The 57671-nt window shown below is 59.8% G+C and carries 46 protein-coding genes and 13 pseudogenes (1 of these 59 running past the window's edge); 31 read left to right on the top strand and 28 right to left on the bottom strand.

Annotated features, from left to right (window positions below; translation table 11 throughout):
• Positions 1–599: pseudogene (locus tag ACW4PC_RS13120) on the bottom strand (ubiquinone biosynthesis hydroxylase) (it extends 617 nt beyond the left edge of the window).
• Between the two features lie 84 nt (positions 600–683).
• Here ACW4PC_RS13120 and tesB point away from each other — a divergent pair.
• The 6 genes from tesB (at position 684) to ACW4PC_RS13090 (ending at position 8225) form a co-directional block, all read left to right on the top strand.
• Positions 684–1568 carry an acyl-CoA thioesterase II gene (gene tesB / locus ACW4PC_RS13115; protein WP_455874087.1) on the top strand — a complete coding sequence of 295 codons (885 nt, stop codon included), beginning with the start codon at positions 684–686 and terminating at the stop codon, positions 1566–1568.
• Between the two features lie 224 nt (positions 1569–1792).
• The gene (locus tag ACW4PC_RS13110) at positions 1793–2131 is read left to right on the top strand and encodes a P-II family nitrogen regulator (RefSeq protein ID WP_455874086.1); all 339 of its coding nucleotides are present in this window, start codon (positions 1793–1795) and stop codon (positions 2129–2131) included.
• Between the two features lie 25 nt (positions 2132–2156).
• Positions 2157–3593 carry an ammonium transporter gene (locus tag ACW4PC_RS13105; RefSeq protein ID WP_455874085.1) on the top strand — a complete coding sequence of 479 codons (1437 nt, stop codon included), beginning with the start codon at positions 2157–2159 and terminating at the stop codon, positions 3591–3593.
• Positions 3594–3831: 238 nt separating this feature from the next.
• Complete coding sequence (locus ACW4PC_RS13100) at positions 3832–6498, top strand: DNA translocase FtsK 4TM domain-containing protein (RefSeq protein ID WP_455874084.1); 2667 nt, start codon at positions 3832–3834, stop codon at positions 6496–6498.
• A gap of 137 nt (positions 6499–6635) precedes the next feature.
• Positions 6636–7304, top strand: a complete 669-nt coding sequence (locus ACW4PC_RS13095; protein ID WP_455874083.1) for an outer membrane lipoprotein carrier protein LolA — start codon at positions 6636–6638, stop codon at positions 7302–7304.
• Between the two features lie 117 nt (positions 7305–7421).
• Complete coding sequence (locus ACW4PC_RS13090) at positions 7422–8225, top strand: exodeoxyribonuclease III (RefSeq protein ID WP_455874082.1); 804 nt, start codon at positions 7422–7424, stop codon at positions 8223–8225.
• Between the two features lie 3 nt (positions 8226–8228).
• Here the strand turns inward: ACW4PC_RS13090 and ACW4PC_RS13085 are convergent, their stop codons facing one another.
• Both ACW4PC_RS13085 and ACW4PC_RS13080 read right to left on the bottom strand, forming a co-directional pair.
• On the bottom strand, positions 8229–8684 hold the full coding sequence (locus ACW4PC_RS13085) for a cyclic nucleotide-binding domain-containing protein (protein WP_039846415.1): 456 nt from the start codon (positions 8682–8684) through the stop codon (positions 8229–8231).
• Between the two features lie 13 nt (positions 8685–8697).
• On the bottom strand, positions 8698–9381 hold the full coding sequence (locus ACW4PC_RS13080; RefSeq protein WP_039846414.1) for a response regulator transcription factor: 684 nt from the start codon (positions 9379–9381) through the stop codon (positions 8698–8700).
• 144 nt (positions 9382–9525) lie between these two features.
• On the opposite strand from ACW4PC_RS13080, the gene ACW4PC_RS13075 reads away from it, so the two are divergent.
• Together ACW4PC_RS13075 and ACW4PC_RS13070 are read left to right on the top strand one after the other, a co-directional pair.
• On the top strand, positions 9526–10074 hold the full coding sequence (locus ACW4PC_RS13075; protein WP_455874081.1) for a L,D-transpeptidase family protein: 549 nt from the start codon (positions 9526–9528) through the stop codon (positions 10072–10074).
• A gap of 137 nt (positions 10075–10211) precedes the next feature.
• Positions 10212–11042: an aldo/keto reductase gene (locus ACW4PC_RS13070; RefSeq protein ID WP_455874080.1), complete on the top strand. Its 831-nt coding sequence runs from the start codon at positions 10212–10214 to the stop codon at positions 11040–11042.
• 51 nt (positions 11043–11093) lie between these two features.
• Here ACW4PC_RS13070 and ACW4PC_RS13065 read toward each other — a convergent pair whose 3' ends face one another.
• From ACW4PC_RS13065 to ACW4PC_RS13015, 11 genes and pseudogenes are all read right to left on the bottom strand, one after another.
• Complete coding sequence (locus tag ACW4PC_RS13065; protein ID WP_455874079.1) at positions 11094–11636, bottom strand: SixA phosphatase family protein; 543 nt, start codon at positions 11634–11636, stop codon at positions 11094–11096.
• A 105-nt stretch (positions 11637–11741) separates the two neighbouring features.
• Positions 11742–13151: a 3-isopropylmalate dehydratase large subunit gene (gene leuC / locus ACW4PC_RS13060; protein WP_239596535.1), complete on the bottom strand. Its 1410-nt coding sequence runs from the start codon at positions 13149–13151 to the stop codon at positions 11742–11744.
• A gap of 240 nt (positions 13152–13391) precedes the next feature.
• Positions 13392–14213, bottom strand: coding sequence for an amino acid ABC transporter permease (locus ACW4PC_RS13055; RefSeq protein WP_455874078.1), 822 nt, complete (start codon positions 14211–14213; stop codon positions 13392–13394).
• Positions 14214–14229: 16 nt separating this feature from the next.
• On the bottom strand, positions 14230–15027 hold the full coding sequence (locus tag ACW4PC_RS13050; RefSeq protein WP_455874077.1) for a basic amino acid ABC transporter substrate-binding protein: 798 nt from the start codon (positions 15025–15027) through the stop codon (positions 14230–14232).
• Positions 15028–15175: 148 nt separating this feature from the next.
• Positions 15176–15716, bottom strand: a pseudogene (gene rplS / locus ACW4PC_RS13045) (50S ribosomal protein L19).
• Positions 15717–15941: 225 nt separating this feature from the next.
• On the bottom strand, positions 15942–16622 hold the full coding sequence (gene trmD / locus ACW4PC_RS13040) for a tRNA (guanosine(37)-N1)-methyltransferase TrmD (RefSeq protein WP_455874076.1): 681 nt from the start codon (positions 16620–16622) through the stop codon (positions 15942–15944).
• Positions 16623–16629: 7 nt separating this feature from the next.
• Positions 16630–17201: pseudogene (rimM, locus tag ACW4PC_RS13035) on the bottom strand (ribosome maturation factor RimM).
• Between the two features lie 118 nt (positions 17202–17319).
• Positions 17320–17688, bottom strand: a complete 369-nt coding sequence (gene rpsP / locus ACW4PC_RS13030) for a 30S ribosomal protein S16 (protein ID WP_022717347.1) — start codon at positions 17686–17688, stop codon at positions 17320–17322.
• Positions 17689–17738: 50 nt separating this feature from the next.
• On the bottom strand, positions 17739–18059 hold the full coding sequence (locus tag ACW4PC_RS13025) for a chorismate mutase (protein WP_022717348.1): 321 nt from the start codon (positions 18057–18059) through the stop codon (positions 17739–17741).
• A 16-nt stretch (positions 18060–18075) separates the two neighbouring features.
• A pseudogene (gene ffh / locus ACW4PC_RS13020) lies at positions 18076–19658 on the bottom strand (signal recognition particle protein).
• A 366-nt stretch (positions 19659–20024) separates the two neighbouring features.
• A pseudogene (locus ACW4PC_RS13015) lies at positions 20025–21985 on the bottom strand (elongation factor G).
• Between the two features lie 287 nt (positions 21986–22272).
• On the opposite strand from ACW4PC_RS13015, the pseudogene dapF reads away from it, so the two are divergent.
• From dapF to ACW4PC_RS12985, 6 genes and pseudogenes are all read left to right on the top strand, one after another.
• Positions 22273–23179, top strand: a pseudogene (gene dapF / locus ACW4PC_RS13010) (diaminopimelate epimerase).
• Complete coding sequence (mtaB, locus tag ACW4PC_RS13005) at positions 23176–24456, top strand: tRNA (N(6)-L-threonylcarbamoyladenosine(37)-C(2))-methylthiotransferase MtaB (RefSeq protein ID WP_455874075.1); 1281 nt, start codon at positions 23176–23178, stop codon at positions 24454–24456. Before dapF ends, mtaB begins: the two are co-directional and overlap by 4 nt.
• A 15-nt stretch (positions 24457–24471) precedes the next feature.
• The gene (locus ACW4PC_RS13000) at positions 24472–24618 is read left to right on the top strand and encodes a hypothetical protein (RefSeq protein WP_455874074.1); all 147 of its coding nucleotides are present in this window, start codon (positions 24472–24474) and stop codon (positions 24616–24618) included.
• A 121-nt stretch (positions 24619–24739) separates the two neighbouring features.
• Positions 24740–26056 (top strand): signal recognition particle-docking protein FtsY, encoded by a 1317-nt coding sequence (ftsY, locus tag ACW4PC_RS12995; RefSeq protein ID WP_455875003.1) that lies wholly within the window; start codon positions 24740–24742, stop codon positions 26054–26056.
• A 62-nt stretch (positions 26057–26118) separates the two neighbouring features.
• Positions 26119–26764 (top strand): annotated as a pseudogene (locus tag ACW4PC_RS12990) (septation protein A).
• A complete protein-coding gene (locus ACW4PC_RS12985) occupies positions 26761–27348 on the top strand; it encodes a DUF2585 domain-containing protein (RefSeq protein ID WP_455874073.1) in 588 nt (195 codons plus the stop codon). The pseudogene ACW4PC_RS12990 and the gene ACW4PC_RS12985 overlap by 4 nt, the downstream one beginning before the upstream one ends.
• Here ACW4PC_RS12985 and ACW4PC_RS12980 read toward each other — a convergent pair.
• The 5 genes and pseudogenes from ACW4PC_RS12980 to ccmA all read right to left on the bottom strand — a co-directional run bounded on the left by ACW4PC_RS12980 (position 27345) and on the right by ccmA (position 30393).
• Entirely contained in the window at positions 27345–27950 is a 606-nt protein-coding gene (locus ACW4PC_RS12980) for a DsbE family thiol:disulfide interchange protein (RefSeq protein ID WP_455874072.1), read from the bottom strand. The two genes, ACW4PC_RS12985 and ACW4PC_RS12980, sit on opposite strands and share 4 nt — an antisense overlap.
• On the bottom strand, positions 27947–28114 hold the full coding sequence (gene ccmD, locus ACW4PC_RS12975) for a heme exporter protein CcmD (RefSeq protein ID WP_455874071.1): 168 nt from the start codon (positions 28112–28114) through the stop codon (positions 27947–27949). The genes ACW4PC_RS12980 and ccmD overlap by 4 nt, the downstream gene beginning before the upstream one ends.
• Positions 28115–28117: 3 nt before the next feature.
• Positions 28118–28879, bottom strand: coding sequence for a heme ABC transporter permease (locus tag ACW4PC_RS12970; protein ID WP_239596556.1), 762 nt, complete (start codon positions 28877–28879; stop codon positions 28118–28120).
• Between the two features lie 58 nt (positions 28880–28937).
• Complete coding sequence (gene ccmB / locus ACW4PC_RS12965; RefSeq protein ID WP_039846396.1) at positions 28938–29597, bottom strand: heme exporter protein CcmB; 660 nt, start codon at positions 29595–29597, stop codon at positions 28938–28940.
• A gap of 147 nt (positions 29598–29744) precedes the next feature.
• A pseudogene (gene ccmA, locus ACW4PC_RS12960) lies at positions 29745–30393 on the bottom strand (heme ABC exporter ATP-binding protein CcmA).
• A gap of 260 nt (positions 30394–30653) precedes the next feature.
• On the opposite strand from ccmA, the gene acnA reads away from it, so the two are divergent.
• From acnA to ACW4PC_RS12945, 3 genes are all read left to right on the top strand, one after another.
• The gene (gene acnA, locus ACW4PC_RS12955; protein ID WP_455874070.1) at positions 30654–33344 is read left to right on the top strand and encodes an aconitate hydratase AcnA; all 2691 of its coding nucleotides are present in this window, start codon (positions 30654–30656) and stop codon (positions 33342–33344) included.
• Between the two features lie 222 nt (positions 33345–33566).
• Entirely contained in the window at positions 33567–34307 is a 741-nt protein-coding gene (locus ACW4PC_RS12950) for a DUF1223 domain-containing protein (protein ID WP_455874069.1), read from the top strand.
• 274 nt (positions 34308–34581) lie between these two features.
• Entirely contained in the window at positions 34582–34983 is a 402-nt protein-coding gene (locus tag ACW4PC_RS12945) for a DUF2794 domain-containing protein (RefSeq protein ID WP_455874068.1), read from the top strand.
• Positions 34984–34988: 5 nt separating this feature from the next.
• Here ACW4PC_RS12945 and ACW4PC_RS12940 read toward each other — a convergent pair whose 3' ends face one another.
• From ACW4PC_RS12940 to ACW4PC_RS12925, 4 genes are all read right to left on the bottom strand, one after another.
• Positions 34989–35546: an N-acetyltransferase family protein gene (locus tag ACW4PC_RS12940; RefSeq protein WP_455874067.1), complete on the bottom strand. Its 558-nt coding sequence runs from the start codon at positions 35544–35546 to the stop codon at positions 34989–34991.
• 101 nt (positions 35547–35647) lie between these two features.
• The gene (locus ACW4PC_RS12935) at positions 35648–36376 is read right to left on the bottom strand and encodes a Bax inhibitor-1/YccA family protein (protein WP_022717367.1); all 729 of its coding nucleotides are present in this window, start codon (positions 36374–36376) and stop codon (positions 35648–35650) included.
• 179 nt (positions 36377–36555) lie between these two features.
• Entirely contained in the window at positions 36556–39099 is a 2544-nt protein-coding gene (locus ACW4PC_RS12930) for an ABC transporter permease (protein WP_455874066.1), read from the bottom strand.
• A complete protein-coding gene (locus tag ACW4PC_RS12925) occupies positions 39096–39803 on the bottom strand; it encodes an ABC transporter ATP-binding protein (RefSeq protein WP_455874065.1) in 708 nt (235 codons plus the stop codon). The genes ACW4PC_RS12930 and ACW4PC_RS12925 overlap by 4 nt, the downstream gene beginning before the upstream one ends.
• 54 nt (positions 39804–39857) lie before the next feature.
• Here ACW4PC_RS12925 and ACW4PC_RS12920 point away from each other — a divergent pair.
• Both ACW4PC_RS12920 and thpR read left to right on the top strand, forming a co-directional pair.
• Positions 39858–40504: pseudogene (locus ACW4PC_RS12920) on the top strand (arylesterase).
• Between the two features lie 69 nt (positions 40505–40573).
• Positions 40574–41169 (top strand): annotated as a pseudogene (gene thpR, locus ACW4PC_RS12915) (RNA 2',3'-cyclic phosphodiesterase).
• Positions 41170–41252: 83 nt separating this feature from the next.
• On the opposite strand, the gene ACW4PC_RS12910 reads toward thpR, so the two are convergent.
• Positions 41253–41465: an arsenate reductase/protein-tyrosine-phosphatase family protein gene (locus tag ACW4PC_RS12910; RefSeq protein ID WP_455874064.1), complete on the bottom strand. Its 213-nt coding sequence runs from the start codon at positions 41463–41465 to the stop codon at positions 41253–41255.
• Positions 41416–41550, bottom strand: a complete 135-nt coding sequence (locus tag ACW4PC_RS12905; protein ID WP_455875002.1) for an arsenate reductase/protein-tyrosine-phosphatase family protein — start codon at positions 41548–41550, stop codon at positions 41416–41418. The genes ACW4PC_RS12910 and ACW4PC_RS12905 overlap by 50 nt, the downstream gene beginning before the upstream one ends.
• Before the next feature lie 66 nt (positions 41551–41616).
• Between ACW4PC_RS12905 and ACW4PC_RS12900 the strand changes: the two are divergent.
• The 7 genes and pseudogenes from ACW4PC_RS12900 to ACW4PC_RS12870 all read left to right on the top strand — a co-directional run.
• A pseudogene (locus ACW4PC_RS12900) lies at positions 41617–41905 on the top strand (4a-hydroxytetrahydrobiopterin dehydratase); the annotation flags it as partial.
• 68 nt (positions 41906–41973) lie between these two features.
• Positions 41974–42364: pseudogene (locus ACW4PC_RS12895) on the top strand (YkvA family protein).
• 339 nt (positions 42365–42703) lie between these two features.
• Positions 42704–43220: pseudogene (locus ACW4PC_RS12890) on the top strand (invasion associated locus B family protein).
• Between the two features lie 230 nt (positions 43221–43450).
• Positions 43451–44680, top strand: a complete 1230-nt coding sequence (gene rlmN, locus ACW4PC_RS12885; protein WP_455874063.1) for a 23S rRNA (adenine(2503)-C(2))-methyltransferase RlmN — start codon at positions 43451–43453, stop codon at positions 44678–44680.
• Between the two features lie 90 nt (positions 44681–44770).
• Positions 44771–45724: an ABC transporter substrate-binding protein gene (locus tag ACW4PC_RS12880; RefSeq protein ID WP_455874062.1), complete on the top strand. Its 954-nt coding sequence runs from the start codon at positions 44771–44773 to the stop codon at positions 45722–45724.
• Positions 45725–45845: 121 nt separating this feature from the next.
• Complete coding sequence (locus ACW4PC_RS12875) at positions 45846–46727, top strand: ABC transporter permease (protein WP_074070462.1); 882 nt, start codon at positions 45846–45848, stop codon at positions 46725–46727.
• The gene (locus tag ACW4PC_RS12870) at positions 46724–47518 is read left to right on the top strand and encodes an ABC transporter ATP-binding protein (RefSeq protein ID WP_455874061.1); all 795 of its coding nucleotides are present in this window, start codon (positions 46724–46726) and stop codon (positions 47516–47518) included. The genes ACW4PC_RS12875 and ACW4PC_RS12870 overlap by 4 nt, the downstream gene beginning before the upstream one ends.
• 10 nt (positions 47519–47528) lie before the next feature.
• Here ACW4PC_RS12870 and ACW4PC_RS12865 read toward each other — a convergent pair whose 3' ends face one another.
• Together ACW4PC_RS12865 and ACW4PC_RS12860 are read right to left on the bottom strand one after the other, a co-directional pair.
• A complete protein-coding gene (locus ACW4PC_RS12865; protein WP_455874060.1) occupies positions 47529–48170 on the bottom strand; it encodes a LysE family translocator in 642 nt (213 codons plus the stop codon).
• A 79-nt stretch (positions 48171–48249) separates the two neighbouring features.
• A complete protein-coding gene (locus tag ACW4PC_RS12860; RefSeq protein WP_455874059.1) occupies positions 48250–49104 on the bottom strand; it encodes an SDR family NAD(P)-dependent oxidoreductase in 855 nt (284 codons plus the stop codon).
• Positions 49105–49281: 177 nt separating this feature from the next.
• On the opposite strand from ACW4PC_RS12860, the gene ACW4PC_RS12855 reads away from it, so the two are divergent.
• Both ACW4PC_RS12855 and ACW4PC_RS12850 read left to right on the top strand, forming a co-directional pair.
• A complete protein-coding gene (locus ACW4PC_RS12855) occupies positions 49282–50505 on the top strand; it encodes an argininosuccinate synthase (RefSeq protein ID WP_455874058.1) in 1224 nt (407 codons plus the stop codon).
• A gap of 130 nt (positions 50506–50635) precedes the next feature.
• Positions 50636–51277, top strand: a complete 642-nt coding sequence (locus tag ACW4PC_RS12850) for a LysE family translocator (protein ID WP_455874057.1) — start codon at positions 50636–50638, stop codon at positions 51275–51277.
• A gap of 6 nt (positions 51278–51283) precedes the next feature.
• Here the strand turns inward: ACW4PC_RS12850 and ACW4PC_RS12845 are convergent, their stop codons facing one another.
• Positions 51284–51715, bottom strand: a complete 432-nt coding sequence (locus ACW4PC_RS12845) for a hypothetical protein (protein ID WP_455874056.1) — start codon at positions 51713–51715, stop codon at positions 51284–51286.
• A gap of 210 nt (positions 51716–51925) precedes the next feature.
• Here ACW4PC_RS12845 and ACW4PC_RS12840 point away from each other — a divergent pair, with 210 nt between their 5' ends.
• The 3 genes from ACW4PC_RS12840 to typA all read left to right on the top strand — a co-directional run bounded on the left by ACW4PC_RS12840 (position 51926) and on the right by typA (position 57671).
• Entirely contained in the window at positions 51926–54013 is a 2088-nt protein-coding gene (locus ACW4PC_RS12840; protein ID WP_455874055.1) for a M3 family metallopeptidase, read from the top strand.
• Between the two features lie 136 nt (positions 54014–54149).
• The gene (locus tag ACW4PC_RS12835; RefSeq protein WP_455874054.1) at positions 54150–55727 is read left to right on the top strand and encodes an alkaline phosphatase D family protein; all 1578 of its coding nucleotides are present in this window, start codon (positions 54150–54152) and stop codon (positions 55725–55727) included.
• Positions 55728–55850: 123 nt separating this feature from the next.
• Positions 55851–57671: a translational GTPase TypA gene (gene typA / locus ACW4PC_RS12830; RefSeq protein ID WP_022717387.1), complete on the top strand. Its 1821-nt coding sequence runs from the start codon at positions 55851–55853 to the stop codon at positions 57669–57671.

Raw genomic sequence — 57671 nt, 5'->3', positions numbered from 1 at the left:
AGCCATTGTGCGGCCGCTCGTGCTCGACGGTCACCACGATGCCGGACTGGCCGTAATCCCAGCTGACCGTCTTTATCGCCTGCCAGATCGCGGAGCTTCGAGCGCACCCCGTCGCAGGCGACCAGCAAGCGTGATTCCAGTGCGCTGCCATCGGACAACGTCACGGAGATCCGGTTTTCTTCCGTCTTCAGGCCGGTGGCGCTCAGTCCATGCCGGATTTCGATCCCGAGCCGGTCACAGACGCCGCGCAACGCGCCGACCAGGACGGCGTTCGGGATCATGTGCGCAAAAGGGCGGCCATCTTCCACTTCACCATCGAAGGTCAGGAAAACCGGGCGGACCGGGTCGGCTGTCCTCGAATCGGTCACGATCATCTTGGTGATCGGCTGGGCTTCAGGCTGGATTTCCTCCCAGATGCCGAAGACTTCCAGCATCTTCGTTGCCGCGGCGATGATTGCCGAGGCGCGCATATCCTTCTGCCAGACATGCTCAGGCGCTGCTTCAACGACCGCAATATCGAGGTGGGGGGCAGCCTGCTTGACGGCGACCGCCGCGGAAAGGCCGACGTAACCTCCGCCAACAACCAGCATGTCCTGCATCGCCCGCTCTCCGCGCCTTGTGATTACAATGATGATCTATATAGATCATCGCATCCCCACTTCCTACCGTTGGGAGCTGAACAAATGATGGAAGACGCGGCCAAACCCACAGCCATGGAAACGCTGCTCGCGACGCTCGATCTCGAGCCGATCGAAGTCGATATCTTTCGCGGCCGCAGCCCGCAGGTCGGCTGGCAGCGCGTCTTTGGCGGACAGGTGATCGGTCAGGCATTGATGGCTGCCCAGCGGACGACAGAGACAGAGCGCTTCGTTCACTCGCTGCATGCTTATTTCATGCGGCCGGGCGATCCTTCCGTACCGATCGTCTATCAGGTGGAGCGCATCCGTGACGGATCGAGCTTCAACACGCGCCGGGTCGTGGCAATCCAGCACGGCAAGGCGATTTTTGCACTCTCGTGCTCCTTCCAGGTCGAGGAAGCGGGCTTCGACCATCAGATCGTGATGCCCGATGTCCCCATGCCGGAAAGACTACTCGGCGAACAGCAGATCAAGGAGCAGTATCTCGCGCATGCGCCGGCGGCTGTGCGCAAATACTGGGAGCGCGAACGGCCGATCGAAATCCGGCCGGTTTCGCTGACACACTATTTTTCCGACAAGAAGCTCGATCCCCGCCAGGATGTCTGGGTGCGCGCGACAGGGCCGGTCCCGGATAACCGGCTCTATCAGGCTGCTGTGCTTGCCTATCTCTCCGACATGACGCTGCTCGATACCTCGCTCTACGCTCATGGGACGTCGATCTTCGACCAGAGCCTGCAGGTTGCGAGCCTTGACCATTCCATGTGGTTTCATCGTCCTGATAAACTCGAGGATTGGCTGCTTTACACACAAGATAGCCCATCGGCTTTTGGTGCCCGCGGTCTCACGCGCGGTAACCTCTTTACCCGGTCGGGTGTTCTGATTGCGTCAGTCGCGCAGGAAGGTTTGATTCGGAAAAAGGCAAATGAATAAAAAATGTGCAAATTTACAAATTTGGGCATTATTTGGGCGGTTGTTGCCCTGTCATTTGCCTCTTAAATAGCATCGTTCATTATACTCCTTACTTTTCAATAACTTATAATCTGCCTCGAAACTGGCACGCCCTTTGAATGTAGATCCCCAGTCGCTGTTCGTGAACGTCAGCGGCAAGGAGAGTCGGCTCCGCGCCGAGGATAATCGAAGGATGGGAAAACCAGATGAAAATTGTGATGGCCATTATCAAGCCGTTCAAGCTCGATGAGGTCCGCGAAGCCCTCACGGCGATCGGCATCCAGGGCCTGACCGTGACCGAAGTGAAGGGCTACGGACGCCAGAAGGGACATACCGAGATCTATCGCGGTACGGAATATGCGGTCAGCTTCCTGCCGAAGCTCAAGATCGAAATCGCAGTCGCATCAGAAATCGTCGACAAGGCCGTCGAAGCCATCGCGTCCTCGGCCAAGACCGGCCAGATCGGCGACGGCAAGATTTTCGTCTACTCGATCGACCATGCCGTCCGTATCCGCACGGGCGAAACCGATATCGAAGCGCTGTAACGGCTGAGCAAGGAGCTTTATTCCAATGTCAATTTCGAAGTTTTCTTCCACATTTGCGCGGCTCGGGGCTGCGTCTGCCGCGCTCTTAGCGCCGGTCGTCGCCTTTGCGCAGGAGACCGCGCCGGCTGCTGCCGATGCCGCGGCTGCAGCGGCTCCGGCCTTCACCATGGACAAGGGCGACAATACCTGGATGCTCGTCTCCTCGGCGCTCGTGCTGTTGATGACCATTCCCGGCCTGGCTCTCTTCTATGGCGGCCTCGTACGCGCCAAGAACATGCTCTCCGTGCTGATGCAGGTCTTCATGATCACCGCCGTTGTGTCCCTGATCTGGGTCACCTACGGCTACTCGCTGGCCTTCACCGACGGCGGGTCGCTGAACAGCTTCATCGGCGGTTTCTCCAAGGCCTTCCTTGCCGGCGTCAACACGTCGTCGCTCGCCGAGACCTTCTCGAAGGGCGTCGCCATTCCGGAATACACCTTCATCGTGTTCCAGATGACGTTTGCCTGCATCACGCCCGGCCTCATCGTCGGTGCGTTTGCCGAGCGCATCAAGTTCTCCGCCGTCATGCTGTTCGTTGTCCTGTGGGTCACCTTCATCTACTTCCCGATGGCGCACATGGTCTGGTTCTGGGGTGGTCCGAGCTCCTACAGCTCGCCGTCCGGCCTGATCTTCTCCTATGGTGCAATCGACTTCGCCGGCGGCACGGTCGTTCACATCAATGCCGGTATCGCCGGCCTTGTCGGCGCCATCATGCTTGGCAAGCGCACGGGTTATAAGAAGGAAATCATGGCTCCGCACTCGATGACGCTCACGATGGTCGGCGCATCGCTTCTGTGGGTCGGCTGGTTCGGCTTCAACGCCGGTTCCAACCTCGAGGCCAACTCCTATGCTTCGCTCGCGATGATCAACACCTTCGTCGCAGCGGCTGCTGCCGCTGTTTCCTGGTGCATCGTCGAAACCTTCGCCCGCGGTAAGGCTTCCATGCTGGGTGCCGCTTCGGGTGCTGTTGCCGGTCTCGTTGCCGTTACGCCGGCAGCAGGCTTTGCAGGTCCGATGGGCTCGATCGTTCTCGGCCTGATCGTTTCTCCGGCCTGCTACTTCTTCGTCGACGTTGTGAAGAACAAGTTCAACTACGACGACAGCCTTGACGTCTTCGGCGTGCATTGCGTTGGCGGCATCATCGGCGCCATCGGCACCGGCATTCTCGTCAACCCGGCCCTCGGCGGCGCAGGTATCGTCGACTACTCGACGCCGGACTTTGCTGCATCCTACGCCGGTACGGCAACTCAGGTCTGGGCTCAGCTAAAGGGCGTCCTGACGACCCTCGTCTGGTCGGGCGTCGGCTCTGCGATCCTCTACAAGATCGTTGACCTCATCGTCGGCCTGCGCGTAACCCAGGAGGCAGAACGCGAAGGTCTCGACCTGTCGACCCATGGCGAAGCCGCCTACCACTCTTCTTGATCGCAGGGACAGCGGCGCCCGGCAAAGGGCGCCGCTGAACAGCCCGTCGCGGCCTATCTATAGGCTGCATCTTGGCCCGGACGTTAGGTTCGGGCCTTTTTTTATTTGCCGGTCCGGCTTGTCCAGTCTCTCATGGTTAACATCGCTTTAACCCTCCTTTGATTAGGTGGGGCGGACGCATATTTGCGTGGCGACGCCCTCGGCGATTCGCGCGCTCAGCATTGGACGGGTTGGGTATATGGCAAGAAGCACGTCGCCGGTGATTGATAGCCGGCCGGACCGTTTCTCCCTCTCAGGGTTCGTGTTCCGGCAGGCACAGGCTCTCCTGGGCTTTGCAATCTTCCTGCTATTGGCGCTCGCGGTCGCGGCACTCGCGACATGGAACGTCACAGATCCGAGCTATTCCTATGCGACCGGCAATCCGCCGGCAAATGTCCTGGGATATGGCGGTGCCGCCTTTGCTGACATCGCGATGCAGTTCTTCGGCCTTGCAAGCGTCGTGGCGCTGTTGCCGGTCGTTGCCTGGGCCTTGGCATTGATTTCAGGCCGCCGCATTAGCCGCATTCCTCAACGGGCCGGCGCCTGGGCTCTCGGCTCGATCCTTTCGTCTGCCGTGATCGGCTGCTTCCCGCCGCCGCTGACATGGCCGATCCCGAACGGCATCGGCGGCGTCATCGGCGATATGATCCTTCGTTTTCCGGCTCTCTTCGTCGGCGCCTACCCGAGTGGCGCGTTCGCGACGGCTGTCGGCTGCGTGTTCGCGCTGCCCACCGCCTGGATGATGCTCTTTGCTGCCGGCATCGTCGGCCGCACGGAAGCCGAAGAGGATGAGGGTGATGCACTCGTGGCTATGCCTTCCAAGGCCCGCTCGGTTGGTGATGCCGACGAGGACGAGGACGACGAAGGCGGCGGCTGGCTTGCGTTCGGAGCGCTGACGCATGCCTGGTATATGAGCCAAGCGCGGATGCGCCGCATCCTCGGCATGGCGCCACGCAAGCGTCGCCAGAGCGATTTCGAATCGCCCTACGACTTCAACGATGATGAATTCGGTACCCTGAACGAGCCCGTCCGCGCCAAGGCGCCAGCAGGCCGCAGCGAGCGCCTGGAGCCGTCGATGGAAGCGCGCGTCAACTCGCCGCGCCGGGTCGTCTCTGCGCCCTCGATTTCGCTCGACGACGACGATGGCGAAGCGCCATTCGATAGCGATATGCCTCCGCGTCCGGCCGATATTCTGCCGGATGACGACGAAGATGACTGGATGATACGTGCGCCGGCAAAGGCCGCCGGCGGCAAGCCCGAGCCGCGCGTCGTGCCGCAGATCTCGCGTCCGAAGCCCGGTGCCCGAATCGAACGCGAATCGCAGGCTTCCTTCATTCGTCCGGAAGGTTTCCAGCTTCCCTCGATTCATCTGCTCGCCGAACCAAAGAATGTCATCCGTGATTCATCGCTTTCCGCCGATGCGCTGGAGCAGAATGCCCGCATGCTCGAAGGCGTCCTGGAAGACTTCGGCGTCAAGGGTGAAATCATCCATGTCCGCCCTGGCCCAGTCGTCACACTTTACGAGCTCGAGCCGGCCCCGGGCATCAAGTCCTCACGCGTTATCGGCCTTGCCGACGACATTGCCCGCTCCATGAGCGCGATCGCCGCCCGTGTCGCTGTGGTCCCTGGCCGCAACGCGATCGGCATCGAATTGCCAAACTCAACGCGTGAGACTGTTTACCTGCGCGAACTGATCGCATCGCGTGATTTCGAAGGTTCGAAGGCGAAGCTCGCCATGGCACTCGGCAAGACGATCGGCGGCGAGGCCGTCATCGCCGATCTCGCGAAGATGCCTCACCTGCTGGTTGCCGGTACGACAGGCTCCGGTAAGTCGGTTGCCATCAACACCATGATCCTCTCGCTGCTCTACCGTCTGACGCCGGAACAGTGCCGCTTGATCATGATCGACCCGAAGATGCTCGAACTCTCGGTCTATGATGGCATTCCGCATCTGCTGTCGCCGGTGGTCACCGATCCGAAGAAGGCTGTCGTCGCGCTCAAATGGACCGTCCGCGAGATGGAAGAGCGCTACAAGAAGATGTCGAAGATCGGCGTCCGCAACATCGATGGCTTCAATGCGCGCGTTGAGCAGGCGCTGGCCAAGGGTGAAGCCATCTCCCGAACCGTGCAGACAGGCTTTGACCGCCACACCGGCGAAGCGATGTACGAAACCGAGGAATTCGACCTGCAGCCGATGCCCTACATCGTCGTCATCATCGACGAAATGGCTGACCTCATGATGGTGGCCGGCAAGGATATCGAAGGCGCCGTCCAGCGTCTGGCGCAGATGGCGCGCGCCGCCGGCATTCACGTCATCATGGCGACCCAGCGTCCGTCCGTCGACGTCATTACCGGAACGATCAAGGCAAATTTCCCGACCCGCATCTCCTTCCAGGTCACGTCGAAGATCGACAGCCGCACGATCCTTGGGGAACAGGGCGCCGAGCAACTGCTCGGCATGGGCGATATGCTCTATATGGCTGGCGGCGGGCGCATTCAGCGCGTCCATGGTCCCTTCGTGGCTGATATGGAAGTCGAGGAGATCGTTTCCTATCTGAAGACCCAGGGCGCACCGCAATATCTCGATGCGATCACCGCTGATGACGACGAGGACGATGATTACGGCGGTCCGGCGGGGACGTCCAATCTGGCGGATTCCGACGATCCCTACGACCAGGCGGTCGCCATCGTGCTTCGCGACGGCAAGGCCTCGACGTCCTATATCCAACGTCGTCTCGGCATCGGTTACAACCGCGCCGCATCATTGATCGAGCGCATGGAGCAGGAAGGCGTCATCGGACCTGCAAACCACGCAGGCAAGCGCGAAATCCTGGTTCCGACCGAAGGCGATATCCTCGATCGCTAGAGGCTGAAAAAATCTGCCGGGGCAATGACTTCACGGAAACCTGATCGCCTCGGAAACGTTACCTTCTGCAGCGATGCTTCTGCGCCATGAAGACGCCGCCTTTCGGCAGCATGCAGGTCGCATCATAGGAGACCTAGATGACCAACTCCGATTTCCAATCCAGTGGCTTGCTGCTGAACCGCCGTCACCTTCTCGGCGCCATGGCTCTAGCGGCTGTTTCGGCTGCAGCGCCTTTCGGCGCCTTCGCGCAGGCAGCGGCCGGCGGTTCTTCGACGGCACAGGCGATTGCCAACCATTTCTCCAACGTAGCCACCATGCAAGGCGAATTCGTGCAGTTCGGACCGCGCGGCGAGCAGACGGGCGGCAAATTCTTCATCGAGCGTCCCGGCAAGCTGCGCTTCAACTATGACGATCCGTCGCCGATCCGGGTGATCTCGGACGGCAGGAATGTTGCGGTCGGTAACCTGAAACTGAAGACCTGGAGTCTCTATCCGCTTTCCAAGACGCCGCTCAGCCTGCTGCTTGCACGGAGGATCAACCTGTCGGATGGTTCAGTAAAGAGCGTAAAGGAAGAATCGGACCTGACGACGATCGCGCTTGGCAATAAGACGATCTTCGGCAATTCGACGATCACGATGATGTTCGATCCGAAGACCTACGATCTGCGTCAGTGGACGATCACCGACAATCAGGGCAAGCACACGTCCGTGATGGTGTTCAATGTCAGGACCGGCGTTCAGTTTGATCAGAAGGTCTTCAGAGTGCCGTACGAAAGCATTCCAGGTACTGCCGCTTCCCGTGACTGATGCCATATGACTTTCTGTGAAAAACGCCCGGTGAAAGCCGGGCGTTTTTGCTTGTGGACGTTCCATCCACAGCCCCTTTGCTCTAAGGCCTTTCCAGTCTCCTTGAAAGGCAATGGCATGAGCTTCTCGATTACCACCTGGAACATCAATTCGGTGCGGCTGCGCATGCCGATCGTCGAGCAGTTCGTCCTCAAGCATAGGCCGGATATCCTCTGCCTGCAGGAAACCAAGGTTCCAAACGAGCTCTTTCCGGCGGCCCCTCTGCGCGCCATGGGTTATGAGCACATCATCGTGCATGGCCAGAAGGGCTATCATGGCGTCGCTATCGCCTCGCGCATCCCGCTCCAGGAGGACCATCGCCTGGACTACGGAAATGTCGGCCACGCGCGCCATATCTCGGCGGTCTTCGAGCGTGGAGGGCGCCGCGTCCGGCTGCATAATTTCTATGTGCCCGCCGGCGGCGACGAGCCGGACCCGGCCATCAATCCGAAGTTCGCCCATAAGCTGGATTTTGTCGAGGAAATGAAGCTGCTGAAGGCCAACGGCGAAGCGAATACCTCGGCGATCCTCGTCGGCGATCTCAACATTGCGCCGCTCGAGCACGACGTCTGGTCGCACAAGCAGATGCTGAAGATCGTCAGCCATACGCCGGTCGAAACCGAGGGTCTGCTGGAGGCGATGAAGCGCGGAGCCTGGCTTGATCTCATGCGCCAGCACGTGCCGTCGCACGAGAAGCTCTATACCTGGTGGAGTTACCGCGCCAAGGACTGGGAGGCTGCCGATCGCGGCCGTCGCCTCGATCATATCTGGTCGTCATCGGACCTCGGCCCGCTGCTCCAGCGCATCGACATCCTGAAGGAGGCTCGCGGATGGGACCGCCCGTCCGATCACGTGCCCGTGACCGCACATTTCAACCTCTGAGATCTACGAAAAGCGGTGAAGCTGTGCGCTCGCCCGTGCCGCCAATTCCGCGATGTTGTCGCGAATGCGGCTTTCTATGAGGCGGGCCGCATCCGGATACTCCTCGATCAGCCTGTAAAAGAGCGCTCGTGTGATGCGGATGACGCTGGAATCCTCCCGCGCCACGGCGGTGAATTTGCGCTCCACCAGCGTTACCAGAGCGAGTTCGGACAGCAACGTCCCTTGGCCTGCGATGCGCTCGACCTTGGGATGGCCATCTGGGCCTGTCGTGCTGAGCTCCAGCGCGCCGCTCGCGACGACATAAGCGCTTTCCGCCGGTGATCCTTCGCGGAAAAGCATCTGGCCGGTGGAAATCAAACGCCGGTCGGCGCCGAAGGCGACCAGCCGCAGCTGGTCGGCTGACATGCCTTTGAAGAGCGGCTGCTGCGAAAGCATGTTGATATCGTCTGTCAGCGCCATGCGGCTCTTTGCCCTACGGTACGATCTTGTAGCCGCCGTTTTCCGTTACCAGGATTTCGGCGTTCGAGGGATCGCGCTCGATCTTCTGGCGCAGGCGGTAGACGTGCGTTTCAAGCGTATGGGTCGTCACGCCGGAATTGTAGCCCCACACTTCTTCGAGAAGGACGTCCCGGGTGACTACCTTCTGTTCGGCGCGATAGAGATAGCGGATGATCGCCGCTTCCTTCTCCGTGAGGCGAATCTTCTGGCCGTTTTCGGTGGTCAACAGCTTCTGGCTCGGCTTGAAGAGATAGGGTCCGACCGTGAAGGTCGCGTCCTCGCTCTGTTCGTGCTGCCGAAGCTGGACGCGGATGCGCGCCAGAAGCACCGAGAAGCGGAACGGCTTGGTGACATAGTCGTTGGCGCCGGCCTCCAAACCGAGGATCGTATCTGAATCCGTATCGTGTCCGGTCAGCATGATGATCGGCGCCTTGAAGCCGCCCTTGCGCAGCAGCTTCACGGCTTCGCGTCCGTCCGTGTCCGGCAGCCCGACATCCATGATGAGCAGATCGACGGGCGTGTTGCGCGCAGCTTGTATGCCCTTGCCGGCCGTCGCCTCCTGCAGCACCGTGAACTCATCATAGAGCGCAAGCTGCTCCGTCAGGGTTTCGCGAAGGTCGTTGTCGTCATCCACCAGTAGAATGGTGCGTGCGGTCATGCGGTTCTGTTCCTCAGATTCCGTCTCATCAAGTCCTACGCCATATTTCGATCGCTGGCAAAGACCGGGAGACGTGCTGTTGCCGGGCCAGGGTCGATGTGATTTCAATCGAAGTCCCAAGCAAAACAAAAACATGTGAGAAAAATGGAGAAAACAAGGCGAAGCGCAAGAACGGTATCATCCACCATTATTGTGCGTCCCGCGCCCGGCAGGCAAAGCCGCGCACTGGTTCAATGCGGTTCTTTCGTCCTTCCCGCCGCAATCGGCCGTTCCGGCCGCACCATCTCGAAGCGTGAGGGCGACGGTGCAACGCCGATTGCTTCAATGAAGCTGCTCTACGGATTTTGCCGCGGCGAACGTGCGAGCCGCCTCGAAACACCGCTCTTGCTCCGCCGCATCCGTCAGGACATGCTCTGGTGCGACCAGCCCGGCGATCCGAACTATAATCGCCTCGTCAGAGCGCCCTTCCGTCCAAGCCATGAAGAGTTGAAGCGCAAGGACGGACTCTACGACATATGTCTCGTCATGGATTGGAATATCACATCCCGCGCCCGCAATCGGGGATCGGCTATCTTCTTCCATCTCATCAGGCCGGGCTACGAGCCGACAGCAGGTTGCATCGCCGTCCATCCGCGCGACATGCGCCGGCTTTTGCCGCACATGCGCAAGGGGACCGTCGTACGCGTTCTCTGAGGCATCAGGGGTGATAATCTGCGCACCGTCTCCTATATCCGTTTTGACCGGCGCTCAGGCTGAATGCCATGCCGGGAAGTCCGCTCGCGGATTCAATTTCATGCCCCTCCAATCCTTCAAACTTCCGGAGATAGATTGTGGCCAATCAACCCATCATCACTTTCCATGACGGACATTCCATTCCCCAGGTCGGCCTCGGCGTATGGCAGACGCCACAGGAGGTCGCGGCTCCGACAGTCCGCAAGGCCCTCGAAACCGGTTACCGCCATATCGACACGGCTTCGGGCTACGACAACGAAGAGGGTGTCGGCGAGGGCGTGCGTTCCTCCGGTCTCGACCGCAAGGATGTTTTCATCACGACAAAGCTTCGTAACACCGACCAGGGTTACGACAGCGCTCTGCGCGCCCTCGAGGGCAGCCTGAAGAAGCTTGGCACCGAATATGTCGATCTCTACCTGATCCACTGGCCGTCGCCGCACCGCGGACTCTATCGCGAAACCTGGAAGGCCTTCGTCAAGATCAGGGAAGAAGGCCGTGCTCGTTCGATCGGCGTCTCCAACTTCTATCCGGATCATCTGGATCACATCGTTGGCGATACCGGCGTGGTTCCGGTCATCAACCAGATCGAACTCCACCCGGATTTTCAGCAGAAGGCGGCGCAGGACGCGCACCGGAAACTGAATATCGTTACCGAATCCTGGAGTCCGCTCGGTCAGGGAAAATTCATCGCCAATCCGGTTATCGGTGAAATTGCCAAGAAGCACAGCAAGACACCGGCACAGGTCATCATCCGCTGGCATATCGATAGCGGTCTTGTCGTGATCCCCAAGTCGGTGACGCCGTCGCGCATCGAGGAAAACTTCAAGGTGTTCGATTTCAAGCTCGATGCCGGGGACATGGCAGCGATTGCCAAGCTTGACGACAGGAATGCCCGCATGGGACCCGAGCCCTATACGGCAACGTTCTGATCAAGAGACCTTCCATCTCCTCCTCCATTGCAGGGAGGGGGAGACGTTTGCTCACGTGAGTTCACGCGCTGTCACGAAGCGCTCGAGACGTCCGCTTCCGGGCGATATATCCGCCCAGCTATTTTCCTCGAACGCGATGATCGCCATGCTGGCAGTGGCGAATTTCTCCTTCAAGCGTGCGCAAGCCTCCGGATCGCCCTTGCCGACGAGATTGTTCGCGAGGTCCTGAAAACCGGGATTGTGTCCGACAAGCATGACCGTTCGGACCGACGGCTCAATCTTGTGTAGGAGGCCGACAATGCGCGTTGCCGAGGCTTCGTATAAATCCGGCACATCGCGTTCCACAGTCGAGGCGGAAAGTTTTTTCGCTAGACGCTTCCATGTTTCCTGTGCGCGCCGCGCCGTCGACACCAAAGCGAGATCCGGGAAGAGCTTTTCGCGCGTCATATAGGCGCCGATCAAGGGCGCGGCCTTTCGCCCGCGCTTGGCAAGCGGGCGGTCGTGGTCTGCGACATCATCCGGCCAAGCGGATTTTGCGTGGCGCAGAAGAAAAAGGCGAAGGGACTTCGGCGAAGACTTTTTTGACGCATTCATGCCGCTCACCTGAAAAGGGCAGGAGACTATTGTCTCACCAAATGCGCATCTTGTCTTCTTAAGATGGCATGCCTCCCTCTCGGAACGAGAGGGAGGCAATGTCCGTCAGTTCCACTCGCGGATATCGACGAAATGGCCAGCGATTGCAGCAGCGGCAGCCATGGCCGGTGAAACGAGGTGCGTGCGGCCCTTGAAGCCCTGACGGCCTTCGAAGTTGCGGTTGGACGTCGAGGCGCAGCGCTCGCCCGGCTTCAGGCGATCGTCGTTCATGGCGAGACACATGGAGCAGCCCGGCTCACGCCAGTCGAAACCGGCTGCCTTGAAGATCTTGTCGAGGCCTTCGGCTTCGGCCTGTTCCTTCACGAGGCCGGAGCCGGGAACGATCATCGCGTCGACGGTCGAAGCAACGGTCCTGCCTTCGACGACCTTGGCAACTGCCCGAAGGTCTTCGATACGGCCGTTGGTGCAGGAGCCGATGAAGACGCGATCGATGTTGATCTCGGTGATCGGCGTGCCTGGCCTCAAGCCCATGTAGTCAAGTGCGCGCCACTTGGAGGCCCGCTTGGTTTCGTCCTGGATCTCGTCCGGGTTCGGAACGACGCCCTGAACCGAGACGACGTCCTCCGGCGAAGAGCCCCAGGAGACGATGGGCGGCAGTTCGGCGGCGTTGAGCTTCACGATGCGGTCGAAATGTGCGCCTTCGTCGGACTTCAGCGTCCTCCAGTAGGCAATCGCCTGTTCCAGGGCCTCGCCCTTCGGCGCGCGCGGCTTGCCCTTTATGTATTCGAAGGTCGTATCGTCGGGCGCAATCAGGCCGGCGCGGGCGCCGCCTTCGATCGACATGTTGCAGATCGTCATGCGGCCTTCCATCGACAGCGCACGGATCGCTTCGCCGGCATATTCGATGACGTAGCCGGTACCGCCGGCCGTGCCGATTTCGCCGATGATGGCGAGAACGATGTCCTTGGCGGTGACGCCGGCCGGAAGCTTGCCGTCGACCTGCACCAGCATGTTCTTCGCCTTCTTCTGGATCAACGTCTGTGTCGCCAGGACGTGCTCGACCTCGGACGTGCCGATGCCGTGGGCCAGCGAGCCGAAGGCGCCGTGCGTCGACGTATGGCTGTCGCCGCAGACGATCGTCATGCCCGGAAGGGTGAAGCCCTGTTCCGGCCCGATGATGTGCACGATGCCCTGACGCTTGTCGTTCTCGGAGTAATATTCGACTTTGAACTCGGCCGCGTTCTTGGCGAGCTGCTCGACCTGGATGCGGCTCTCCTCGTTCTTGATGCCGAGATGGCGATCAGGCGAGGTCGGAACGTTATGATCGACGACGGCAAGCGTCTTTTCGGGAGCACGAACCTTGCGGCCGGTCATGCGCAGGCCTTCGAACGCCTGCGGAGAGGTCACTTCGTGGACCAGATGGCGGTCGATGTAGAGAAGACAGGTGCCGTCTGCCTGTTCGTCGACCAGGTGGTCGTCCCAGATCTTGTCGTAAAGGGTACGCGGTGCGCTCATGGCATTTCAGTCCGTTTTTGGATGCAATGGGAAAAGGAATAGGCGGCAAGGCCCGCCGGCCATCATTCGATCAACGAAGTCGGCTGTTGAGCGCACCGGAAACGGTCGCAAAGAAGCGTGCCGGCAGGCGATAATGATCCTGCAGCACAAAAATATGCGCGCCAATGCACCTGAACTTGCTTTCCATGGGCCTGCATATAGCGATTTTTCTCGCAAACGGCAATTCGAATCATGTCAGCCCTACCGGCTGTGAGCTTTGCGCATCCGCTGCTCGATCTGCCGCAGTGCGAGCGACAAACCGATCGTCAGGATCAGATAGATATAGGTGACGATCGAATAGGTCTCGAAGAAGCGGAAGGAGCCGGAGGCGTAGACCTTGCCCATCTGCGTGATGTCGGAAACGCCGAGCACGGAAACGAGGGAGCTGTCCTTCACCATCGAGACGAAGTCGTTCGACAACGGCGGAAAGATCACGCGGATCGCCTGCGGAAAGACAACCAGCCGGAAGCGGTGGTAGCGCGACAGGCCCAGCGCCTTTGCCGCTTCGATCTGTCCATGGTCGACCGATTGGATGCCGGCGCGGAAAATCTCGGCAATGAAAGAGGAATACCCGATCATCAGGGCGATGATCGCACGCCACATCAGTGATAAGTCACGCACGAGAACTGGTTCCGCCAATCCGGCTTTCACAAATGGCGTGATCAGGAAATTATAGGCGGCAACAATGCCCGGAGCGCCGACAAAGGCCACGTAAAAGAGCAGCACGAGCATTGGGATGCCGCGGATGATCTCGATATAGAAGCGGGATGCTTGGCGCAGCGCGATGCTATCGGAAAGGCCGAGAAGAGCGATGCCGAGGCCAAGCAATGTCGAAAGCGCAAAGGCGACCAACGTCACGAAGACGGTGACCCATACGCCGTTGACGACGGTGCGGAAGACCTGCGCATAGATGCCGGTGGTGACGATGACGATCGCAAGGATGACGCCGATCGTAGCAAGGGCGACCAGCCACCACGGATAGTCGCCCTTGAGATTTCCGGCAGGAGAAGGCTGCAAGGCCATCAGCGGCTGACCTGCATCATTCGCCCATCTTGTAGTCGAGGAACCACTTCTTGTTCAGTGCGTCGAGCGTGCCGTCGGCTTTCAATGCGGCGATCGCGGCGTTGACGGGGGCAACGAGATCGGAGCCCTTCGGGAAGATGAAGCCGAAATCCTCGGTGCCGAGCGGGCCGCCGATCACCTTGAGCGTGCCGTTCGAGGCATCGACATACCCCTTCGCGGCAACGCTGTCCGTCAGCACCACATCGACATCTCCGGCCTTCAGCGCCTGAACCGTCGCGCCGAAGGTTTCGAAGAGCTTGATACGCGGATTCTGCTCGTTACCGTCAAGGATTTCATAGACGGCCGTGTAGAATGGCGAGGTGCCCGGCTGCGCGCCTACCAGGCCGTCCTTGAACTCACCGAAGGTCTTCGCGTCCGTGAAGCGGCTCTCATCGCCCCGGACCAGCATGAATTGCTGCGAGCGCATATAAGGATCGGAGAAATCCACTTTCTGCTTGCGGTCGTCCTTAATGGTGATGCCGGTCATGCCGATGTTGTACTGATCGTCGGAGACGGCCTGGATCATCGCGTCCCAGCTCGTGTTCTGATATTCGACCTTGAAGTTCAGCCGCTTGGCGATCTCGTTCATCGCGTCATATTCCCAACCGATCTGCTTGCCGGACTTGGGGTCGACGAACTGCAGCGGCGGATAGGCATTCTCGGTAACGACGACCACAGTCTTGCCGCCAAGATCCGGCAGATCGGCACCAAGGGCCGCCAATGGCGAAAGAGCGAGAGCGGCGAGGCCTGCAAGAATGGTGCGGCGGAACGGCATCAGAAATCTCCAATGAAATGTGGCTTGGGGAAATTGTCATAGTTGCGAAGCGGATGGCAAGAGCATCGGCCCCGATGCCGCGGGCCCAAAACAGAAAAGGCGGCCCAAAGACCGCCTTTTCATGCAAAGAATTTTGCGTTCCCAGAGCTTATTCTGCTGTGGGCTCTGCAGCGGCTGCTGCAGCTTCAGCTGCTGCCTTTGCCTCTGCGGCTTCGGCTGCTGCCTTTTCGGCTGCAAGAGCCTGAGCTGCTGCGACCTTTTCGGCTTCGATCCGTGCCTTTTCCTCGGCAACAGCAGCGCGCTCGGCGTCGTTGAGCTTGCGGGCGCGGGTGCCGGTGTTCTCAACGATACGGGCGGACTTGCCGCGACGGTCGCGCAGGTAGTAGAGCTTCGCACGGCGGACCTTACCGCGGCGAACGACTTCGACACTTTCGATCATCGGAGAATAGATCGGGAATACGCGCTCGACGCCTTCGCCGTAGGAAATCTTGCGGACCGTAAAGTTTTCCTGCAGGCCGCCGCCGGAGCGGGCGATGCAGACGCCTTCATAGGCCTGAACACGGGTACGGTTGCCTTCCGTAACCTTGACGTTGACGCGGAGCGTGTCGCCCGGCGGAGAATTCCGGAAGCGTGCGCTTGGCTTCGATCTTGGCGGCCTGTTCGGCCTCGAGCTGCTGAATGATGTTCATCGTCTTAACCTTTGGTTCTTCTGAAACAGCCAGAGCGCTCGACACGTGATCCTTTGGGATTGCCTCGGGATTTTGCCCTTTTCGGGCGGGAGCGGATTCGCCATTCTTTGTTTGCTGGCAGACGGGGCTAGCCCCATTTCCGCGGGCTGCTACTACACGAAAGCCTGGGCCTTGTCATCCCTTGGACGGCATTTTTGTAAGACGGAGGCACGGATTTTCCGGCTTTCAGTCCTTCAGAAGGTCCGGTCGCCTGTCCTTTGTCAAGGCGACCGCCTGCTCGTGTCGCCATTTTTCGATGGCGCCGTGATTGCCGGAGGTCAGGATCGCTGGAATTTCGCGGCCTTCCCATTCCTGCGGCCGGGTGTAGTGCGGATGCTCCAGCAACCCGCCTTCGAAACTCTCATGCAGGCCGGAAAGATCATTGCCCATGACGCCTGGCAGGATGCGCACGATCGTGTCGAGAACGACCAGGGCGGCGGGCTCGCCGCCCGAAAGCACGTAATCGCCGATCGAAATCTCTTCAAGCTTCCGCGCATCGATCACCCGCTGATCGACACCTTCGAAACGGCCGCAGACGATGATCACGCCCTGGCCCGCCGCAAGCTCGCGCACCCGTTCCTGCGTCAGCGGCTTGCCGCGCGGGCTCATCAAAAGCCGCGGACGAGCATCATCTTCGCACGTCCTGTCGATCGCCCGCGCCAACACGTCAGGCTTCAGCACCATGCCGGCGCCACCGCCTGCCGGCGTGTCGTCGACGGTGCGGTGTCTATCGGTCGCAAAATCCCGGATCTGCACGCTATCCAACGACCATTGCCCTCGCTCCATCGCCTTGCCGGCGAGCGAATAGCTCAGATGCCCCGGAAACATTTCCGGGTAGAGTGTCAGGACGGTCGCCCGGAAACCCATGGCAATCTCACTTCTTTTTCTTCGGCTTGCCGGAGGCAAGCTTGGAGATTTCCTGCGGATCATCGACAAGTCCCGCCGCCAGCGGATCGATCAGGATTGTACCGTCTTCGAGATCAATTTCGAGAACCGACGCTTCGGAGAAGGGGATGAGCACGGGGCGCTTGCCCGGCCCCTTAAGCTCCAGCAGGTCGCCCGCGCCGAAGTCGAAAACGCCGGTAATGGTGCCGTAGCTGACGCCCTTGTCGTCCACTGCCTCAAGCCCTTCGAGATCGGCATAGAAGAATTCGTCTTCCTCCAGTTCGTCGTCCGGCAGGTTGCCGCGTTCGATGTAGAGCTCCAGGCCGTTGAGCGCCTCGGCCGCATTGCGGTCGTTGATGCCACGGAAGCGAACGACGACGACATTCTTCATCTCGCGGATTTCCAGGATATCGGAATGTCCAGCCCGTCCATGCTGTGCAAATGGCCATAGTCGCCGAGTGCCGTCGGATCGGCCGTATAAGCCTTGGCGCGCACTTCGCCGCGAATGCCCTGCGCACCGCCGATCGTTGCCATCAGTACGGGGTTTTCAAGCTTTGTCATGGGGCCCTTCATGTGAAGCCGGAAATCTGGCTTCTCATAAACGAAGTCTGCCGGAATGAAAATGAAAACGGGCGGCATGTCGCCATGCCGCCCGTCCAATCGGGATATGATCCCGGGATTATTCTGCGGAAGCGGCGGCTTCGGCTGCGTCGGCAGCTTTCTGTGCCCTCTCGGCAGTGCGTTCCTGGGCCTTCTTGCCCGGCTTTGCCTTTTCCGGGTTGTTCTTGGCCTCGCGCTTTGCAACGCCGGCTTCGTCGAGGAAGCGCAGAACGCGGTCGGTCGGCTGCGCGCCGTTGTCGAGCCAGTGCTTGACGCGCTCGGCGTTCAGTTCAACGCGCTTTGCGTCGTCCTTGGCCAGCATCGGATTCCAGGAACCGAGCTTTTCGAGGAAGCGGCCATCGCGCGGCGAACGGGCGTCGGCAACAACAACGTGATAATACGGGCGCTTCTTGGAACCACCGCGGGCGAGACGAATTTTCAGTGCCATGTCATTTACTCCTTAGGCTTTTCTTGACCGCTTCGTGAGGCGGTATCGGTTCATTTTGCTGCGGCGCCTTGTTCAGCGTGATCCGCAGCGATCTGCTCATGATGCCGGATGACTTCCGTGATGACGAAGTTCAAGAACTTCTCGGCGAAATCCGGATCCAGATGCGCATCTTCGGCAAGCTGCCGAAGTCGGGCGATCTGGTATTCCTCGCGCGCCGGGTCGGCCGGCGGCAACTTGTACTTGGCCTTCAAAACGCCGACCTCTTTGGTGCAGCGAAAGCGTTCGGCCAGGATGTGGACGAGCGCAGCGTCGATATTGTCGATCGACTGGCGGTAGCTCGAAAGCTGGGCTTTGACGTCTGGATCAATCATGGGGCAGGCGATCCTTTCACTTCTTCTTCGGCAATCCGGGCAGACCCGGGAATCCACCGCCGAGACCCGGCAGCTTTGTCCCGCCAAGACCCGGCAAGCCGCCCGGCAAACCGCCACCTAAACCGGGCATGCCCCCGCCCGGCTTCCCAAGACCCGCCGCTTCGGCCTGCTTTTGAAGTGCTTCCAGCTGCTTGGGGTCGATATTCGAAAGATCGGGCATGGAGCCCATCTCACCCATGCCGCCAAGGCCCATCTTGCCGGCAAGACCTCCCATCAGCTGCTTCATCATGCCGCCTTTGCCCTTGCCGCCCATCATCTTCATCATGTCCGCCATCTGGCGGTGCATCTTGAGCAACTTGTTGATGTCGGCAGCGTCGGTGCCGGAGCCGGCGGCGATCCGCTTCTTGCGGGAATGCTTGAGGATGTCCGGGCTGGCGCGCTCAGCCTTCGTCATCGAAGAGATGATCGCAAGCTGGCGGCCGAAGAGGCTGTCATTCAGGCCGGCGGATGCCATCTTGTCCTTCATACCGGCCATGCCGGGCATCATGCTCATGATGCCGCCCATGCCGCCCATCTTCTGCATCTGGCGCAGCTGATCGGCGAGGTCGTTGAGGTCGAATTTTCCCTTGGCCATCTTGGCGGCCATGGCGGCCGCCTTTTCGGCGTCGATATTTTCCGCCGCGCGCTCGACGAGCGAGATGATGTCGCCCATGCCAAGAATACGGTCTGCGATGCGGCGGGGATGGAATTCTTCCAGCTCGCTCATCTTTTCGCCGACGCCGATCAGCTTGATCGGCTTGCCGGTGACGGCGCGCATGAGAGAGCCGCACCGCCGCGGCCGTCGCCGTCCATACGGGTGAGCACGAGGCCGGTGATGCCGACGCGCTCGTCGAAATTGCGGGCCAGATTGACGGCGTCCTGACCGGTCAGCAAGTCCGCGACCAGCAGGATTTCATGCGGGTTCGACTTCTTCTTGATGTCGGCCATTTCGACCATCAAGGGCTCATCGATATGCGTACGGCCGGCGGTATCGAGGATGACGACGTCATGGCCACCGAGCTTGGCTGCCTGCACGGCGCGCGCGGCGATATCCGTCGGCGACTGGCCGGCGATGACCGGAAGCGTATCGATATTGGTCTGGGCGCCGAGCTGGCGAAGCTGCTCCTGCGCTGCCGGACGGCGTGTGTCGAGCGATGCCATCAGCACCCTCTTCTTCTCGCGCGTCGTCAGGCGGAGGGCGATCTTCGCCGTCGTCGTCGTCTTGCCGGAGCCCTGTAGGCCGACCATCATGATCACGACGGGGGCGGCAGCGTGAAGATCGACGCCGGCGCCTTCGCCGCCCAGCATCTCGATCAGCTCGTCATGAACGATCTTTACGACCATCTGGCCGGGCTTGATCGCCTTCAAAATTTCTGCGCCGACGGCCTTTTCGCGCACGCGGTCGGTGAAGGAGCGTACGACATCGAGTGCAACGTCGGCTTCCAGCAATGCACGGCGAACCTCGCGCAGCGCTGCCGAAACATCGGCTTCCGAAAGCGCGCCACGGCCTGTCAGTCCATTCAGAATGGATCCAAGACGGTCCTGGAGGTTTTCAAACATCGGCTCTTCCTTGATACGTTTCGGGCAGGATTGGTATGCCCGGAAACGTCGTGCTTTTCCTTGACGAAAACAAGACGCAAAGCCAAAAAAGCACCCGAGGGCGCATCGCGCTGTCGGGTGTGGACCTCCGGGATCTCTTTATACCTTATCGGGTCCCGGTCGGCGGCTCGAAGTCTTGAAGCTCGTCACAGAATGAGCGGCGGTAAACAGGAAAGTGCGGACAAAGTCAAGAGAATGCGGACAAATGACCGCATTGCATGCTTGCTGAAGCCTTCAGCGTGCCGCTTGTGTAATCCCAACTGACCGACGGTGCGATCGGGCGAGGCTTGCGGCCGGCGGGCGGTGCAAGATTTACCACGTGGCGTTTTAATTCGGGTGCGATCCCGAACCGTGTGCGTTGATGATTGCGTCGGCCTCTTTGCCGTAGATCTCCTCGAAGTGATCGAAGGCTTTGGAGAAGTATCCGATTCCTTGCGTGGCGGAGCGCAACGTCCGGGCCAGTTCGTCGAGCGCCGCCCCGGGAACGAGTGCCCGGAAGACATCCCATCCTTTGGCGCTCTCATCGCGATCGAAGCCAAGCACCTGGCCCTTGAGGGCCGAGACGATCGCCACCATGCTGCCAGAAAAGATGGATGGTATGTGGATTTCGACCCGCACCACCGGGCTGCATCAGCACAGCCGCTGCCTCTGACAATGCCTGCCGCACCCCCATCCGTGCCGCTGCCCGGAAGGCGAAGTCGGAGCTGTCGACGGAGTGGTACTGACCGTCCGTGAGCCTCACGTCGACATCGATCACCTGAAAACCGAGCGGGCCTTTTTCCATAGCTTCACGGGCGCCGGCCTCAACCGCCGGAATGTAGTTCCGGGGAACGGTGCCGCCTTTGACCGTCTCGCCGAAGGTGAAGCCCTGCCCCCGTTCATTGGGACGCACACTCAGCTGCACATCTGCGAACTGGCCTGCGCCACCGGTCTGCTTGCGGTGACGATAGTGGACGTTCGAGGGCTTTGAGATCGTTTCCCGATAGATCGGGTTCGGCGATCGGTCCGTGACTTCGACGCGGAATACCTCCGACAGGGTCTTGCGCAGATCGCGCAGGTGCATCGGTCCTTGCGCGCAGATCAGCTGTGCGCCTGTTCCCTCCTCCTGCATCACCTTCAGGCCGCGATCGGTCTCGGCCAGCTTTGCAAGCGTCGCCGAGAGCTTCGTTTCGTCGCGCTCGGTGCCCGGAACAAGGATGCGTTCGAGCATGGGCGTCGGCGGTGCCGTCCAAGCAGGTGGTGCCAACGCGTCGGCCGCTGTCAGCAAGGCGGTTGCGGGCAAGTGATCTGATTTGACTGCGGCGAAAATCCTGCCGCGCGCCGAGTTGCCGGCAAGGGGACGGCCGTTTCCTCCCTCCTGGACCGACCCGAGACTAGCGCCGCCCAGCGCAGCGCCCTGTTTCAGTCCGTCGGCAAGCGCACGGACGAGAATCGTCTTTCCAACGCTCGGCCGGTGGTAGGCGTGGAAGCTCACCGCAGCCAATGCCGTTTCATCCAGGTTGGCGGTGGCAGCAAGCCGGCTCTTCAAGGCTTCAACAGGCGGCGCTTCGTGGCGCAGCGCCTTCATCAGCCGCTTGATGCCATTGCTGTGGGATGCTGCGCCGAAGAGCACCGGAATGACCTTGTTTTCCTTCAGGATCCGCGAGGCGATGGCAAAGAGTGCGTCGCTTGGTAGTTCGCGGTCTTCGATCAGTTCCTCGAGAAGCCAGTCATCGTACTCGGAAAGCTGTTCCAGCAATTCGGAACGTGCCTCGTGCTCGCGCGCAGCAGCACTGTCGGGAAGTTCGACGAGGGCCGAAGGCTGACCTTCCCGATAGCGCCAGGCGCGCTCCGAAATCAGGTCGCAGCTGCCGACCACAACATCTCCGTCGCGGATCGGTATCTGCCGCAGGACCGAGAGGATGGCTGGAATAGGCCTGCAGGGCCGCGATGACATCGCGCACGCGCCCCTGCGGCTCGTCCATGCGGTTCACAAAAAGAATGCAGGGTGTTCCCGAAGCTTCGATGGCGCGAAGATAGGGTGCTGCCAGCACCGCCTCGTCCGGCGCCGGCGATACGCAGAGGATGCAAGCATCGCTTGCCAAAAGTGAATCCTGGGCAAGCGCCAGCGCCTCGTTCGCGCCGGGTGTATCCAGCGCACACCATGCCTCGCTTCCGAATTCGAATTCCGTCAGGCTCGATCCGTATGGAGAGACGGACTTTCTCGGTGTCCCTTCGAGCGAAGCCAGTTTTGCGACGAGCGTCGACTTTCCCGTCTGCGAGGGTCCAAGTACCGTGAAGCAGCGCATCGGCTATCCTCCCTTTGCCAAGAACACGCATCCGATTGTCAAGAATGCCTTCAACCGTTGAAAAGTGCTAGGCCATTGCGACTTTTCTCAAGCATGAGGCGGCGCCTGTCCCCTCATGAGGCATTTTTGCCTGGGCAGCATGGCGTCTGCCTTGCCGGGCTCCCCACGAGATTACCGGCGAAGAAGGGCGGAGCAGCGAAGCGTCGCTGGCCAGTCATTGCCCGCACCCACTGGTAATTCCCGCGCGTTTCCGCCATATACAGCCGAAATGGACACGGGATGATCCTATGAGCGCAACGGTCGAATTCGCGAAGATGAACGGGCTTGGCAACAAGATCCTGGTCGTCGACATGCGCGGCCGCCCGGACAAGGTGACGCCTGCTGCGGCAATTGCGCTCAATGCCCATCCAGATACGGCCTTCGACCAGATCATGGCGATCCACGACCCGAGGGCTCAAGGCACCGATGCCTGGATCGATATCCTGAATTCCGATGGATCAAAGGCGCAAGCCTGCGGCAATGGCACGCGTTGCGTGGTGCAGGCTCTTGCCGCGGAAACCGGCAACAAGGTTTTCACTTTCCAGACGGTGGCAGGCATCCTCAATGCCGTCGAGCATGACGACGGTACGATCTCGGTCGACATGGGCAAGCCTGTTTTCGACTGGGACAAGATCCCGCTTGCGGAAGAATTTCACGATACCAGCCGCATTGAACTCCAAATCGGTCCGATCGACAGCCCCCTCCTGCATTCGCCCTCCACCATGTCGATGGGCAACCCGCATGCCGTCTTCTGGGTCGACAGGGACGTGATGTCCTTTGATCTGGCGCGCTTTGGACCATTGCTTGAGAATCATCCGATGTTTCCCGAGCGCGCCAATATCACGCTGGCGCAAATTACCTCGCCGGCATCGATTACGACCCGGACATGGGAGCGCAGTGCGGGTTTGACGCTTGCTTGCGGTTCGGCTGCCTGTGCAACAGCGGTTTGCGCTGCCCGCACGGACCGCACGGGCCGCAGAGGTCGAGATTCATGTCGCCAGCGCCAAGCCGCCCGGCATATTGTCGATCGAATGGCGCGACCGCGACGACCACGTGATCATGACAGGCCCTGCCGAATGGGAATGGTCCGGTGCGTTAGACCCCTCCACCGGTTCGTGGGCGCGCGATCAGGCGCAGGGGGCCGAGGCGCGGTGAGCGGCGTTGAAGTCATTACCTTCGGCTGCCGTCTCAACACCTACGAATCCGAAGTGATGCGGACGGAGGCGGAAAAGGCCGGGCTCAACAACGCCATTTTGGTGAACACTTGCGCGGTCACAAGCGAGGCCGTGCGCCAGGCGCGGCAGGCCATCCGCCGCGCACGACGCGAGAATCCGCATGCGCGTATCATCGTGACGGGCTGCGCAGCCCAGACCGAAAAGCAGACCTTCGCAGAAATGGCCGAGGTCGACGCCGTTCTCGGCAACGAGGAGAAGCTGATCACCGCGTCATATCGCGCCAGCGCCTTGCCCGATTTCGGAGTGGCCGCGGAAGAGAAGCTGCGCGTCAACGACATCATGAGTGTGCGCCAGACGGCGCCGCAGATGGTGAAGCACATCGACGGGCATGTGCGCGCCTTTATCCAGGTGCAGAACGGCTGCGACCATCGCTGTACCTTCTGCATCATCCCCTATGGCCGCGGCAATTCCCGCTCCGTGCCCATGGGCGCCGTGGTCGATCAGGCGCGTAACCTCATTGAAAACGGCTACCGAGAGATCGTGCTGACAGGCGTCGATGCCACCAGTTACGGCGCCGACCTGCCCGGCGAACCGACGCTTGGGCTGCTTGCCAAGACGCTTCTGAAGCAGATACCTGACATCCGCCGACTGCGGCTGTCATCGATCGACAGCATCGAGGCGGACAAGCATTTGTTCGATCTGGTCGCCGATGAGCCGCGTTTGATGCCGCACCTGCATCTTTCGCTGCAACATGGCGACGACATGATCCTTAAGCGCATGAAACGGCGGCATTCACGCGCTGATGCGCTGGCCTTCGTCGATCAGGTTCGCCGTCTGCGTCCAGAGATGTGCTTCGGCGCGGACATGATCGCCGGTTTCCCGACCGAGACCGAAGAGATGTTCGAAAATGCCGCCAGCCTGGCGGAAGAAGCGAAGATCGCTCACCTGCACGTCTTCCCTTACAGCCCTCGTCCAGGCACGCCGGCAGCCCGCATGCCGCAGCTCGACCGGTCGATCGTCAAGGATCGTGCGGTACGGCTTCGTGCTACTGGACATCAGCTTCATCAGTCCCATCTGGATCAGATGGTTGGAACGCGGCAATGGCTGCTGGTGGAAAACAACGGGCTTGCACATACCGAGAACTTCACGCTTGTCGCAGCCCCCGGTCTTCGCCCGCGTTCGTTCGTCGAGGCAACCATCACCGGCCATAATGGCAAACATCTTGACATGCAATTGACAGCCGCCGACGCGGCCTGATTTCACGGAATTCCCATGGCGCTCAGTTTCATCAAAAAGGTCTTCACCTTCGGCAAGGAAAAGCCGGCGGAAGAGCAGGCGCCAGAGGTTTCAGAGACAAAAGTTCTCGAAGCCGAACTGGAGACGCATTCGCGCGAGGGAACACTTGCCGCTCGCAAGTGATCCCGTTTTATCGGAGGAGTTGGATACCGCGGGCGGCCCGGCTGCGGACGCTGTCGAGCCTTCCGAAGACGCCGAAGAGTTGGCGATCCTTCCGGGCGCCTACCAGATTGGCGATCTTGGAGTGATACCACTCTCGTTGCTGGAGGCTGAGGCTGAAGCCGAGCCAGAGACGTCAGCGCAAGACGCGCCCTTGGCGGAAACACCCCCCTCAGTCCCTTCGCGACATCTCCCCCACGAGGGGAAAGATCAGTTGGCCGACGAGGCGCCACTTTCCGATGCTTCTCGTGATGAAGTCACGGATATTCGTCCGGAGATTTCCGGGACGGCTGAGGGAGGGCAAAGCGCTCCTGCTCAACCAACCTCTCTCCTTGTAGGGGAGATGCCCGGCAGGGTGGAGGGGGATGCTCCTCATCCTGAAACGGAGGGCGAGCGTGCTTCAAGGACGGAACCTGTCCTTCCCAAGGGCTTTGCAACCGCTCCGAAAATCACCGAACCGGAGCCGATTGGTCCTGCGCCGAAACTCAGCTGGTTCCAGCGTCTACGCGCCGGTCTCGCGCGTACTTCGTCGCAACTCACGGGCCAGATTTCCGCGCTCTTCACCAAGCGCAAGCTGGACGACGACACCCTTCAGGACCTCGAAGACCTGCTGATACAAGCCGACCTCGGCGTCGAGACCGCCATGCGTGTCACCGATACGCTTGCTTCCGAGCGCTATGGCAAGGATGTGACCGGCGAGGATGTCAGCCGCATCATGGCGTCGGAAATTGCCAAAGTGCTGAAGCCGGTCGCAAAGCCTTTGCAGCTCGATCTCACCCACAAGCCGCATGTCATTCTCGTCGTCGGCGTCAACGGCACCGGCAAGACGACGACGATCGGCAAGCTGGCGTCGAAGCTTTCGGGTGCCGGGTTGAAGGTCATGGTGGCGGCGGGCGATACGTTCCGCGCCGCGGCGATCGAGCAGTTGAAGATCTGGGCCGATCGCACGAAGTCGGAATTCATCGGTACCAAGCTTGGTGCGGATGCCGCAGGTCTCGCCTATGACGCCTTCGAGCAGGCGAAGGCGAAAAAGTGCGACGTGCTGATCATCGATACCGCCGGCCGTTTGCAAAACAAGGCGGAGCTGATGGCGGAGCTTGAAAAAATCGTCCGCGTGCTCGGCAAGCTCGATCCCGACGCCCCGCATACGGTGCTGCAGACACTGGATGCGACCACCGGCCAGAACGCTCTCAATCAGGTCGAAATCTTCCGCAATGTTGCGGGCGTCAACGGTCTGATCATGACCAAGCTCGATGGTACGGCAAGGGGCGGCATCCTCGTTGCGATCTCCGCCAAGCACAAGCTACCGGTCTATTTCATCGGCGTCGGCGAAGGCGTAGACGATCTGGAGCCGTTCGAGGCCGAGGATTTCGCTCAAGCCATTGCCGGCCTTGGGCAATGATGCCACAGATAAGGCGGAACAGCGCGTAAGGCGCGCGAACGACGAACGGGTTTGACGAATACATGACCACTGAAAGCGATATTACTCCCAGCGCCGCCGACCGGCACCATCCGATGCTGAAGCTGGCGCTGGAACTCGGGCCGCTGCTGATCTTCTTCTTTGCCAATCTGCGCGGCGTGTGGCTGGTCGAAAGATTCCCTGCATTGTCCGAACTCGGCGGGCCGCTCTTCGTGGCGACGGGGCTTTTCATGGCGGCGACGATCGTCTCGCTCGTCGTTTCCAAGCTCGTCCTTGGCCATCTGCCGATCATGCCCTTCGTGTCGGGCATCGTCGTTTTGATCTTCGGTTCGCTGTCAATCTACCTGCAGAACGAAACCTTCATCAAAATGAAGCCGACGATTGTCAATACGCTGTTCGGTGTCGCGTTGCTGGGCGGGCTTGCCTTTGGCAGGTCGCTGCTCGGCTACGTCTTCAACGCGGCCTTTCAGCTCGACGCTGAAGGCTGGCGCAAGCTGAACGGTCCGTTGGGGCGTTTTCTTCCTGTTCCTTGCCGTGCTGAACGAAGTCGTCTGGCGCAATTTTTCCGATGACTTCTGGGTGACCTTCAAGGTCTGGGGGACGATGCCGATCACCATCATCTTCACCATGGCGCAGATGCCGCTCATCCTGAAGCATTCGATAACTCCTGCAGGAGAGACCGAGAAGTGACGGCATTCAGTGCAGCGCAAAGAACGAGACATCAGAATTTCTGGTTCGCGGCCTGCCTGGCGGTTTTGATCGTCCAGATCGCTGCCGAGTACATAATGGGCCGCACGCCGATCTGCACCTGCGGCTATGTCAAGCTGTGGGAAGGCGTCGTCAACTCGAGCGGCAATTCCCAGCACCTTTCGGACTGGTACACGCCGTCCCACATCATTCACGGCTTCCTGTTCTATGGGCTGGCGCATCTCGTAATGCGTAACAGACCGATCGCCGTCCGCCTGCTTCTGGCGCTCGTCGTCGAATCCGGCTGGGAACTGCTCGAGAACTCGCCGATCATCATCGACCGCTACCGTGCGGCGACGATCTCCCTCGATTATTACGGCGATAGTATCCTGAACTCGGCCATGGACACAGTCTTCATGGTCGCCGGCTTCTTCTTCGCTGCCCGCGCTCCGATCGCGCTCACAGTCGCCAGCGCGATCTTCTTCGAGATTTTCACGGGTTACATGATCCGTGACAACCTGACGCTCAACGTGCTGATGCTGACCTTTCCGGTCGAGGCGGTCAAGGCCTGGCAGGGTGCGGTTTAGGAAACCGGTTTCCCGAGCGCCTTTTCCATTGCCGGATAGAGGCCTTCCTTGAGGCTGACGTCGTCGAAGGGGCCGACGCGTTTATAGAGGATCGTGCCGTCGGTGGCGACCAGGTAACTCTCCGGAATGCCATAGACGCCCCAGTCGATCGCCGCCTTGCCATTGGGATCGACGCCGATTGCGGCATAGGGGTTTCCGAGCTCGCCAAGGAAACGCAGCGCGCTGTCGTTCTTGTCCTTGTAGTTGATCGCGACGATGTTGAGCCGGTTGTCCTTTGCCAGTTCCGTCAGGATTGGATGCTCTTCCCGGCAAGGAAGGCACCAGGAGGCAAAGACATTGACCAGCGTCAGCTTGCCCTTGATCGCGCTATCCGTCAGCGGCGGCAGATTGGACCCTTCCAGGGGTGCCAGGTTTAATTCCGGAGCTTTGGTGCCGATCAGCGCTGAAGGGATCTCGGAAATGTTCTTGCCGTGGAAATCCTGATCGTAAAGCATCTTTGCTGCCGTTGCGGCAATGCCGCCGAAAACGACAAGCGGGATCAATGCCAGCGCATAACGGGCAAAGCCGCGTGGTTTTGGCCGATCTGCTTGCGGCGCGCTCATTCGCTATCCTTCGGACGCGCCGAACGGCGGCGGATACCGGAAGCTTCCAGGGCCGCCAGTTCCTTCTGCCGCGCGCGCCCGTCCATCCAGATCCACAGCGTCACGGCGATGGTGACGAAAGCGGCGAACGCATAGGAACTGTAAACGTAAAAGGCGTGCGTCATCCCTCAATCCTCACGGCTTGCCATGCGCGCGGCAAGACGGCGCTGGGCGGCAACGCGGCGCCGCCAGATTTCGTTGCGCATCGCCATGATGTGCAGCGTGAAGAAGAGAAGCGTGAAGCCGATTGCCATCACGAAAAGCGGGCGCAGGAACTCCGGGTCGATCGCCGGGCCGGCGAGGCGCACGACGCTCGCAGGCTGATGCAGTGTATTCCACCAGTCGACCGAGAACTTGATGATCGGGATATTGACGAATCCGACGAGGATCAGAACCGCGGTGACACGCGCGGCCCTTGACGGATCATCGATGGCGCGGTTCAGCGCAATTAGGCCGAGATACATCAGGAAGAGGATGAAGACGGACGTCAGCCGCGCGTCCCAGACCCACCAGGTGCCCCACATGGGCTTGCCCCAGAGAGAACCGGTGACCAATGCAAGCAGCGTGAAGGCGGCGCCGAGCGGTGCGGCGGCCTTGGCGGAGACATCGGCCAGCGGATGGCGCCAGACGAGCGTGCCGATCGCCGAAATGCTCATCACCGTGTAGCACATCATCGAAAGCCAGGCCGAAGGCACATGGAGATACATGATGCGGACGGTTTCGCCCTGCTGGTAGTCGCCTTTCGTCGAGAAGCTGAGGTACAATCCGATGATGAGACAGAGCGCCGTTGCCGCCGCCATCCACGGGATGGTGCGCTGCGCCAGCGCCAGAAACCGCGTCGGATTGGCGAGATCGCTGATTTTGCTGATGGCAAGGCTTGTTTCGCTCATGAACGGTTCTTTACCTTGAACGCGGTGTTCCCGCAATTGATCGTGATCAAAGAGCCAATCAATCCGATGTGTTTCGCAGCGCCAGCGCTGCGCCTGCCGGACCGATGACGGCAAAGAACATCGTCAATGCGATCAGAATGAGGAAGGGCGGCAGGAAAGGTGCCGGATCTTCCACTGCCGCATAGGTGGCGCTGACGCCGAAGATCAGCACCGGAATGGTCAATGGCAGAACAAGGATCGAGACCAGCAGCCCGCCGCGCGGAAGGGCGACGGCGACAGCCGCGCCGACGGCGCCGATGAAGGTGATGGCGGGCGAGCCGGCCAAGAGCGTCAGCATCGTAGCACCGATCGCGACCTCGTCCATGTTCATGAAGAGACCAAGGAACGGGGAGGCAATCACCAATGGCAGGCTCGTCGCCGTCCAATGCGCGAAGCATTTGACAAGAACCGTCAGTACGAGCGGCGTTTCCTGCATCAGCATCAAGTCCAGCGAACCGTCGTCGCGTTCGGCTTGGAAAAGTCGGTCAAGGCCCAGCAAAGCCGCAAGCAGCGCGCCAATCCAGACGATGGCGGGGCCGATCCTGGAAAGCAGGTTCAGGTCCGGCCCGACGCCGAACGGGATGACAGCGACGACGGTGAGGAAAAACAGCACGCCGATGAGAGCGCCGCCGCCGGCGCGGATGGAGAGTTTCAGATCGCGGAAGAAGAGGGCGGTCATTTGAGGTGTCCCTCTTCGCGGATGGCCAAGGACCGCTCCCTAACCCCTCCCCACAAGAGGAAAGGGGCTAACGTGCGGCGCCGTTTGCTGCCTACAAACATTCCGTTCCGCAAGCTGTAACGGTGTCCTTGTGTGCCACAAACTTCATCAACCCCAAACTCCTCGATCCACACCCGCAAACCCCGTCATCTTCAATGCCCGGGCACTCTCAAGCCCGAGCGGCTGATGGGTCGCGGCGACAACGATGCCGCCCTTTCTGCGGTGGGCGTCGATGAGACCGGCAAACAAGCGGTCGGCGCTGGCATCGAGTGCTGCGGTCGGTTCGTCGAGAATCCAGACCCGGGCGGTAGGCAACGAGCAGCTTGGCGAAGGCAAAGCGGCGTTGCTGGCCGGCGGAGAGATAACCGAAGGGAAGATGCGTAATGTCCGAAAGGCCGACGGCCTCAGCGGCGTCTTCGATCGACAGTTCCGAGACGCCGAGGACGTCGCCGAGAAAGTTTTGCCAGAAGGCGAGATTTTCGGAAACGGTTAGCTCGCTTTTCATCGCATTGCGGTGGCCGAGATAGTGGCTGACCTCGCGCGCATGCCGGTCCGTTTCACCACGCGAATCAGTGAATTCAACTGTGCCCCTTTCAGGCCTTAAAAGACCGGCCACGACGCGCAGCAAAGTCGACTTTCCCGATCCGTTTTTCCCAGTCAAAACCAGCGCTTCGCCTGCGTCAAGGCGAAAGGATACGTCTGCGAAAATCAGGTCTTCGCCCCGCCTGGCAGCGAGATTGGAGGCGTCGAGACGCATAGGTTTTCCGTTCAATAAGTTTTTAGTCACCGCGACGCAAAAAATGTCCCAAATGGGCCGAGCCCTCTCTGGCACCTTTCTTAGAAATTATCTATAAGACCCGCAACCACGCCAGCGGCCGGCGTGAATTTCATCCTTGCGCCGAACTTGGAGAAACCTCTCCACGTGCGGACAGCGGAAATGGCCGTACCCGCATCCTGATGTGCATTAGTGCATAGGCGTCCGCACGACTGTGTTGGCTATCAGAAACGGGGTCTCTCGTGTCTAAATCTCTTGACAGCTTCAATTGTCGCTCCACGCTTTCCGTGAACGGAAAGGACTACGTCTATTACAGCCTACCGAAGGCTGAAGCGAATGGTCTTAAGGGCGTGTCGAAGCTTCCCTATTCGATGAAGGTTCTGCTCGAGAACCTGCTGCGCTTCGAAGACGGCCAGTCGGTCACCAAGGAGCACATCCTCGCGGTCGCCGAATGGCTGAACAACAAGGGCTCCGTCGAAAACGAAATCGCCTATCGCCCGGCGCGCGTGCTGATGCAGGACTTTACTGGCGTTCCGGCGGTGGTCGATCTTGCTGCGATGCGCGACGCAATGGTCTCGCTCGGCGGCGATCCTGAAAAGATCAACCCGCTCGTGCCCGTCGACCTCGTCATCGACCATTCCGTCATCGTCGATGAATTCGGCACGCCACAGGCCTTCGCCAAGAACGTCGAACTTGAATACCAGCGCAACGGCGAGCGCTACCGCTTCCTGAAGTGGGGCCAGCAGGCATTCAAGAATTTCCGCGTCGTTCCTCCCGGCACCGGCATCTGTCACCAGGTCAATCTCGAATATCTCGGCCAGACCGTGTGGACGAAGGATGAGGACGGTGAGACGATCGCCTATCCGGACACCTGCGTCGGTACCGACTCGCACACGACGATGATCAACGGCCTCGGCGTTCTGGGCTGGGGGGTCGGCGGTATCGAAGCAGAAGCCGCCATGCTCGGCCAGCCGGTGTCGATGCTCCTGCCGGAAGTCATCGGCTTCAAGCTCACCGGCAAGCTCAAGGAAGGCGTCACGGCGACCGACCTCGTTCTGACCGTCGTACAGATGCTGCGCAAGAAGGGCGTCGTTTCGAAGTTCGTCGAGTTCTTCGGCCCCGGCATGGACAACATGCCGCTCGCCGATCGCGCGACGATCGGTAACATGGGTCCGGAATACGGCGCGACCTGTGGCTTCTTCCCGGTCGACGGCGAAACCGTCAACTACCTCACCATGTCCGGCCGCACGCATGACAGGATCGCGCTCGTTGAAGCCTATTCGAAGGCGCAAGGCATGTGGCGCGAAGGCGATGGTTCCGACCTCGTGTTCACCGACACGCTGGAACTCGACCTCGGCGACGTCGTGCCGTCGATGGCAGGTCCGAAGCGTCCTGAGGGCCGCATCGCGCTCGAAGACATCGCGTCCGGTTTCGCCACGTCGATGGACGCTGACTACAAGAAGCCCGGCCAGCTTTCGAACCGTTATGCGGTCGAAGGTACGGACTTCGATCTCGGCCATGGCGATGTTGCCATTGCCGCCATCACATCCTGCACCAATACCTCCAACCCGTCGGTTCTGATTGCTGCCGGCCTGCTCGCCCGCAACGCCGTTGCCAAGGGCCTGAAGACCAAGCCCTGGGTCAAGACTTCGCTGGCGCCTGGATCGCAGGTCGTCGGCGAATATCTTGCCAAGTCCGGCCTGCAGGCCGACCTGGACAAGCTCGGCTTCAACCTCGTCGGCTTTGGCTGCACGACCTGCATCGGCAATTCCGGCCCGCTGCCGGCGCCGGTCTCGAAGACGATCAACGACAAGGGCCTCATCGTTTCGGGCGTGCTTTCGGGCAACCGCAACTTCGAAGGCCGTATCTCGCCGGATGTCCAGGCGAACTATCTGGCATCCCCGCCGCTCGTCGTTGCCTACGCGCTCGCCGGCACTGTCCAGAAGGACCTGACCAAGGAGCCAATCGGCGAAGACCAGAACGGCAAGCCGGTCTATCTCAAGGACATCTGGCCGACCTCGAAGGAAGTTCAGGAGTTCATCCTCAAGTACGTCACCCGCGAACTTTACGAAACGAAGTATGCGGATGTCTTCAAGGGTGATGAAAACTGGCAGGCCGTCCAGGTTCCTCCGGGGCAGACCTACGCCTGGGACGACAACTCGACCTACGTCCAGAACCCGCCTTACTTCGTCGGCATGGGCAAGAAGGGCAGCGGCACCTCGGACATCAAGGGCGCTCGCGTCCTAGGCCTGTTCGGCGACAAGATCACCACCGACCACATTTCTCCGGCCGGTTCGATCAAGGCTGCGTCGCCGGCCGGTTCTTATCTGCTCGAGCACAATGTCGGGGTCGCGGACTTCAACCAGTACGGCACGCGCCGCGGTAACCATGAAGTGATGATGCGCGGCACCTTCGCCAACATCCGCATCCGCAACCACATGCTCGGCCCGAACGGCAAGGAAGGCGGCTACACGATCCACTATCCGTCGAAGGAAGAGGAATCGATCTACGACGCCGCCATGAAGTACAAGGCAGAGGGCGTTCCGCTCGTCATCTTCGCCGGTGTCGAATACGGCAACGGTTCGTCGCGCGACTGGGCGGCGAAAGGCACCAACCTGCTCGGCGTCAAGGCCGTTATCGCGCAGTCCTTCGAGCGTATCCACCGCTCGAACCTGGTCGGCATGGGTGTCATCCCCTTCGTCTTCGAAGACGGCACGACCTGGCAGAGCCTTGGCCTCAAGGGTGACGAGACCGTTACCATCGAGGACCTGGAAAACATCAAGCCGCGCGAGAAGAAGATCGCCAAGATCACCTACAGCGACGGCACGGTGAAGGAGGTTCCCCTCCTGTCGCGCGTCGATACGCTCGACGAAGTGATCTACCTCAACAACGGCGGCATTCTGCAGACGGTTCTGCGCGATCTCGCTGCCTGATTGTTAAGAAAGATGCCAGATAATGGCCGCCGGAGAGCAATCTCCGGCGGTTTTTCTTTGCGGGTTTCCATCTCACGCCGATGTGTTCTAGCAGCGATGCCGACGGGTGGCGTCTCACCCCTTCGTGACTTCCCGTTTGCAGCCGGAAGGATTATCTCTACGGGCGTAAGTCAGGGCCTGCGGTTTTCGGTCTGCTGCGCGTCTCTGGAAAAAGAGGTTGGAATGTCGCCGCGTTTTTTGATTTCGCTGGTCGCCGGTATGGTGCTTACAGCGCCGCTTCATGCCGAAGATGGCAAACTGAAAGGCGTCGTTGAACTCTTCACCTCGCAGGGATGCTCGTCCTGTCCTCCCGCCGATGCCGCCTTCCGGAAGCTGGTTGGCCAGGGCGATGTCATCGCACTCGCCTATCATGTGGACTACTGGAATTATCTTGGGTGGACGGACACGCTCAGTTCGAAGGAAAACACTGAGCGCCAGTATGGTTATGCGCGGATGATGGGCCGCAGCAACGTCTACACACCGCAGGTCGTGGTGAACGGCCGCGATCACCTGACTGGCTCGGACCTGTCCGCCATCTATGGCAAGATCGATGCATTTTCGACGGAAGGCAAAGGCTTGACCGTGCCCGTGGACGCGCAGCTGCGCGGCGACGAGCTCGAGATCAAGATCGGCGCCGGCGAGGGTAAGGCCAATGTCGTGCTCGTCTATTTCGACAAGGAAAAGACGATCGACGTCGAAAAGGGCGAAAACAGCGGCAAGAAGATTTCCTATCTCAACAGCGTCAGCGATATCGAAACAGTCGGCATGTGGGATGGCAAGGCGGCAAGCTTGACGCTGCCCGCAAGCGTTCTGCAGAAGCCAGGACTGGAGGGGTGCGCCATCCTGCTTCAGGCGACGACAACGGACGGCGATCCGGCTGCGATCGTCGGCGCAACAATCGTCATGGCAGGCAAGAATATCTGATCGGGTTACCGCTTCGAGGCGGATGGAATGAGGCGGCCCGGCTGATCGTATTCGGGGCTGGGGTTAAGGTCGATACGCTCAGCCGGGCCCTTTGGCGCGCTGGCGCCAAATCGGTGAGCGAACTTCCTCCGGAAATGAGGCGCTGTTTTGACTGAAATGCGGCGCTTGGGAGATTGCATAGCATATGTTTAATGTGATGGTAGCTGCACTTGCAATTTGATGTGGCTCGGGCAAACTGTCGTTCTCCTGTCATAAGTGGAGGCTTGGGAGACTGATGACAGATCAGCCGGATTTGCGGCATGGCGACGCCCGTTCCGCCAGTAGTAGTTCCTCGGTCGTCGTCGATTTAAAAGAGTACAAGCAAAGCAAGGACCCGCCGCCGGTGACCTTTCATCGTCGCGAGCTGGATGCGATTTTGTGGATCTACGGAAGGATGGTTGGCGAAGGCGAGTGGAAAGATTACGCAATCGACCACCTGAAGGAGAAGGCGGTCTTCGCCGTGTTCAAACGTTCAGGGGAGATGCCGCTTTTCCGCATCGAGAAAGATCCGAGGCTCGCCGCCAAGCAGGGCGCTTATTGCGTGATCAATGCAAACGGCATGATCCTCAAGCGCGGCCATGAGCTGCAGCAGGTGTTGAAGATCTTCAACAAGGTTCTCAAACTCGTCGAGACGTGACGGCGTCAGCCCTCAAACAGCGTGCCGGGATAGACCGATGGATGAGGATCGCTGTCTTTGCCATCGCCGAGCGGCCGTTGCATGATCATCGTGTCGAGCCAGCGGCCGTGTTTGTAGCCGGTACCCTTCAGCAGGCCGGTCTCTTCGAAACCCAATGCGCGATGAAGCGCGATCGAGGCCGGATGGGCGCCGCCGATGATGGCTACCATCTGGCGGAAGCCGAGTTCCGTGCAGCGTGAAATCAGCGCTGTTAGCAGTGCCCGGCCAATGCCAAGGCCGCGCGCTGCAGGCGCGAGATAGATTGAATCCTCCACAGTCCAGCGATAGGCAGGCCGGGTGCGGAAGGCGGAAGCATAAGCATAGCCGAGCAGGGCTCCATTCTCATCAACCGCCGCGATATAGGGATATCCAAGACTGGTATTTGCGCAGAAGCGAGAGGCCATTTCGGATTGCGAAGGCGGGATGATCTCGTAGCTCGCGACGCCGTTGAGGACTGATTCGCGATAGATTTCCGAGATTGCGGGAAGGTCGGAAGGAGTGGCGTCACGAAGAAAGAAAGGCATTGGATCGGCCGGTCGTTGATGAATGCCCTTAAAAAACACTCCATCGCTCGACGTGCAATAAAAAAGGCGGCCGGAGCCGCCTTTTCGGTGATGCTGTTCACTTACCTGCGGTTGCCGAGGAACTGCAACAGGAACATGAAGAGGTTGATGAAGTCGAGATAGAGCGTCAGCGCGCCTATGATCGCCTTTCGGCCGGCGACGGCAACGTCATCGGCTTCGAAGTACATTTCCTTGATTCGCTGCGTATCGTAGGCAGTAAGGCCTGCGAAGATCAGGACGCCGATCACTGAGATCGCGAACTGCATCGCGGAGGAGGCCAGGAAAATGTTGACGAGCGAAGCGATGATCAAGCCGAAGAGGCCCATGATCAGGAACGAGCCCATCGCCGACAGGTCACGCTTTGTCGAGTAGCCGTAGAGCGACAGTGCGCCGAAGGAGGCTGCCGTGATGAAGAACGTCTGAACGACGCTCTCGCCCGTGTAGATCAGCAGCAGCGACGAGAGCGACAATCCGACCAGCGCGGCATAGACCCAGAAGGTCGTCTGCGCTGCGGAAACGCTCATGCGGCCGATCCGGAAGCTTAAGAAAAACACCAGAGCCAGCGGAGCGAAGATCACCACCCACTTCAGCGGGCTCACATAGATCGCCTGGCCGAAGGCGGTCAATTGACCATCGGCAAAAGCGAGCTGGAATGACAGAAATGCCGCTACACCCGTGATCGCCAGACCCAGCGCCATCAGGTTGTAGACCTTGAGCATATAGGAGCGCAGGCCCTGATCGATCATCTCGCCAGTTTGTGCGCGGCTTTGGTAGTTACGAAGGTCAGCCATAGTTTCCTCTTAAAAGCTCCGATGGGTATACGGTGTCGGGCTATACGACCCGGGCGCCGCTGCGGAGCTCCAGCATGCCTACCGGTAATATGAGCCTTTCGCCTTTTGCAAACAAGGCCCTTGCAACCCGCGATCGGGTTAAATCGCCGTAAGGTGAAGGGATTTTATCAGCCGCAGATTCATAGTTCGCGCAAAACGGGTGCTGCCTTCTGGCCAAGAATGCGCCAGGTGCCGATGAGCCCGATGCCGACTGTCAGGACCAGCGCGGTGACCAGCGTGAGGCCGGCGACATCCGGCAGGAAGGTCGAAGGCATCCGCATGATGCGGCTGACGATGAACCAGGCCGCAGCGCCGCCGGCGATCAATGCAAAGACCGCTGTTGCAACCCCCAGGATCAGATATTCGTAGCTGAAGGCGCGGATGAGCATTGCCCGCGTCGCGCCAAGCGTCTTCAGGACGACGGCGTCGTGTGTCCGGGCCCGGTTGCCGGCGGCAAGCGCGCCGGCAAGCACCAGAACGGAGGAGATGAGCGCAACGGAGGCCGCGGCGCGGATCGCGGTTGCGAGCTGCGCGACCAGCGTGTTGACAATATCGATTGCGTCCTTGACGCGCACGCTGGTGATCGTCGGGTATGTATTGGTCACGGATTTCAGGATAGCCGCTTCCATGGCCGGGCTCGCCGAGGGATCGGTCAGCGTTGCAAGCCAAGCATGCGGAGCGCCGCGGAAGGTGTTCGGCGAGAAGACCATGACGAAATTGATCGATAGCGATTCCCACTCGACTTTCCGCAGGTTTGCGATCCTGGCCGTCAGGTTACGGCCGAGCACATTTACGGTGACGGTATCGCCGATTTTGAGACCAAGTTCCTTGGCTTCTTCCGAGGAGAAGGAGACAAGCGGTTCGCCGCTGTAGTCCTGCGGCCACCAGCTTCCCTCTGTCAGCGAGGCGTTTTCCGGTACCGTCTGGGAATAGGTGATGCCGCGGTCGCCGCGCAGCACCCATTGGCCGCCGGGCGGCACCTGGATCTTGGTCACGTCCTTGCCGTTCAGCGCCAGAATGCGGCCCCTCAGCATCGGCACTTCCACGAGCTTGCCTTCCGGCGCCTGCCGGCTGATCAGGTTTCGGAAGTTTTCGACCTCGGCGCTCTGAATGTCGACGAAGAAGAAATTCGGTGCGCCGTTTGCCATTCGGCCGGTCAATTGCCGGCGCAGGTTGCCGTCGATGAGCGTCAAGGTGACCAATAGCGCGAGGCCGAGGCCGAGCGAGAGGACGACGGATGGCGTCAGTGCGCCAGGGCGATGGATGTTGCCGATTGCAAGCCTGAGCGCTGGTGAATTGACACGCGGGCTGCGCTTGGCGAGCCAGGCGATCAGTGCTGCAACGGCGCGCAAGATGACGAAGGCAAAGACAATCGCGCCGACGAAGATGACGGCGATGTATCGGTCATAGGCGGTAACGATCGCAAGGCCGGCGAGCGCAGCCATGAAGAGCGCGGCCAGCAAAATGTAAGGCAACGAGGGCAGGCGGCGTGCCTCGAAACCCTGTTCGCGAAAGAGCGCGGTTGCAGGCACTTCCCGGGCATGGCCGAGCGGCATGATAGCGAAGGCGAGCGTCGTCAGGATGCCGAAGAGTGCAGCTAGCAGCAGCGCGTCCGGATAGAGCGTCGGTTCGGTGGAAACCGGCAGGAATTGTGCCAGGAATTGCGCGGCAAGCATCGGCGACAAGGCGCCGATGACGAGGCCGAACAGGATGCCGGCGAACGCGATGATCGCAATCTGGAAGAGATAAACGAGGACGACGACGCCAGCAGGGGCCCCCAGGCATTTGAACGTCGCGATCGTCGTGCGCTTCGCATCCAGAAAGGCCCGCACGGCGTTGGCGACGCCGACACCGCCGACGATGAGTGCGGTAAGGCCGACGAGCGTCAGGAATTGCGAGAAGCGGGTAATATTTTCGGTCAGAGACGGGGCCGCGCGGTCGCTGGTTCGGATCGACCAGCCCGCCGATGGGAACTCCCTGGTGGCGCGGTCGCGAACGCTCCCGCGCTCGGAGGGGGCATCGAGCCTAATCTTGTAGACATGCTCGACGAGGCTGCCGGTCTGGATGAGTTCGGAAGCAACCAGGGCCTGGCGGCTGACCACCAGCCGTGGCGCAAATCCGAAACCTTCTGAAAGCGCGTCCGGTTCGGTCTTCACCGTGCCGGTGATGCTGAGGGTGGCATTGCCGAGCAGTATCTCGTCGCCGACTGCAAGACCGAGCCGCTCCAGCAGGAGGGGCGCTGCAACGGCGCCATAGGTTCCGTTCTGATCGGAAAGCAGAGCCGAAAGGGGGTAATCCGGTTCGGCCGTGAATTTGCCATAGAGCGGATAGGTATCATCCACCGACTTGACCTCAACGAGCGCTTGATCCGACCCGTCTGGCTTTCGTGCCATGGAACGAAGACCGGTTGAGATGGAAACCTGGCCGAGGCCGTGCAGGAAATTCATCTCCGGCTGGGTTGCTTCACGGTTGTTCAGCTCGAAGCGGACGTCACCGGCGAGCAGTTCCTGGCCCTGGGAGGCGATCGAGTCGGTGATCGACTGCGAGATGGAATTGACGGCGCAGATCGCACCGGTGCCGAGTGCGATACAGGCAAGGAAGATGTAAAAGCCCCTGAAACCGCCGCGCAGTTCGCGAAGGGCAAGGCGGAAGGCAAGCGCGGTGCGTGGGGCGACAAGCTTCATGCGATGGCCGCTTCGGAATGACGCGCCGCGCTATCGCCTTCGATCTTGCCGGAACGGACTTTGATCTGCCGCGAGCAGCGATTGGCAAGCGAGACGTCATGCGTGACGAGCAGCAGTGTCATGCCGCGTTCGGCCTGCTTGGAAAAGAGCAGATCGGCGATCTGGCGGCCGGTATCGGTGTCGAGATTACCGGTCGGTTCGTCGGCGATCAGGAGGGCTGGCGAGGGCGCAAGAGCGCGCGCGATGGCGACACGCTGCTGTTCGCCGCCCGAAAGCTGGCCCGGGTAGTGGCTCAGCCGCTCGCCGAGCCCGACCGATTTCAACTCGCGATGGGCGATGTCGAAGGGGTTCGGCACGTTTGCGAGTTCAAGCGGGACCGCGACGTTTTCAAGTGCCGTCATATTGGCGATCAGATGAAACGACTGGAAGACGATGCCGATATTGCGGCCACGGAAATCGGCGACCTGATCTTCGCTGAGGGCGTGCAACGGCGTGTCGTTTATATTGATCTCGCCGCTATCGAGCCTCTCAAGGCCGGCGAGGACCATCAGCAGCGTGGACTTTCCCGAGCCGGACGGACCGACGATGCCGACCGACTCGCCGGCGGCGACCGAAAGGTCGATACCCTTCAAGACATGAACGGAGGCTGCCGCGTTGCCCAGCGTCAAATCTGCCTGCTTGAGCTCGATGATGGTTTTTGCCAATAGAAAATCGCCCTATATGAATTGCAAAGACCTTGCCAATCTAGGGAAAGCAGCATGAGATTTAAAGTTGCCGCGCTTCACATCGCTGTCATTACCGCTTCGTTGATTTTCGGCACGAGTGCCAATGCTGCGACGATCAACCTTGTCGGCTTCGGCGACAGCCTGATGGCAGGCTACCAATTGCCACCCGGCGATGGCTTTCCGGAGAAGCTGCAAGCAACCTTGAAGGCCAAAGGCGTCGATGTTTCCATCGCCAATGCCGGCGTTTCGGGGGACACGACGACCGGTGGGCTGGCGCGAATCGATTGGTCGGTCCCCGATGGCACCAACGGCGTCATCTTGGAGCTTGGCGCCAACGACGCGTTGCGCGGTATTGCCCCGGAAGAGAGCGAAAAGAACTTGGACGCGATGATTGCCCGGCTAAAGGAATCGCGGCATCGCCGTGCTGCTCGTGGGCATGATGGCGCCGCCGAACATGGGTGGGGATTATGCTGCGCGTTTCAATCCAATCTACCAAAAACTCTCGGAAAAACATCAGGTTCCGCTTTACCCTTCTTTCCTTGACGGTGTCGTGATGGACACGCAGTCTGAAGCTGGATGATGGAATGCATCCGAACGCGAAGGGCATTGATGTCATGGTTCAGAAGATGGAACCGGCTGTCACGGAATTCATCGGGACGATTTCTACTGTGAAGAAATAGGGGCTTGCGCAGGTGTCGAATGCGTGATTCGCGTGTGAGCACCTGCAAAAGATTCGGGGAGTGCTCGTCATGCCGAGACTGTTTACCGCCCTCGAAATTCCGCGCAATGCGGCGATGAGCCTTTCATTGCTGCGCGGTGGTCTTCCCGGTGCAAGATGGATCGATGTGGAGAACTACCACATCACGCTGCGCTTCATCGGCGATGTCGATGGACGCACTGCTGACGAGATCGTTGAGCGCCTGGACCGGATCGATCGGCCCGAATTTCAGATCCGCCTTGACGGCATCGGCTCTTTCGGCTCGAAGAAGCCGCATTCCGTCTGGGCAGGCGTTTCGCCCTCGCCGGAAATGTATGCGCTACAGGCTGAACTCGAGCGCATCTGCCAGCGGATCGGCCTGCCGCCGGATCCCCGAAAATTTACCCCGCATGTGACGCTGGCGCGGATGAAGTCCTCGCGCGTCGATGACGTCGTCCACTACCTTTCCAGCCGAGGCAATTTCCAGACGTCATCCTTCACCGTTCCACGCTTCGTGCTGCTTTCTTCGCGCGAATCGGTCGGCGGTGGGCCCTATCTCGACGGAAGAAGTGTTCCCGCTGCAGCGAGGCTTGGTCGGCGCCGAACTTGTCCACCAATGCGATGCAGCCGGTCAAAAGCCTCGTATAGATCAATTCGAAGCCTTCCGGGCCACCATAAGTAGGGGTCCGGAATATCTTCGCCAGTCTGAAGCGCGGTATCGCCGAAAAGCATTATGTTGCCTGCGCCCGGCGCTCATCGCGCGAAGCTCGGCAATATTGGCGCGGTCCATTGCAAGGATCAAGATCGAACTCTTCGAAATCTTGAAGGCGGACACGGCGGGCACGTTGCCCTGTAATGTCAATGCCGTGGGCTCGTGCGATTGCGATCGAGCGTCTATCGGGCTGTTTGCCTTGATGCCAGCCGCCGGTACCTGCTGGAATCAATCTTGAACCGATCGGCAAGACCGCTCTGCCTTGCAATATGAGCGAAAACGCCTTCGGCGAGCGGAGAGCGGCAGATATTGCCCATGCAAACAAAGAGAATGCTGACGCGTTTCATGAAGAGACCTGACTGAAGAGATGGAGCAGCGATGACATGAAACAGGAGAAACTGGAACGGAGCGCGATCGACAGCCAGCTTGCCGAGATTGGCGGGTTGGTCTTTGGATGATGGTTGGGCATCGATCTCGAAAACCTTCAAATTCGCAAGCTTCGTCGAAGCCTTCGGCTTCATGACGAAGGCGGCGCTTGTGGCAGAAAAGCTCAACCACCATCCGGAATGGTTCAATGTCTATTCCAGGGTCGAGGTGAAGCTGAACACGCATGATGCAGGTGGATTGACCGAACTCGACTTCAAGCTTGCCAAGGCGATGGACAAGGCGGCGCGGGCAGATTGCATTGAATCTGTTAAAGCCATCACCATATCTTCGCATGCACCAAAGGGAACACGGGAATGGACGAGGTCAAATTCGGTGAAATCCTGCTGCCCGGGGACGAAGATACCCAGAGCCGGCGGGAGAAGGCTGTACGGCAAAAAGTTCTGGCCGACCTTCAAGCGGGCGGTGCGGCAGATTCCGTTTTCACGGGATCTGGTCGCAGGCTTCTATTGCGCGCTCGATCCGGAAACGCCGACGCGCGTGCGCGGCATTCTGCTTGCGGCTCTCGCCTATTTCATCCTGCCTTTCGACATGGTCCCGGACATCTTTATGCTGATCGGCTTTTCGGACGATATTGCGGTGCTCTCGGCGGCTTTCGCAATGGTCAACAGCCATATGAAAGCGAAACACTACGAGGCGGCGGATCGAGCGCTTGCCGATCAGCCGGAAGGCATGAAAACGATCTAGGGCGTTTCGGCTTCCAGCACGTTTGCGCAGGCAATTCTTTGACGGATTTCCAATGTCTTAATGACCCTGCAACGGAATTTTGGAAGGTCAAACTCTTGCCTGAATCTTTATGTCTTAAATCTCCTCGAAGGGATGGCATCACGCCATCAGGGCAGAATGTCGTCGCGGAGCGCAATCGCGTCATACGTTAACACTCAGGCCGGAATGATACACGTGGAGACAATTCGCAGGCTCCGTTGACGCTTTGGTAACCTGAATTAAGTCAAAATAAAGCAGATCGTGACGAAGACGCCGCTCGCTCCGACAGGGCGCTGAATCGCTAGAACCGGCAGGAAATCCATGTTTGTAAAAAGTATCGTATCCGCTCTCGCACTCGTTGCTCATCACGGCCGGAGCTGCAGGAGCACAGCAGACTGCTGCTGCGCCGACACGCATCCAGCAATTCCAGGCCTGGGGCGCCTATTCCTATAAGCAGGGCACCGGCAATGTTTGCTATGTGCTGTCCGTGCCGACCGAAAAGAAGCCGGCTGGCATTGACCACGGCGACAACTTCTTCATCGTCTCGCAGCGTCCTGGCCAGAACATCTCCTATGAGCCGCAAGCGATGATGGGCTACACGGTCAAGGACGGTTCGAAGATCGAAGTCGTCATCGACAACAAGAGCTTCGTCATGTTCACCAAGGATAAAGCCGGCTGGGTCGAGAACGCGGCGCAGGAACCCGCGCTTGTGGCAGCCATGAAGGGCGGAAAGTCGATGACGGTCAATGCGACGTCGCGCCGAGGCACTGCCACATCCTACAGCTACTCGCTCTCCGGTATCTCCGCTTCGCTGAAGCAGATCGAAAGCTGCAAGTAAGCCACCTTGCTCTGTCTTGAAGTTAAAGGGCCGGCCTTGCGCCGGCCTTTGGCGTTTTCATCTATAGTGACGCGCGGCGAAAATGATGATAAAGCCGCGCGCAACTGCGGAAAGATCGCGGCATATGCTGCTGCTGCTCCGTCATTCAATTTTCTGCCAACTGCCGATGCCGCCCGCCAAGTCCTCCGGCTTACCGGGATGAGCGCAGTTTGATTTCGGGATAAGAGACCATGTCCGTCATGGATGCCGTGACCATCACCAAGCCTGCGGGGCAGCCGCGCACAGAGCTTTCTCCGAAGCCCTCGCTGATAGGCTTGAGCCGAGAGGAAATGGGTCATGCTCTTCGCGAGAGGGGCGTTGCTGACAAACAGGTGAAGATGCGCGTCAGCCAGCTCTGGAACTGGATTTATGTGCGCGGCATCTCCGATTTCGATCAGATGGTGAATATCGCCAAGGACATGCGAGAAATGCTGAAGCAGCATTTCACCATTGCGCGCCCCGAGATTGTCGAAGAGCAGGTTTCCAATGACGGCACCCGCAAGTGGCTGCTGCGCTTTCCGCCGCGCGGCGCCGGCCGTCCCGTCGAAGTTGAAACCGTCTATATCCCGGAAGAAGGTCGTGGCACGCTCTGCATCTCCAGCCAGGTCGGCTGTTCCCTCACCTGTTCCTTCTGCCATACCGGTACGCAGCGGCTGGTGCGTAACCTGACAGCGGAAGAAATCCTCTCGCAGCTCCTGCTTGCCCGCGACCGGCTTGGCGATTTCCCGGACCGCGACATTCCGCTCGGCGCCATGGTGCCGTCGGAAGGCCGCAAGGTGAGCAACATCGTCATGATGGGAATGGGCGAGCCGCTCTACAATTTCGATGCGGTCAAGCAGGCACTGCTGATCGCCACGGATGGTGACGGGCTTTCGCTGTCGAAGCGCCGCGTCACGCTTTCCACCTCCGGCGTCGTGCCCGAGATTTTCCGCACTGGAGACGAGATCGGCGTCATGCTGGCGATCTCGCTGCATGCCGTGCGCGACGACCTGCGCGACATTCTCGTACCGATCAACAAGAAGTATCCGCTGAAGGAGCTGATCGAGGCCTGCCGGGCCTATCCAGGGCTTTCGAATGCACGCCGCATCACCTTCGAATATGTGATGCTGAAGGACGTCAACGACAGTTTGGAAGATGCCAAGGGGCTGATCCAGCTCCTGAAAGGCGTGCCTGCCAAGATCAACCTGATCCCGTTCAATCCCTGGCCGGGCACGAACTACCAGTGTTCTGACTGGGCGCAGATCGAGAAGTTTGCCGATTTCATTAATTCGGCAGGTTACGCCTCGCCAATCCGTACGCCGCGCGGCCGCGACATTCTCGCCGCTTGCGGCCAGCTGAAATCGGAATCCGAGCGCATGCGCAAGACCGAACGCCTGGCATTCGAGGCGATGATGATCGCCAATCACGGCGTGGACGATTGATCAGCAAGTTTGATCCTTGCAGCAGTTCTTTGCGATTGATTGCGGCGCGGGGTTTTCCTAGAAGCCCCTCATGACCGATGGAGGACTCTCATGCGTTTGATCTCGCTCGCCGTCGCGGCGGTTCTTGCCCTTACCTTGCCTGCCAAGGCTGATGGCGTCACGGTCGCTGTGACGGCCATCGTCGAGCACCCGGCGCTCGATGCCGTGCGCAAGGGCGTCCAGGATACGCTTGCCGCGGCAGGCTATAAGGAAGGTGAGAATCTCACGTTCCTCTTTGAATCCGCACAGGGAAATCCTGCCACCGCAGCGCAGATCGCCCGCCAGTTCGCAGGCGAGGAGCCGAACGTCATCGTGCCGATCTCCACGCCGTCGGCGCAGGCTGTGGTTTCCGCGACCCGCGACATTCCAGTGGTCTTCACTGCCGTTTCCGATCCGCTCGGCGCCCAGCTCGTCAAGGATATGGACAAGCCCGGCGGCAACGTCACCGGGCTTTCCGATATGTCGCCGGTTGCCGAACATGTTGCGCTGATCAAGGAGATCCTGCCTGCCGCCAAGACGATCGGTTACCTTTACAATTCCGGAGAAGCCAATTCCGTGTCGTTGCTTGCGGTCTTGAAGGCTGAGGCGGAGAAGGCCGGTATGGGCGTTGTTGAGTCCGCAGCGACGAAGTCTGCGGAAGTCCAGGGTGCTGCGCGCGCGCTGGTCGGCCGTGCCGATGCGATCTACGTCCCGACCGACAACACGATCATCTCGGCGTTGGAGGGTGCCGTAGCCGTTGCCGAAGAAAGCAAGCTGCCGCTCTTTACGGCCGATACGGATTCCGTTTCACGCGGCTCGATCGCAGCGCTCGGTTTCAACTATTATGACGTTGGCAAGCAGACCGGCGATGTCGTGGTTCGTGTCCTGAAGGGCGAAAATCCGGGTGATATTCCGGTCAAGGTTGCCGCCGGCAGCGATCTCATCATCAACAGCGCCGCGGCTCAGAAGATGGGCGTTAAGCTACCGGAAAGCGTTCTCAAACGCGCCAATCGCGTCATCGAATAACCACCAGCTTTCGCAATGATCGATATTGCGCTCGGCCGCTCCTGTTTCTAAACGGGAGCGGCTGATGATATTCATGCCCTTACGATTGAAGGGCAAACGAAGAAAAAGAGGGTCGACCGCCTTGAGTGAGATCGCATTTTGGGGTGCCGTGGAGCTTGGGCTTGTCTACGCCTTCGTTGCTCTTGGCGTTTATCTCGCCTTCCGCGTCCTCGATTTCCCCGATTTGACGGTGGATGGCTCCTTTCCCCTCGGCGCGGCGGTGACAGCGGTTCTGATCATTGCCGGCGTCAATCCTTGGCTGGCAGCGCTGGTTGCTATGATCGCCGGTGCTGCGGCCGGCGTAGTGACGGCGCTCCTCAATGTGCGCTTTCGGATTCTCAACCTGCTTGCCTCGATCCTCACCATGATTGCGCTCTTCTCGGTCAATCTGCGCGTCATGGGCAAACCCAATGTCGCGTTGATCAATGCCGATACGATGATCAGTCCGTTCTTCGGTCATGGCCTTCGCGACTTCTACGTCCGGCCGCTCTTCGTCGGCGTTCTCGTCGTCATCGCGTTGATCGTAGTCTGGCGCTTCCTCGAAAGCGATGCCGGACTTGCGATGCGGGCAACGGGTGCAAATGCGCGGATGGCGCGGGCGCAGGGCGTCGACACCAGCAGGCAGATCTACCTTGGCATGGCGATGTCGAATGCTCTTGTCGCGCTCGGCGGCGCGCTCTTTGCGCAGACGAACGGTTTTGCCGATGTGACGTCCGGTGTCGGTACCATCGTGGTCGGCCTTGCCGCCGTGATCATCGGTGAAACGTTGCTGGGCCGCCGCGGGTTGTTGATTGCGCTCATCGGCTGTGTCTTCGGCTCGATCATCTACCGCATAGCCATTCAGTTGGCGCTTTCCACCGACATGATCGGTCTCCAAGCATCGGACCTCAATTTCGTGACGGCCGTTCTCGTGACCATCGCGCTCATTCTTCCCCGACTTCGCCGCGGAGGAGCCCCATCATGATCAGCATCGAGGATATCAAGGTCGTTTTCGGTAAGGGCACGCCGCTGGAGAAGCGGGCGCTAAACGGCGTCAGCCTGACCATCGAGCAGGGCTCCTTCGTGACCGTCATCGGCTCCAACGGTGCGGGCAAATCGACGCTGCTCGGCGTTCTCGCCGGCGACGTTCTGGCAAGCGAGGGGAAGGTGCTGATCGGCGATATCGACGTGACGCGCAAGCAGACGGCTGCGCGGGCGGGGCTTGTCGCACGCGTCTTTCAGGATCCGCTGACGGGAAGCTGCGGCTCCCTGTCGATTGAGGAGAATCTTGCTCTTGCCGCTCGGCGCGGCGAGCGGCGCGGATTGGTGGCGGCCCTCGGCCTCAAGCGCCGCGATCTTTTCCGCGACCGGATCAGCGAACTCAACCTCGGCCTCGAAAATCGTATGGCTGATCGCATGGATCTGCTATCCGGCGGCCAGCGGCAGGCGGTTTCCCTGGTCATGGCGACGCTGGCAGGCTCGGAGGTCTTGCTGCTCGACGAACATACGGCCGCACTTGATCCAGGCATGGCGGAATTTGTCATGAACCTCACGGAAAAGATCGTCTCAGAGCGCAAGCTGACCACGCTGATGGTGACCCATTCCATGCGCCAGGCGCTGGACTACGGACACCGCACGGTCATGCTGCATGGCGGCGAAATCGTGCTGGATGTCAGCGGCGACAGTCGCAAGGATCTGCAAGTCGAAGACCTGATCGCGATGTTCCGCAAGATGCGCGGACAGACCCTGGACGATGATGCACTGCTGATCGGCTGAGCGGGCGCGATCAGCGTGCCTGCGTGAGAAATATCTTTACAGCGAAGATCGAAAAGACCCCCGCGAACGTGTAGTCCATTCCGCGCAGGATCTTCCTGTTCTTCTGCAGCCAGCCCGCAAGCCAGTCGGAAGCGAGAACCACAAGGGCGTTCACCGGCATGCCGATGAGGATGAAGAAAAAGCCGAGGAAGAGCAGCTTGTGCGTGACGGCCGGATCGCCCGCGCTTACGAATTGCGGCAGGAAGGTCATGAAGAAGATGATGACTTTCGGGTTCAGAAGATTGACCCAAAAGCCAACGGAAATATTGGAAAGCGGCGTGCCCTTGGCTTCGCTGACCTGCTCGACGGAAAGCTTCGAACCGAAACGGATCGCTTGAAGAGCCAGCCAAAGAAGATAGGCAGCACCTCCGGTTTTGAGGATCAGGAAGGCGGTCGGCGAGGCGGTGATCAGCGCCGAGATGCCGAAAGCAACCAGCATCGTATGAACCACGATGCCGAGGCTGGTGCCCAAGACGACGTAGAGTGCCGGCTTCTTGCCCTGAGACAGAGCGCGGCTGATTGAGAGCGTCATGTCCGGTCCGGGCGTGGCCGCAAGAAGCAGGCTGGCCGCGGAAAAGGCGAGAAGGGTCGCAATGCTCGGCAGGAAGTCCATGGCACTCTCTGAAAGCTGATAAGCGTTGGTCTTTCTTATCCAAGTTTCAGAAAATTACCAATCAATCCTGATGATCCGCCTATCGCTTTTCTTCAAGGAAGGCCTTGAACCTGTCGGCATAATCCTTGTGCCAGCGCGAAAGCGGCGGGCGGTTTTCGATGATGTCGCCGATCGCCCAGGCCATGCGGCGCTCGTCAAGGGGGCGGGCGACGTCGTTGTCTGGGCAAAGGATATAGAAATCGCCGCGCTCCAGGCTTTCGATCATGAAATCGACGGTCTGTTCCGGTGTCCAGGCGGCCGCGGGTTTTTCGCTGCGGTCACCCTTTGTAAGGCCGGTGAAGACAAAGCCCGGGATCAGAAGATGGGCAGATATCTTCGAGCCTTCGGTATTGCGCAGTTCGTGCTCGAGGGCTTCGGTGAAAACCTTCACGCCTGCTTTCGACACATTGTAGGCAGGATTGCCCGGAGGAGTTGTAATGCCCTGCTTGGAGCCGGTGTTGATGATGAGCCCGGGCTCGCCATGTGCCAGCATATTCGCTCCGAAGACCCGCGTGCCATTGATGACGCCGAGGAGATTGACGCCGAGGATGCTGTCCCAGTTTGCCTGAGCGCTGAAGATCGAGGTTTCCGGACCGATGCCGGCGTTGTTCATCAGCACATGGACGCGGCCGAAGCGTTGAACGACAGCTTGTTCGACCGCCTCCAGCGAAGACTTGTCGGAAACGTCCGTCTCGACTGCCATCACACGCTCCTGGCCGGCAATGGCTTCGAGTTCGCCACGAGCCGCTGCCAGCCGGTTGCCATCGAGATCGGCGATGACGACGCTCATACCCGCCTTGGCAAAGCGCTTTGCCGCCGCAAGGCCGATGCCGGATGCGCCACCGGTGATCACCGCAACATTGGGCTTTTTGAGAATCTCCTGGATATTCGTCACGGGACCGGCCTCCTCAATCATTATTCGGACGCAGCCAGATATGGGTGCGCGTTTCGCGCAGTCAAACATCAGGCGTGCTCTGCCCGGAAAATCCTTGCCCTTGCGTCACGCGACAATCTCGCTAAAAGTGCCCGCGACACCGGGCTTTGCCGCCCATATGCAACGGACCTCATCATCATGGCATCTAACAAAGACGTGAAAAAAGTCGTGCTCGCCTATTCCGGCGGTCTCGATACCTCAATCATACTGAAGTGGCTGCAGACCGAGCTCGGCGCCGAAGTCGTGACTTTCACGGCCGACCTTGGGCAGGGTGAAGAGCTCGAACCGGCGCGCAAGAAGGCCGAGATGCTCGGCATCAAGGAAATCTACGTCGAGGACGTGCGCGAAGAGTTCGTAAAGGACTTCGTCTTCCCGATGTTCCGCGCCAATGCCGTCTATGAGGGCGTCTATCTGCTTGGCACCTCGATCGCCCGTCCGCTGATTTCCAAGCACCTGATCGATATCGCCCGCAAGACGGGCGCCGACGCGATTGCCCATGGCGCGACCGGCAAGGGCAACGACCAGGTCCGCTTCGAGCTTTCCGCCTACGCGCTGAACCCGGATATCAAGATCATCGCGCCGTGGCGCGACTGGGCGTTCAAGAGTCGCACCGAGCTGCTGGCATTTGCCGAACAGCACCAGATCCCGGTTGCCAAGGACAAGAAGGGCGAAGCGCCCTTCTCCGTCGACGCCAACCTGCTGCACTCGTCCTCCGAGGGCAAGGTTCTTGAGGATCCGGCGCAGGAAGCCCCTGAATACGTGCATATGCGCACGATCTCTCCGGAAACCGCGCCCGACAAGGCAACCGTCATCAAGGTCGGGTTCGAGAAGGGCGACGCGGTTTCGATCAACGGCGTTAGCATGAGCCCGGCGACACTGCTCGCCACGCTCAACAGCTATGGCCGTGACAACGGCATCGGCCGTCTGGACCTTGTCGAAAACCGTTTCGTCGGCATGAAGTCGCGCGGCGTCTATGAGACGCCTGGCGGCACGATCCTGCTTTCGGCGCATCGCGCGATCGAATCGATCACGCTCGACCGCGGTGCAGCACACCTCAAGGATGAGATGATGCCGCGTTACGCAGAGCTGATCTATTATGGCTTCTGGTTCTCGCCGGAGCGGGAAATGCTGCAGGCGCTGATCGACAAGAGCCAGGAGCATGTCGAAGGCGAAGTGACGCTGAAGCTCTACAAGGGCAATGTCATGGTCATCGGTCGCGAGAGCCCGAAGTCGCTTTATTCCGACAAGCTGGTCACCTTCGAGGACGACCAGGGTGCCTACGACCAGAAGGATGCCGCGGGCTTCATCAAGCTGAACGCACTGCGCCTGCGCACACTCGCCAAGCGCAACCTCAAGCGTTAAGCGTGTCACAATACGCTTGAGAAGAGGCCCGCCGGCAAGGCCGTGCGGGCCTCTTCTTTGGGTTTTTGCGACGCTTGACGGATTGCCGGGTTAGCATAGTCTGCGGCTTTGTTCCTTCGGAGCTTTTGCCATGACGCAATCCCTGCTCGTCGGCGCCTTTCTGGCGGCTCTCTTTTATGTGCTCATTCCAGGCCCTGCGTTCCTTCAGCTTCTCGGCATCGGCGCCGGGCAGGGGCGAAAGGCTGGCGCCTTCTTCATGATGGGGCATCTTGTCGGTGATATTCTCTGGTCGGCGCTGGCGCTGGTTGCGATCGTCGGCGCGAGAACGATAGGCACCTTCGTCTTCGATCTGCTCGGATTGCTTTGCGGGTTCTATCTCGCTTGGATCGGCTGGAGGGCGGTAACGGCCAAGCCGAAAGGCGACGGGAAGGCCCTGGTGACAGTGAAGCGGCCCTTTCGCCGCGGGCTGATTTTCGGCGTGACCAATCCGAAAGGCTACCCGGTGGCGCTAGCGACCTTCACGGCATTGGTTGCCGGTTCGGCCGGCGCGCTCGATTTCGAGGCTTTGCCGCTGCTTCTCAGCGTATCCTTCCTAGGCTTCGTGACTGCCGATCTCATTCTTGTCGCCATTATAGGCGCAGGCGCCGTGCGGCGTTTCTACCGCGCGCATGAGCGGCTGATCGTCCGCTGCTCCGGCGTGCTCTTCATGGGATTTGCAGCCCAAGCACTGTGGCACGCAACGCCCGGCCTGCTTGGATGGCGCAAGGCCTGACGGCGCCTACCCATTCAGGAAATTCACGATCGATTTCAGCGTCTTTACGCTGTCGGAATCGCCGATCGACATGGCGATCTGCAGCTGGTTTTCATAATAGTCGCGGAAATTGAACAGCGTGCCGTCGGTGATCCCGGTCAGATCGATGACATTGCCCTGCACATCGATGGCATGCATCGGCAACGGCTCGGAAATCGCCGCAAACGTGTCCTGGTCGATCCCGCCGTTGTCGTAGCTTTGGCGCGCATGGCTGCGCAGCTCGCTCGGGCTCATGGCAGCGAAATCCGGCCCTTCGACACGATTGTCTTCGACCTTGAATATCGCTGAAGCTGCCGCTCCGGCGTCGATTCCAATATCTTCGGTCTTCGAACTTTTTGCGTTGTTCTGGCTGTTTTTAAAAAGCAAACTCTGAGAAGACCGCACAGAAAAAATTTCCATGGCGCATGTCCCCTTAAGGAAAGAGTGGCTCGAAACTAGCGTCAGCGCGCGAGTCGCGTCAATCGTTAACGATTGGTTAATTTTTATGTATCAATTCTTGCCCGTCAAAACTTGCAAGGGCAGGCAAAAGCGAATCTCGCAAGCGGCATACCAATGCGTCGATGCCTTGCCTATATTGCCGTTTCCAGCCTCTGCATAAAGGACGTCAGCATGCCTTCCACACAAGAGTTCAATCCAGCACTTGTCAACTGGAACGGGCTTCATGGCCTGCCTCGCTTCGAGGCGCTGAACGACGGTGATTTCGCCGCTGCCTTCGATGCCGCTCTCGCATCTCATGAAGTGGAGATCGACGCGATCGCCGCAAACGTGGAAGAGCCCACATTCGAGAATACGATCGTCGCCCTGGAGATTGCAGGCGATGAGCTTTCGCGTGTCTCGGCGCTGTTCTGGAACCGGGCGGGGGCCCACACGAACGATACGATCCAGGCACTGGAGCGCGATATATCGCCAAAAATGTCGCGCCACTATTCCAAGATCGGAATGAACGCTGCGCTTTTTGCACGTATCGATATGCTCTGGGAGGATAGGGAAAGTCTCGGACTGACACTTGAGCAGACACGTGTGCTGGAGCGTCACTGGAAGAGCTTTGTAAAATCCGGCGCCAAGCTGGCGAAGGCCGAGCAGGAGACGCTTGCGGCAATCGACGAAAAGCTTGCAGGCTTGAGCACGCAGTTCGGACAGAACGTGCTGGCCGACGAAAAGAACTGGTCGCTGATCCTCTGCGAAGGACCCGAGCTTGCAGGCCTTCCGGAGTTCCTGAAGGAGGCCATGGCGGCGGCAGCGCGCGAGCGCGGCGACGAGGGAAAGTTTGCGGTCACCCTGTCGCGCTCGATCATCGAACCGTTCCTGACCTTTTGCGAACGGCGCGATCTGCGCGAGCAGGCCTTCAAGGCATGGGTCGCACGCGGCGAGAACGGGGGCGAGACGGATAATCGCGGTATCATCCGCGAGACGCTGACCCTTCGCGGCGAAGTCGCGAAGCTTCTCGGATATGGCAATTTTGCGGAACTGAAGCTCGACAACACGATGGCAAAGACGCCAGCCGCCGTAAACCATCTGCTGCGCGCCGTCTGGGCAAGAGCCGTCAAACGGGCGCTTGACGAAGAGGCGGATATCGCAAGGCTGATTGCCGAGGACGGCAAGAACCATGAGGTCATGCCCTGGGATTGGCGCTACTATGCCGAAAAGATCAGGGCGCAGAGGTACAATTTTTCCGAAGCCGAACTGAAGCCCTATCTGCAGCTCGAAAAAATCATCGATGCCTGCTTTGACGTCGCCGGCCGACTCTTCGGTATTCGTGCCGTCGAGAAGAAGGAGATTGTCGCCTATCACCCGGATGTGCGCGTCTTTGAAATTCGCGATCGCGAAGACAAGCTGGTTGCGCTTTTCCTGGGGGATTATTTTGCCCGCAGTTCCAAGCGCTCCGGCGCCTGGATGAGCGCGTTCCAATCCCAGCATAAACTCCCAATGAAGAATGGGCATCAGGGCGAACTGCCGATCATCTACAACGTGTGCAACTTCGCAAAACCGGCCGAGGGCAGGCCGGCACTGCTTTCGCTGGACGATGCGCGCACACTCTTCCACGAATTCGGCCATGCGCTGCATGGCATGCTTTCGAACGTGACCTATCCCACTGTGTCGGGCACCGCCGTTTCGCGCGACTTCGTGGAACTGCCATCTCAGCTTTACGAGCACTGGCTGACAGTTCCCGCAATTCTCAAGCGATATGCCGTGCATTTCGAAACCGGCGAACCTATGCCGCAGGAGCTGCTCGACAAGGTGCTTGCGGCCCGCACCTTCAATGCCGGGTTCAACACGGTCGAGTTCACCTCCTCGGCGATTGTCGATATGGAGTTTCATACGCGCGACTTTGTGGAAGACCCGATGGCGGTGCAAAATCAGGTGCTCGCCGAACTCGGGATGCCGAAGTCGCTCGTGATGCGCCATGCCTCGCCGCACTTCCAGCACATCTTCTCCGGCGGTTATTCGGCAGGCTACTATTCCTATATGTGGTCGGAAGTGCTCGATGCAGATGCTTTCGCCGCTTTCGAGGAAACCGGCGACGCCTTCAACAGTGAGATGGCGCAAAAGCTCAAGGACAACATCTATTCTAGCGGCGGCTCGATCGATCCGGAAGACGCCTATAAGGGATTCCGCGGCAAGTTGCCGAGCCCCGAGGCAATGCTCGTCAAGAAGGGCCTTGCCACGTTCGAAGAGCTTTCGGGCAGCGACGCGTAAGGCGGTCCTTAACAAAATTGTCGCCGAAGTTTCGGAAAACCGTCATGTCATCTTCAAGAGACTGACATGACGGCCGCTCTAGGCTTGTTGCGAGAGATTCGATCCCGCTCTCGAAGCAAGCCGAATGAGCCATGGCATGAAACTGACGGACACGACGCGCCGCCGCTTCCTTTCTTCGATCGGCGCAGTCGGCGGCTTTGCGGCAGCCAGCCTCGTGATGCCATATTACGCGCGAGGATCTTCGAGCCGCCCCATCTTCACGTCAGGCGTTCAATCCGGTGATGTAGACGCAACCTCAGGCATGATATGGACGCGTGTCGACCGGCCATCGCGGCTCTTCGTCGAATATTCGACGAGCGACAAATTCGCCAATGCCGTCAGGTTGGCCCCGATCGACGTCACACCGGAGACCGATCTTGCGGGTAAGCTGCTGCTGCGGGATCTGCCCTCGGACCATGACATCTTCTACAGGTTTGTGGCCGCCGACCTGCAGGACGTCAACAGCGTCTCCGAACGAATTCACGGCCAGTTCCGCACCGCGCCTTCCAACGGGCGGACGATCCGCTTTGCATGGTCAGGCGATACGGCGGGGCAGGGATGGGGGATCGACGACGAGGGTATGCGCACCTATCAGACCATCGCCTATCATCGCCCCGATTTCATGATCCATTCCGGCGATACGATCTATGCCGACAATCCAATGCCGGACGAGATCCGGTTGCGTGACGGCGGACTCTGGAAGAACAGGATCGTGACCGAGGAGAAGCGCGACATCGCGCAAACGCTTGCTCAGTTTCGCGGACAGTGGAAATACAATCTGCTCGACGAACATGTGAAGGAGCTGAATGCAGTCTGTCCGGTCTTCTATCAATGGGACGACCACGAGGTTTTAAACAACTGGTCGCCTTCGACCGACCTTCGCGGCAATGATCGGTACAAGGAAAAGTCCGTTTTGACGCTGGCAACTCGGGCAAGCCGCGCCTTCCATGAGATGACGCCCATCCGCTACATTGCCGCCGAACCAGGGCGCGTCTACCGGAAAGTCTCATATGGTCCGCTGCTCGATATCTTCTTCGTCGATCTGCGATCCTATCGGGGGCCGAACGACCATGGCCTGGATCAGGTCCTGACGGCGAAGTCCCGCATCCTTGGCGAAGGGCAGGTCGCATGGTTGAAGCGCGAACTGGTTCGCTCGACGGCAACATGGAAGGTGATTGCCTGCGATATGCCGGTCGGACTCGTCATCTGGGATGATTATGGAAAGCGCCGAGGCAGCAAGTCCTTCTCTAACGGCGACAATGGAGCGCCGCTCGGGCGAGAGTTGGAATTTGCTGATCTGCTGCGCTTCATCCGCGACGCGGCGATTTCGAACATCGTCTGGCTGACGGCTGACGTCCACTACACTGCGGCGCATTATTACAATCCGGCCAAGGCGAAATTCCGGGACTTCTTGCCATTTTGGGAATTCGTCTCCGGGCCGTTGCATTCCGGGACCTACGGTGCGCAGGAGCTCGACATGACATTCGGCCCAGACGTGCGGTTCATCAAGGCCGCGCCTGGCGGTGCGGACTCCAATCTGCCACCGTCTGCGGGCCTTCAGTTCTTCGGACTGGTCGAAATCGACGGGCAGACCGAGCAGATGACCGTGCGGCTGATGGACAGAAACGATACCGAACTTTGGCGGACGGCCATCGACCCCCAATATGTGAGCTAGGCCCCCCGTGGCCGCTATCGCCCCTCCCCCTTTCGCAAACGCGAAAAACACTGTATGAGCGCGCCAAACGTAATTGGCGCATTCCCTTGAACGTAGCGCCTCAGCCTCAGAGATTTGAAACATATGGCACTTCGCAACATCGCGATTATCGCTCACGTTGACCATGGCAAAACGACCCTGGTGGACGAGCTTTTGAAACAGTCCGGCTCGTTTCGTGAGAACCAGCGCGTTGCAGAACGCGTGATGGACTCGAACGACCTTGAAAAGGAACGCGGCATCACCATTCTCGCCAAGGCGACCTCGGTCGAGTGGAAGGGTGTCCGCATCAACATCGTCGACACCCCGGGCCACGCCGATTTCGGCGGCGAAGTTGAGCGCATTCTCTCGATGGTGGACGGCGCGATCGTGCTGGTCGATGCTTCGGAAGGTCCGATGCCGCAGACGAAGTTCGTTGTCGGCAAGGCGCTGAAGGTCGGTCTTCGTCCCATCGTCGCGATCAACAAGATCGACCGTCCGGACGGCCGCCACGAGGAAGTGATCAACGAAGTCTTCGACCTGTTTGCAAACCTCGACGCGACCGACGAACAGCTCGACTTCCCGATCCTTTACGGTTCTGGCCGTGACGGCTGGATGAACGTCAACCCGGAAGGTCCGAAGGATCAGGGTCTCGCACCGCTTCTCGACCTGGTGCTCGAGCATGTTCCGGAGCCGACCGTTCACGAAGGTCCGTTCACGATGATCGGCACGATCCTCGAAGCCAACCCCTTTCTCGGCCGTATCATCACCGGCCGCATCAATTCCGGTTCGATCAAGCCGAACCAGCCGGTCAAGGTTCTGCATGCCGACGGCAAGACGATCGAGACCGGCCGCATCTCCAAGATCCTCGCTTTCCGCGGTATCGAGCGTCAGCCGATCGAAGAGGCGCATGCAGGCGATATCATCGCGATTGCCGGCCTCTCTAAGGGCACGGTTGCCGATACTTTCTGCGACCCGTCGATCACCGAGCCGCTGCAGGCCCAGCCGATCGATCCGCCGACGGTCACCATGTCCTTCATCGTCAACGACAGCCCCTATGCCGGCACAGAAGGCGACAAGGTCACCTCGCGCGTCATCCGTGACCGTCTGTTCAAGGAAGCTGAAGGCAACGTTGCGCTGAAGATCGAAGAATCCTCCGAAAAGGATTCGTTCTTCGTATCCGGCCGCGGCGAATTGCAGCTTGCGGTTCTGATCGAAACAATGCGCCGCGAAGGCTTCGAGCTGGCCGTTTCGCGTCCGCGCGTCGTCATGCACAAGGACGAAGCAACGGGCGAGATGCTCGAGCCGATCGAAGAAGTCGTCATCGACGTCGATGAAGAGCATTCGGGCGTCGTGGTGCAGAAGATGTCGGAGCGCAAGGCCGAAATGGTCGAGCTGCGTCCGTCGGGCGGCAACCGCGTCCGTCTTGTCTTCTTCGCACCGACCCGCGGCCTGATCGGCTACCAGTCAGAACTGCTCACCGATACGCGCGGCACGGCCGTGATGAACCGCCTCTTCCACGACTATCAGCCGTACAAGGGTGAGATCGGTGGCCGCGTCAACGGCGTGTTGCTTGCCAACGACTCCGGCGAAGCTGTGGCCTATGCTCTCTTCAATCTGGAAGACCGCGGTCCGATGATCATCGATGCCGGCGAAAAGGTCTATGCCGGTATGATCATCGGCATTCACAGCAGAGACAACGACCTCGAAGTGAACGTGCTGAAGGGCAAGAAGCTGACGAACATCCGCGCCGCCGGCAAGGACGAAGCCGTCAAGCTCACGCCGCCGATCCGCATGACGCTCGACCGCGCGCTGTCCTGGATCCAGGATGACGAGCTGGTCGAAGTGACGCCGAAGTCGATCCGTCTGCGCAAGATGTATCTCGACCCGAACGAGCGTAAGCGTTTCGAAAAGGCACGCTACGCCTAA

Source organism: Rhizobium yanglingense, from assembly GCF_977109285.1.
The sequence above is the reverse complement of the archived record's forward strand: the minus strand, read 5'-3'. Positions and strand labels throughout refer to the sequence as shown.

What these genes read in the sequence shown, in the direction of transcription:
- ACW4PC_RS12840 (WP_455874055.1), top strand. Translation starts at nt 51,926, where the DNA reads ATGCCTTCCACACAAGAGTTCAATCCAGCACTTGTCAACTGGAACGGG.
- tesB (WP_455874087.1), top strand. Translation starts at nt 684, where the DNA reads ATGATGGAAGACGCGGCCAAACCCACAGCCATGGAAACGCTGCTCGCG.
- trmD (WP_455874076.1), bottom strand. Translation starts at nt 16,622, where the DNA reads ATGGGTTTCCGGGCGACCGTCCTGACACTCTACCCGGAAATGTTTCCG.
- ACW4PC_RS12970 (WP_239596556.1), bottom strand. Translation starts at nt 28,879, where the DNA reads ATGAGCGAAACAAGCCTTGCCATCAGCAAAATCAGCGATCTCGCCAAT.
- ACW4PC_RS13025 (WP_022717348.1), bottom strand. Translation starts at nt 18,059, where the DNA reads ATGATTGATCCAGACGTCAAAGCCCAGCTTTCGAGCTACCGCCAGTCG.
- ACW4PC_RS13075 (WP_455874081.1), top strand. Translation starts at nt 9,526, where the DNA reads ATGGAGAAAACAAGGCGAAGCGCAAGAACGGTATCATCCACCATTATT.
- ACW4PC_RS12935 (WP_022717367.1), bottom strand. Translation starts at nt 36,376, where the DNA reads ATGGCTGACCTTCGTAACTACCAAAGCCGCGCACAAACTGGCGAGATG.
- ACW4PC_RS13095 (WP_455874083.1), top strand. Translation starts at nt 6,636, where the DNA reads ATGACCAACTCCGATTTCCAATCCAGTGGCTTGCTGCTGAACCGCCGT.
- leuC (WP_239596535.1), bottom strand. Translation starts at nt 13,151, where the DNA reads ATGAGCGCACCGCGTACCCTTTACGACAAGATCTGGGACGACCACCTG.
- ACW4PC_RS12930 (WP_455874066.1), bottom strand. Translation starts at nt 39,099, where the DNA reads ATGAAGCTTGTCGCCCCACGCACCGCGCTTGCCTTCCGCCTTGCCCTT.
- ACW4PC_RS12945 (WP_455874068.1), top strand. Translation starts at nt 34,582, where the DNA reads ATGACAGATCAGCCGGATTTGCGGCATGGCGACGCCCGTTCCGCCAGT.
- ACW4PC_RS12880 (WP_455874062.1), top strand. Translation starts at nt 44,771, where the DNA reads ATGCGTTTGATCTCGCTCGCCGTCGCGGCGGTTCTTGCCCTTACCTTG.
- typA (WP_022717387.1), top strand. Translation starts at nt 55,851, where the DNA reads ATGGCACTTCGCAACATCGCGATTATCGCTCACGTTGACCATGGCAAA.
- ccmB (WP_039846396.1), bottom strand. Translation starts at nt 29,597, where the DNA reads ATGACCGCCCTCTTCTTCCGCGATCTGAAACTCTCCATCCGCGCCGGC.
- ACW4PC_RS13050 (WP_455874077.1), bottom strand. Translation starts at nt 15,027, where the DNA reads ATGCCGTTCCGCCGCACCATTCTTGCAGGCCTCGCCGCTCTCGCTCTT.
- ACW4PC_RS12855 (WP_455874058.1), top strand. Translation starts at nt 49,282, where the DNA reads ATGGCATCTAACAAAGACGTGAAAAAAGTCGTGCTCGCCTATTCCGGC.
- rlmN (WP_455874063.1), top strand. Translation starts at nt 43,451, where the DNA reads ATGTCCGTCATGGATGCCGTGACCATCACCAAGCCTGCGGGGCAGCCG.
- ACW4PC_RS13055 (WP_455874078.1), bottom strand. Translation starts at nt 14,213, where the DNA reads ATGGCCTTGCAGCCTTCTCCTGCCGGAAATCTCAAGGGCGACTATCCG.
- ACW4PC_RS12835 (WP_455874054.1), top strand. Translation starts at nt 54,150, where the DNA reads ATGAAACTGACGGACACGACGCGCCGCCGCTTCCTTTCTTCGATCGGC.
- ACW4PC_RS13090 (WP_455874082.1), top strand. Translation starts at nt 7,422, where the DNA reads ATGAGCTTCTCGATTACCACCTGGAACATCAATTCGGTGCGGCTGCGC.
- ACW4PC_RS13100 (WP_455874084.1), top strand. Translation starts at nt 3,832, where the DNA reads ATGGCAAGAAGCACGTCGCCGGTGATTGATAGCCGGCCGGACCGTTTC.
- ACW4PC_RS12850 (WP_455874057.1), top strand. Translation starts at nt 50,636, where the DNA reads ATGACGCAATCCCTGCTCGTCGGCGCCTTTCTGGCGGCTCTCTTTTAT.
- ACW4PC_RS12940 (WP_455874067.1), bottom strand. Translation starts at nt 35,546, where the DNA reads ATGCCTTTCTTTCTTCGTGACGCCACTCCTTCCGACCTTCCCGCAATC.
- rpsP (WP_022717347.1), bottom strand. Translation starts at nt 17,688, where the DNA reads ATGGCACTGAAAATTCGTCTCGCCCGCGGTGGTTCCAAGAAGCGCCCG.
- ACW4PC_RS13105 (WP_455874085.1), top strand. Translation starts at nt 2,157, where the DNA reads ATGTCAATTTCGAAGTTTTCTTCCACATTTGCGCGGCTCGGGGCTGCG.
- ACW4PC_RS12950 (WP_455874069.1), top strand. Translation starts at nt 33,567, where the DNA reads ATGTCGCCGCGTTTTTTGATTTCGCTGGTCGCCGGTATGGTGCTTACA.
- ACW4PC_RS12905 (WP_455875002.1), bottom strand. Translation starts at nt 41,550, where the DNA reads ATGGGCAATATCTGCCGCTCTCCGCTCGCCGAAGGCGTTTTCGCTCAT.
- ACW4PC_RS12845 (WP_455874056.1), bottom strand. Translation starts at nt 51,715, where the DNA reads ATGGAAATTTTTTCTGTGCGGTCTTCTCAGAGTTTGCTTTTTAAAAAC.
- ACW4PC_RS13000 (WP_455874074.1), top strand. Translation starts at nt 24,472, where the DNA reads ATGGCGCTCAGTTTCATCAAAAAGGTCTTCACCTTCGGCAAGGAAAAG.
- ACW4PC_RS13110 (WP_455874086.1), top strand. Translation starts at nt 1,793, where the DNA reads ATGAAAATTGTGATGGCCATTATCAAGCCGTTCAAGCTCGATGAGGTC.
- ACW4PC_RS12980 (WP_455874072.1), bottom strand. Translation starts at nt 27,950, where the DNA reads ATGAGCGCGCCGCAAGCAGATCGGCCAAAACCACGCGGCTTTGCCCGT.
- ACW4PC_RS13080 (WP_039846414.1), bottom strand. Translation starts at nt 9,381, where the DNA reads ATGACCGCACGCACCATTCTACTGGTGGATGACGACAACGACCTTCGC.
- ACW4PC_RS13085 (WP_039846415.1), bottom strand. Translation starts at nt 8,684, where the DNA reads ATGGCGCTGACAGACGATATCAACATGCTTTCGCAGCAGCCGCTCTTC.
- ACW4PC_RS12870 (WP_455874061.1), top strand. Translation starts at nt 46,724, where the DNA reads ATGATCAGCATCGAGGATATCAAGGTCGTTTTCGGTAAGGGCACGCCG.
- ccmD (WP_455874071.1), bottom strand. Translation starts at nt 28,114, where the DNA reads ATGACGCACGCCTTTTACGTTTACAGTTCCTATGCGTTCGCCGCTTTC.
- ACW4PC_RS12865 (WP_455874060.1), bottom strand. Translation starts at nt 48,170, where the DNA reads ATGGACTTCCTGCCGAGCATTGCGACCCTTCTCGCCTTTTCCGCGGCC.
- ACW4PC_RS13065 (WP_455874079.1), bottom strand. Translation starts at nt 11,636, where the DNA reads ATGAATGCGTCAAAAAAGTCTTCGCCGAAGTCCCTTCGCCTTTTTCTT.